Source organism: Stenotrophomonas sp. 1278 (genome assembly GCF_029892765.1).
GTDB classification, from domain to species: Bacteria; Pseudomonadota; Gammaproteobacteria; order Xanthomonadales; family Xanthomonadaceae; genus Stenotrophomonas; species Stenotrophomonas indicatrix.
On sequence record NZ_JARXWD010000006.1, the window covers coordinates 56,389 to 111,275 of the forward strand.

Consider the following 54,887-nt stretch of genomic DNA (forward strand, 5'->3'; position numbering starts at 1 on the left):
TGCCGAAGTTGATGTCGTGGCTGACGATCTGGTGCAGGTAGCGGCTCTGGTTGGAACCCCGGCCGCGCACGGTTCCGCGCTTGACCTTGATCGCCACGTCCTGCGCTTCGTAGGAGCGGTCGGCGATCTGTTCGATGTTGGCCGCGTTCAGCCGCAGGTGAATGGCGTGGTTGTCGAAGGTGGTCTCTGCGGCTTCTTCGTACAGCGCCTCGATCAGTTTCTGCGCCTCGGCGCTGGCCTCGGCCGGGCCGCTGATGCGGAACACGAAGCCGCGGTTGGCGATTTCCACGCCAAGCTTCAGTTCGATCTGGCGAAGGTGGCCGTCGAACGGGCCGCACAGGTTGGCCAGCTGCGCGTTGTCTTCCGGCGACAGGGTGAAGTCTCGATGCTCGATGCTTTTCATTGCTTGGGGTGGGGCGGGGTCGCCGTCCACCGCGATGGAGTCAGGGACGACAAGGGTAACGCGCAAGCCGGCATGACGACAGTTCTCCACACCGGGTGTGGACCGGCGCCGAAGAAACCTGTGGATAGACCTTCGCAGGGCTTGTGCCACAAGGAAGATGATGCCGTGGTGAAAATTGTGCCAGTGCCTGCAGGGTTTTCCACATGCGGTGTGGACGGTGTTGCCACGAACCTGTGGATAGGTGGCAGCGAGCCTTGCGGCAGTGGCGTTGGCAGCGGCTGATCAATTATTGGCCAGCGCTGATCTGGATCATTGCGGGTGCACAGGGAGCATGGCACCGTGGCGCCATCGCAGGAGGTGGCGCATGGCCGTGGGCACGTGGGTGCGCAGGATGGGGTTGCTGGGCAGCAGCCTGCTGGCGGGGTGCGGCGAAGCACCACCAGCAGCACTGGGTACGCTTGAATGGGACCGGATCAGCGTGCCCGCACCGGCGGCTGAAGTGATCAGTACCGTTGACGTGCGCGAGGGGCAGGCGGTCAAGGCGGGCGCGCTGCTGATGCGCCTGGACCCTGTCCGTGGCGCAGCCCAGCTCGACGCCGCACAGGCCGAAACGGCCCGCGCGCAGGCACAGCTCGAGGAACTGCAGGTTGGCCCGCGTCCGGAGCAGATCGCCCAGGCGCAGGCACAGCTCACCGCGCTGCGCGCGCAGGCGGCGGAAGCCACCGCTTACTATCGCCGGGTGCAACCGCTGGCCCGTCAGCGGTTGGTGGCTGCCGCTGATCTGGACCGGGCCCGCGCGGCCGCCGACAACGCCGTGGCCAGCGTGCGTGCTGCCGAACAGGCGTGGCTGCAGCTGCAGCGCGGCAACCGTCGTGAGGACATCGCCCAGGGCCAGGCCGCCTCCAGGGCGACACAGGCACAGGAGGTCGTGCAGGCCGTCAACCTGCAGAAGCTGCAGCTGCGCGCGCCGCGCGATGGCGTGGTCGATGCGTTGCCCTACAGGCAAGGCGACCAGGCACCGATCGGTGCACCGTTGGTGGTGATGCTGGTGGGCGAACGGCCGTATGCGCGCGTATACCTGCCGCAGCCGTTGCGCCTGCAGGTGAAGGTCGGGCAGGCCGCGCTGGTGCAGCTGGACGGCGCCAACACCGTACTGAAAGCGCATGTGCGGTCGATCCGCAGCGAACCTTCCTTTACCCCCTATTACGCGTTGACTGGTGATGACGTCTCGCGGTTGAGCTACCTGGCCGAGATCGAGATCGACGACAGTGCCGACATGCAGGCGCTGCCCGCCGGGTTGCCGGTGCAGGTGCGCTTCTGAACCCGGTCGATGACATCGCCGTGCGTGCGCGGGGCCTGAGCCGCCGTTTCGGCGACCTGCTGGCGGTGGACAACGTCGATCTGCAGGTGCCGCGTGGGCAGGTATACGGCTTCCTCGGCCCGAACGGCTCGGGCAAATCGACCACCATCCGCATGCTGTGCGGGCTGCTTGAGCCGAGCTCGGGCGAGATCGACGTGCTGGGCCTGGCGATCCCGGCGCAGGCCGAGGCGTTGCGCCGCCGCATCGGCTACATGACCCAGCGTTTTTCGTTGTACGAAGACCTGTCGGTGCGGGAGAACCTGGAATTTCTTGCCGCCATCCAGGATCTGCCACGCGCGCAGGCGCGGCAACGGGTCGATGCGCTGCTGCTGCAGTATCGCCTGCAGGACCGCCAGGTGCAGTTGGCCGGCACCCTCAGTGGTGGGCAGAAGCAGCGGCTGGCGCTGGCCGGTGCGGTGATCCATGCGCCGGAACTGCTGTTCCTGGATGAGCCGACCAGTGCGGTCGATCCCGAGTCGCGTCGCGATTTCTGGGAGGCGCTGTTCGAACTCGCCGATGCCGGCACCACGGTGCTGGTGTCCACCCATTACATGGACGAGGCCGAACGCTGCCACCGGCTGGCGATCCTTGATCGCGGTGCCCTGGTAGCCGATGGCACGCCGGCCGAACTGTGCGCGCAGCTGCAGGGTCGCACCCTGGCCGTCACCACCGCGCAACCCCGGCAGGCCAGCCGCGCGCTGGCGGCGCTGCCGGGCGTGCTCAGCGTGGCGCAGATCGGCACCGAACTGCGCGTGCTGTGCAGCGAGGGCGCGGCCGATACCCGCATGTTGGCGCAGGCCCTTGCCGACGCCGATCCGCAGGCCAGCATCGAACCGGTGGCGCCCAACCTGGAAGACGTCTTCGTTGCCGCCACCCGTGGCCGTGGTCGGGAGCCGGCGGCATGAGCCTGCGACGGCTGTGGGCGATCATGCTCAAGGAGCTGCGCCAGCTGCGCCGCGACCGGATCACCCTGGCGATGATCATCGGCATCCCGGTGATGCAGTTGCTGCTGTTCGGCTATGCGATCAACCTCAACCTGCGGCACCTGGATGCCGGCATCGCCGACCAGGCCAACAGTGCGGCTTCTCGCGCCCTGGTGCAGGACATGGTTGCCACCGGTGTGATCGCCCCGCGCGCACAGGCCTATACGCCCGACGAGCTGATGGAGGCGTTGCGACGGGGCCGGATCAGCGTGGGCATCGTGATTCCCGCCGATTTCGAACGACGCCGCTACGAAGGCCGCGAAGCGGTGCAGGTACTGGTCGATGGCAGCGACACGGTGGTGCAGAGTGCGGCGATCCAGTTGGCGCAGGTACCGCTGGACACGCGGCCGACCAGCAACACACGGCCGCTGCGCGAGGGCAATATTGCCAGCGGGCCGGTAAGCGTCATCAGCTTCTACAATCCGCAACGACGGTCCGCGGTGAACATCGTGCCCGGCCTGATCGGAGTGATCCTGACCATGACCCTGGTGATGTTCACTGCAGTGGCGGTGGTACGCGAGCGCGAACGCGGCAACATGGAGCTGCTGATCGCCACGCCGGTATCGCGCGGCGAACTGATGGTCGGCAAGGTATTGCCCTACGCGGCGATCGGTCTGCTGCAGACCACCCTGGTGCTGCTGCTGGGCACGTGGTTGTTCGAGGTCCCGATCCGCGGCAGCCTGCTGGATGTCTATCTTGCCGCCGTGCTGCTGGTGCTGGCCAACCTGGCGCTGGGCCTGTTGATTTCAACCCGGGCGCGTTCGCAGTTCCAGGCCATGCAGATGACCCTGTTCCTGTTTCTGCCCTCCATCCTGCTGTCGGGCTTCATGTTCCCGTTCGCCGGCATGCCCCGGCCGGTGCAGTGGCTGGCTGAAGTATTGCCGCTGACCCATTTCCTGCGCCTGGTACGCGGCATCATGCTGCGCGGTGCTTCGCTGTGGGAGCTGTGGCCGGACGCGCTGGCACTGCTGGTGTTCATCGTCGCGATGATGACCCTGGCCATCCTGCGCTTCCGCAAACGCCTGGATTGAAGCACGCCGACCAACGGTCGGCATCCACCCCGGTAGGTGCCGACCGCTGGCCGGCATCAATTGCGGTGGGTGCCGACCGTTGGCCGGCATCAATTGCGGTGGGTGCCGACCGTTGGCCGGCACACCTTATTCCGTCACGACGCGCCCGCGCAGCGAGTTGGTCATCGCTTCCGTGATCACCACGTCCACGAACTGGCCGATCAGGCGCGGGTGCGCCGGGAAGTTCACCGAACGCATGTTCTCGGTCTTGCCGGTCAGTTCGTTCGGGTTCTTGCGCGAGGGGCCTTCCACCAGCACGGTCTGTACGCTGCCGACCATCTTTTCGGAGATCTGCGCGGCATGCGCGTTGATCCGTTCCTGCAGCCGCGACAGGCGCGCATGCTTTTCCGCGTCGCTGATCGTGTCTTCCAGGTCTGCAGCCGGCGTGCCCGGGCGACGCGAATAGATGAAGGAGAAGCTGTGGTCGAAGCCGATATCCTCGATCAGCTTCATGGTCTTCTCGAAATCAGCATCGGTCTCGCCGGGAAAACCGACGATGAAGTCCGAACTGATCGAGATATCGGGGCGCACCGCACGCAGCTTGCGGATCTTCGACTTGAATTCCAGTGCGGTATAACCGCGCTTCATCGCTGACAGCACGCGGTCGCTGCCTGCCTGCACCGGCAGGTGCAGGAAGTTGGCCAGCTGCGGCACGTCGCGGAACGCGTCGATCAACGAATCGCTGAACTCCAGCGGATGCGAGGTGGTGAAGCGGATGCGACCGATGCCGTCAATCTCGGCGATGGTGCGGATCAGCAGGCCGAGGTCGGCGAGCTCGCCGTCACCATAGGGGCCACGGTAGGCGTTGACGTTCTGGCCGAGCAGGTTGATCTCGCGCACGCCCTGTGCCGCAAGCTGTGCCACTTCCACCACCACGTCTTCGAACGGGCGGCTGACTTCGGTACCACGCGTGTAGGGCACCACGCAGAACGAACAGTACTTGGAGCAGCCTTCCATGATCGACACGAACGCCGACGCGCCATCGGCACGCGGTTCGGGCATGCGATCGAACTTCTCGATTTCCGGGAAGCTGATGTCCACCTGCGGGCGCTGCTGCTCGCGACGGGCGCGGATCAGTTCCGGCAGGCGGTGCAGCGTCTGCGGGCCGAACACCAGGTCGACGAACGGCGCACGCTTGATGATCGCCTCGCCTTCCTGCGACGCCACGCAACCGCCTACGCCGATGATGACCTCGCGGCCCTGGTTCTTCAGGCTCTTCCAGATGCCCAGCTGGCTGAACACCTTCTCCTGCGCCTTTTCGCGGATCGAGCAGGTATTGACCAGAATGACGTCGGCGTCTTCCGGGCGATCGGTCAGTTCCAGGCCATCGCTGGCGGCGAGCACGTCGGCCATCTTGGCCGAGTCGTACTCGTTCATCTGGCAACCGTGGGTCTTGATGTACAGCTTGCCCTTCACCTGGTCGGGCTTGCGCGGACCAGAGGGCAGGGCAACGAGCGGAGTGCCGCCCTGGGCGGCGGGCGGAAAGACGTCTGGCGTCCCGGTCATGGCGCTTAATCCATTCGGGTGGCGGGAAAGGGGCGATTCTACCCGCATCCCAGGGCGTGCGCCCGGCGCAACGCCGGCGGCGCCGCGCTGGGCGCTCGCGGGGCATGGCCCCGCGCTACCTGCATCCCGTCCCGTTCTGTAGCGCCGGGCCCGTGCCCGGCGAGTGCTCTTACGCCGCGATCAGCTCCGCATCGATCTGCCGCGAACGATCAAACGCGGTCATCGCGCTCATCCGATCGATATAGGCGGCCGTCGCCGGTGCTGGCTGCACCAGGCCGAACGCACTGGTCCATGCCAGCGCATTGCCCCACAGCACGTCGGCCGCACTCATCACCTCGCCCAGCAGGTACGGTCCCTGCGCCAGCTGCGCTTCGATCACCTGCAGCACCGTATCGGCATCGTTGTAGGGCGACATCAGGCGCGGCGGCGGCTCGCGATGCATGGCCTTGTCGATCATCGCCGGCTCGAAACAGGCGCCATAGAAGGCCATCCAGCGCAGGTAAGGGCCGCGCAGGGCGTCGCCGATCGGCGGTGCCAGCCCGGCTTCCGGGTACAGGTCGGCCAGGTACAGATAGATCGCCACCTGCTCGGTCACCAGGGCGCCGTTGTGGACGATGGCCGGCACCTTGCCCATCGGGTTGATCGCCAGATAGGCCGGGGCCAGGTTGGCACCGGCCTTCAGGTCCAGCACCTGCATGCGGTAGTCGGCACCCAGCGCTTCGAGCAGGGCGACAGCGCCGCTCGAGCGTGAACGGGCGGCGTGGTAGAGGGTGATCTGGCGTGACGTCATGGCATTGCTCCCTGCAGGTGGTGGTGAAGTGGGGCCCATGCTGGGGCACAATTGCGGACGACTTCTGTCCGCGATCCGTCATGCGCCATACCGCCCATCGCCTGCTTCGCCTGATTTCCCTGCTGCAGGCCCGCCGTCACTGGTCCGGCGCCGAGCTGGCCGAGCGCATGGGCGTGGACCGGCGCAGCATCCGTCGCGATGTCGAGCGCCTGCGTGAGCTGGGGTATCCGGTACAGGCCTCGGCCGGTGTAGGTGGCGGCTACCGGCTGGGCGCCGGTGCGCCGGTGCTGCCGATGCTGCTGGATGAGGAGGAGGCCACCACACTGGCGATTGCCCTGCGCGCGGCGTCGGCCACGGTGTCCGGCATCGACGACACCGCACGCGGCCTGCTGTCCAAGCTCGACCCGCTGGTGCCGGCGCGTCGCCGCCAGCAGGCCGGCGAAGTACATGCCGCCACCGCAACCCTCTCCGACCTGCCATCCACCGACGCGCGCCTGCTCGGGCGGCTGGCCCAGCATTGCCGGCAGGCCGCGCGGCTGGCCTTCGAATACCGCAGCGCGCAGGACGCGGTGACGCAACGCGAAGTCGAGGCCCAGCACTTGGTCAACTACGGACGGCGCTGGTATCTGCTGGCCTGGGACCTGGGGCGGCAGGACTGGCGCACGCTGCGCGTGGACCGGATGGGCGCAGTGCGTTCGCTGCCAGAGCCTGGCCTGCATCGGCGCACTCCGGCGCCACCGGATGTGATGGTGCGGCAGGCGGTCAGCCAGGCGCCGTTCGCGCTGCAGGCCGTCCTGCGCCTGGCTGGCAGCGAGGCGGAGCTGACCGGGCGCATTCCGCCCTGGTGCGGTGTGCTGGAGGCCGACGGGCCAGAACATTGCCTGTTGCGGATGGGCGCGGAGAGCCGCGGCATGATGCTGGCGCAGATCCTCAGCCTGGATCGCCTGCCGGTGGCGGTGTGGACCACGCCGGACGAGCTGCGCGAGGAGCTGGCCCAGCGCCTGGCCGGGCTTGGCCAGGTCCTGGCCGTGCCCGCCGTCACGGTCTGAGCCGGCGCCCTTGGCAAGCCGCAGCGAAGCTGGGACACTCGCGGCCATGAAGGGGAGACTGGGGATAACGGCGATCATCATCGCTGCGCTGACCGCTGCGCCGGCCAGCGCCGGTACCCTGTACAAGTGCCTCGGCGCCGACGGTGTCACCAGCTATGTCAGCAAGCGGGTGGCCGGTGCCCAATGCAGCACCATCAGCTACACCCGCAGCGCGGGCAGGGCAGCGCGCGCTCCCGTTGCCACGCCGGCGCCGGCGCCGCTACCAGCACCTGCGGCACCTGCTGCAGTGGTGGCCAGCGCCGAGCGTAATCCGGTCGCGGTTGCCGCCGCTGCGGCCAGTCCTGCTGTCGCAGCGACCCCGGCACCCGCAACGACCTCTACGCCGGCCAGTCCACGCGGCGGCAGGATGGTCAGCGGACAGGTCTATTCGTACATGCAGGACGGGGTGCGCCACTACACCAGCGCACGCCCGACCCAGGTCGCCAACCTCGGCCCGGTGCGGACCATCCGCTACAGTTTCATGGAGCGCTGTTACGCCTGCGGGGTCAATCCGCGCGTCGATTTCGGCAGCGTGCGCCTGAACACCACGGCCTTCCAGAGCGAGATCACCGCGGCCGCACGCGAATTCGGGGTGGAAGAGGCCGTGGTACGCGCGATCATCCATGCCGAGTCGGCCTACAACCCGACCGCACTCAGCCGTGCCGGCGCCCAGGGCCTGATGCAGCTGATGCCGCCCACCGCCGCGCGCTTCGGCGTCAGCGATTCCTACGACGCGGGGCAGAACATCCGTGGCGGTGTGCAGTATCTGGCGTGGCTGTTGAAGCGTTTCAATGGAGACCTGACCCTGGCCGCTGCCGGCTACAACGCAGGCGAGGGCGCCGTTGATCGTCATCGCGGCGTGCCGCCCTACAGCGAGACCCAGTATTACGTGCGCCGGGTCGGCCAGCTGGCCGAGCGCTATCGCACGGTGCTGAGCAAGCAGTAGGTGCCGACCGTTGGTCGGCACACCTTTGAACAGGTAGTGCCGGCCGCTGGCCGGCAACCCCGCAAACTATGTTGTTGCAATGCGTTGTGTGGCGCGCAACGGTTCCGCTACACTCGACCGAGATTCAATGCGGCTCTGGCCCCCACCGGAACCGCTGGCAGCCTTAAAGCTACCTAATCAATATCGGAGTGCCGGATGGCCAACGATGGGGTACACGATCCAGTCAACACCGGACGTCGGCGTTTTCTTACTGCCACCACAGCCGTGGTGGGCGCCGTCGGCGTCGGATTCACCGCAGTTCCTTTCATCAAATCCTGGAACCCCAGTGCCCGCGCCAAGCTTGCCGGCGCACCGGTGGTGGCCGACATCAGCGCCCTGCAGGAAGGCCAACGCCTGATCGTGGAATGGCGTGGCCAGCCGATCTGGATCGTCAAACGGTCCAGGGCGATCCTTGACGCGCTGCATGGGCTGGATGGCCGCTTGAAGGACCCCGAGTCCGGCGAGAAGGACCAGCAGCCCGAGTACGTGCTCAAGCAGAACCCGGAGCTGCGCTCGATCAAGCCCGAGATCTCGGTGCTGGTCGGTCTCTGCACGCACCTGGGCTGTTCGCCGGAAATGGTGGGTGAAATCCGCCCCGAGCCCTACGATCCGCAATGGAAGGGTGGCTATTTCTGCCCCTGCCACAAGTCGCGCTTCGACATGTCCGGCCGCGTCTTCAAGGACGTGCCCGCACCCATCAACCTGAAGGTGCCCGCGCACCACTACCAGGACGACAACACCATCATCATCGGTGTCGATCCGCAGGGGGCTGCCTGATGTCCAACATCCTCAGCCGTACCGCCACCGGCGTGGCCGACTGGGTCAATGCCCGCGCGCCGGGGTTGATGCCGATCTATCGCAAGCACGTCAGCGAGTACTACGCGCCGAAGAACTTCAACATCTGGTACTACTTCGGCTCGCTGGCGCTGCTGGTGCTGGTCAACCAGATCGTCACCGGCATCTTCCTGACCATGCACTACAAGACGAATGCCGCCGAAGCATTCGCCTCCATCGAATACATCATGCGTGACGTGGAGTGGGGCTGGCTGATCCGCTACATGCACTCCACCGGTGCCTCGCTGTTCTTCATCGTGGTCTACCTGCACATGTTCCGCGGGCTGCTGTACGGCAGCTACCAGAAGCCACGCGAACTGGTGTGGATCCTGGGCATGCTGATCTACCTCGTGTTGATGGCCGAAGCCTTCATGGGCTACGTGCTGCCGTGGGGCCAGATGTCGTTCTGGGGCGCCAAGGTGATCATCTCGCTGTTCGGCGCCATTCCGGTGATCGGCAACGGCCTGACCGAATGGATCATGGGCGATTACCTGCCCAGCGACGCCACGCTCAACCGGTTCTTCGCACTGCACGTGATCGCGCTGCCGCTGGTCCTGCTGCTGCTGGTGGTGCTGCACCTGGGCGCGCTGCATGAAGTGGGATCGAACAATCCCGATGGCGTGGAGATCAAGAAGGGCCCGAAGGGCAACCGCTGGTCGCCGAACGCGCCGACCGACGGCATCCCGTTCCATCCCTACTACACACTCAAGGACGGCGTCGGTGCGGGCTTCCTGCTGATCATCGCGGCCTTCATCATCTTCTTCGCACCAGCCTTCGGTGGCCTGTTCCTGGAACACGACAACTTCACCGAAGCCAATCGCCTGGTCACCCCCGAGCACATCAAGCCGGTCTGGTACTACACGCCGTACTACGCGATGTTGCGGGTGGTGCCCAACAAGCTGGGTGGCGTGATCGTGATGTTCTCGGCCATCGCCATCCTGTTCCTGGTGCCCTGGCTGGACCGGGCCAAGGTCAAGTCCTACCGCTACCGCGGCTGGCTGTCGCGCGGCCTGCTGGGCATGTTCGTGGTGTGCTTTGCGTGGCTGATGGTGATCGGTTCCGGTCCTGGTACCGATGCACACGAGACCTATGTCGGGCGGGTGCTGACCTTCCTGTACTTCGCCTTCTTCATCACCATGCCGATATGGACAAGGCTGGACAAGACCAAGCCGGTACCGGAAAGGGTGACCACGCATGACTGAGCGCTGGATGGTCCGGCTGGCCCTGGCGGCCGCCCTGATGCTGGGCAGTACCCTGGCCATGGCCGCCGAGGGCGGCACCAAGCTCCTGCAGGCCGGTAACGACCTGGGTGACCGGGCGTCGCTGCAGCGCGGCGCCCAGTTGTACATGAACTACTGCAGTGGCTGTCATGCACTGAAGTACCTGCGCTATTCGCGGATGGGCGAGGACCTGGGGCTGAGCGAGGAAGAGGTGATGAACAACCTCAACTTCACCGGCTCGGCGATCGGCGATCCGGTGCCGGTGGCGATGCCCAAGGAGCAGGCCGAAAAGTGGTTCGGCAAGATGCCGCCGGACCTGAGCCTGATTTCCCGGGTGCGCGGCAGCGACTGGATCTACACCTACCTGAAGTCGTTCTACCTGGACAGCAGCCGCCCGCTGGGCTGGAACAATGCGCTGTTTGCCAACGCATCCATGCCCAATCCGTTGTGGGAGATGCAGGGCCTGCAGCATGCGGTACATGGCAAGGCCGAAGCAGCGGGCATGGACCCGCCGGTGACGGGCCTGCGCATTGAAAGCCCGGGTTCGGTCGATGCGGCGCAGTACGACCAGGCCGTGCGCGACATCACCAACTTCCTTGAATACGCCGGCGAGCCGGCTGCGCTGAAGCGGCAGCAGCTCGGTGTCTGGGTGATCCTGTTCCTGGCCCTGCTGACCTTCCTGGTGTACCTGTTGAAGAAGGAATACTGGAAGGACGTGCACTGATCCAGGGCCGGCCATCGCAACGGGCCTATTGGCTTTTGTGATGGTCGGTTGCACACTCGGGGAGGAGTCGACCGTCAGCACGGTGCTGGCGGCGCCGATACGGCAGGCGGTCTCCTGTCGTAGGAGAGCCTTTGATGGCGGCGAGCGTACGCATGCGCAATACACTGACGCTGTTTTCCTCGAACGACGATGTACTGTGCCACCGTGTGCGCCTGGTGCTGGCGGCCAAGGGCGTGAGTTTCGACTTCGTACCGGTGGATCCACAGAACCCGCCGGAAGATCTGATCGATCTCAATCCGTACCACTCGGTGCCGACCCTGGTCGAGCGCGAGCTGGTGCTGTATGCCGCGTCGGTGGTCAGCGAGTATCTGGACGAGCGCTATCCGCATCCGCCGCTGATGCCGGTCGACCCGCTGTCGCGCGCGCGCATCCGCCTGGCCATGCTGCGTATCGAACACGACTGGGTGCCGCAGGTGCAGGCGATCCAGCTGGGCAACAAGACCCAGGCCGAGGCAGGGCGCAAGCGGCTGAAGGAACTGTTGACGGCCTCGCTGCCGTTGTTCAAGGCCAGCAAGTTCTTCCTCAACCCGGAAATGAGCCTGGCCGACTGCGCGATGGCCCCGATCATCTGGCGCCTGCAGTCGCTGGATGTGCCGTTGCCGAAGGACGGCAAGGCGATCGAGGACTATGGCAACCGGATCTTCCGCCACCCCGGTTTCGTCCGCAGCCTGACCGATCAGGAAAAGAAACTGCGCGATCTGCCGGGCTGATCCGCCATCCGCTTTCCCGTCTGCACGCCGACCGGCGTGCAGGCGATCCGCCCCGGCCGGGGCGTCGGGCGCTACACTTCACGCATGACCGAAGACTTCTTCCACATGACCAGCCACCGACCGTACCTGTTGCGGGCCCTGGTGGAATGGATCAATGACAACCAGCTGACGCCGCACATCCTGGTCGACGCCGGCGTTCCCGGCGTGCAGGTTCCGCCTTCAGCCATCAAGGATGGCCGGGTGGTGCTCAACATCGCCGAACGCGCGGTGGTACGGCTGGTGATCGACAACGAGTCGGTGAGCTTCTCGGCGCGCTTCTCCGGCACCAGCTATCCGGTGCAGGTGCCGATCAGCGCCGTACTGGCGGTATATGCCCGCGAAACCGGGCAGGGCATGGCCCTGCCGGATGACATTCCCGGTGGCGAGCCGGCGCCGGCCAGTGATGAGCTGCACGACGATGAGCAGGCGCCGCCGGACGACACGCCGCCCGCTGGTCCGCCGCCGAAAGGCCGTCCGACCCTGCGCGTGGTCAAGTAATGGTGGGGCCGACCGTTGGTCGGCACACCTTCAGCCCCTACACATCCTCGGCCTCTTCGTTGTCCGCACGGATCTGGCTGATCCGCGCCGCGCCCGGGCCGGTGAAGGAAACCAGCTGGTCGCCGCGCAGCACCATGCGGCCGACATGGCGATCGATGCCGTCGTAGGAATACTCGAACTTGAAGGTGCGTTCGAAGCCGAGGCGTCCGTCTTCCCCGCGCGACAGGCGCAGGCCCGTGGCGTGCACCGCCTGGTCCAGCCACTGCACATCGGCGGCGCGGCAGGCGTTGCGGCCCAGCTCGATCGCACGTTCGGCGGCCGAACGCGCTGCGTTCCAGAAGAAGTAGACGATACCGCCGGCAATCAGCAGGAACAGCAGGGTGGGCATGGCATCAGCCGTCAGGTGTCGATCCGCCAAAGATGGCGACGAATGGCGACCGGATCAAGCGGCATCTGCTCAGCGATTGCTGCCAGGCTCCGTTGCCGGCTGCAGCGGCACCGGTGCCGGCGCAGCGGGTATCGCCGGCGGAAGCGGTGCGACCCGCGGCGCAGTGGCATTCAACTGCAGCAGCGCGGCCCAATCCTGCCGGTTGAAGCTGCATTCGTCCTCACGGCCCGGTGTGCAGGTCGGGTCGATGCCGGTGGTGTCGCGCTCGCGCGGCGGCGGCAGCTTGATCGTGCCGGTGCGATCCAGTTGCAGCAGGCGCATCGCCACGGTGTTCATGACATTGCCGCCCACCAGGTAAAGCGTCTGGTCGCCACCGAGGTTGGCCGCCACCACCACTTCGCAATGCGATTTCCAATGGCCGACCGAGCCGTTGCCCAGGGCCTGCACCAATCCGCTGTAACTGAGCGTGCTGCTGCGGTCGCGCAGGAAGCACAGCAGATCGCCCGGCGCAGGCTTGGCGGTGGCCGGGTCCACCAGGCGGTAGGGCACGCCGGAAGGGCCTGCCTGGTAGGCGTCGCGGATGTAGTCGATATGGCGTGGGGAAGCATTGAAGCCGGGTACGCCGGCACGCACCATCACCCAGGAAATGAAGGCCGCCGACCACGGATTGTCGATCAGGAAGGCGCGGCAATCGCTGTCGGTGTAACGCGTGCCCAGCGGCGCCAGGCAGCTGCTGGCGCCGGGCTGGCTGCCCAGTGCGTTGAGCGTGCCGCTTTCGCGCCAGTAGCTGGTGACCCGTTGCCAGGCGATCAGGCCGTTGTCGGCCAGATGATCGCCTTCGGCCTCGGTGACACTGAGGCTGGCGGCGCGGCCGTCACGGTCGATGAAGGGGCGATACCAGAGCCTATGCTCGTTGCAGGCGGTGTTGCGGATGGCGACCGCCAATGGGCTCAGGCCGAAACGCGGTGGGACATCGCAGGCTTCGACAGCGGCGGCCGAGAAAGGCGTCGCGGCCAGCAGCAGGCAGGCAGGCAAGAGCATCCGGCGCATGCGCGGTTCCTGTGGGGGATGGCCGCAGCGTCGCAGCGCCGTTGTGAACGCCGGGTGTGAGAACGGTGGTGCCGGCCGCTGGCCGGCAACATCACGATCCGCGAATCCACCCTCAACCCGGTGGCGGACCCAGTTTCAACGACAGGTCGATTGCCTGCACGTGCTTGGTCAGGCCGCCGATGGAAATGCAGTCCACCCCATCTTCGGCGATCGAGCGCAGGCCACCGAGGCCGACGCTGCCGGACACCTCCAGTGGAATGCGGCCTTCGGTGATGCGCACCGCTTCGCGCCGCAGTTCCGGGCTGAAGTCGTCCAGGAGGATGCGTTCACAGCCGGCTTCCAGCGCCTGCCGCAGCTGTTCCAGGTCCTCGACCTCGACCACCAGCGGCAGCTGTGGCCATTGCTGGCGGGCGGCCGACACAGCGGCAGCCAGTGAACCGGCCGCGCGGATGTGGTTCTCCTTCAGCATCACCGTGTCGTACAGGCCGAAGCGATGGTTGTCGCCACCCCCGCACCGCACCGCGTATTTCTGGGCCAAGCGCATGCCGGGCAGGGTCTTGCGGGTATCAAGGATGCGCGTGCCTGTACCTTCCACCGCAGCCACGTAGCGGGCCGTGGTGGTGGCAGTGCCGGACAGGGTCTGCAGGAAATTCAGCGAGGTGCGTTCGGCGCTGACCAGGCTGCGGCTGCGCCCATGCAGCAGGGCCAGCACGGTGCCGGCCCTGACGCTGTCGCCTTCGGCCACCCGCCACTCGATCTGCACGTCCGCATCGAGTGCGCGATGGGTGGCATCGAACCACGCACGGCCCGCGATCACCGCATCCTGCTTGCACAGCAGGTAGGCGCTGTCGGGCTGGTCGGGCAGCAGGGCGGCGGTGACGTCACCGCTGCCCAGGTCCTCGGCCAACGCGCGGGCGACATCGGCCGCGACGACGGCTGGATCCGGCGTCGGCAGCGCGCTCATGCGGCCGGGAAGTCGGCGATCTGTGCGGTCGGGATGGCTTCTTCGGCCAGCAGCACCGGGATGCCGTCGTCGACGCGGAACACCTGCTTGCGGTCGCGGGTGACCAGGGCTTCGCGCAGCGGCTGCGCCAGCGGGTTGCCATCGGCGCGGTTGACGGAACCGGCGGCGATCGCCCGGTTGAGGGCTTCCAGGCCCTTGCCATCCAGCAGGGACAGGGGCTGGCGGGTGTCGGGCGATACCAGCAGGTCGAGCAGCTTGCGATCCATGGTTCTTCGTCTTGCGTGGAAGATGGCTAGAATACGTCTTTAAGGCAGGTGACGGCCAATGACCCCCAACCCGATCGCGCCGCTTGTCGGCATCGTCATGGGTTCCCGCTCCGACTGGGAAACCATGCAGCACGCCGCCCAGAAGCTTGAAGCTCTGGGTGTTCCGTTCGAAGTGAAGGTGGTGTCCGCGCATCGGACGCCGGATGTGTTGTTCAGTTATGCCGAGCAGGCCGGTTCGCGCGGGCTGCGCGCGATCATCGCCGGCGCCGGCGGTGCCGCGCATCTGCCGGGCATGATCGCGGCCAAGACCGCGGTGCCGGTGCTGGGCGTGCCGGTGCAGTCCAAGGCCCTCAACGGCATGGATTCGCTGCTGTCGATCGTGCAGATGCCGGCCGGCATCCCGGTCGCCACCTTCGCCATCGGCAATGCCGGTGCGTCCAATGCCGCACTGTTCGCCGCCGCGATGCTGGCCAGCGACCAGCCGGCCATCGGCCAGGCGCTGGACAGCTTCCGGGCGCGCCAGACCGAAGACGTGATGGCCCACGACGATCCGCGCCAATGAGCCTGACCGTCGGCATCCTCGGCGGCGGCCAGCTCGCCCGCATGATGGTCCTGGCCGGTGCGCCGCTGGGACTGCGCTTCGAACTGTATGATCCGGCGGCCGACGCCTGCAGTGGCCCGCTGGCACCGCTCACCGTGGGTGCCTTCGATGATCGCCAGGCACTGGCGGACTTCGCCGCCAAAGTCGATGTGATCACCTTCGATTTCGAGAACGTGCCGGCGGACAGCGCGCAATGGCTGGCCGACCGAGTGCCGGTCTACCCGCCGCCGTCGGCGCTGGCGGTGGCCCAGGACCGGTTGAGCGAGAAGACCCTGTTCCAGCAGCTGGGCATTCCGCTGCCGGCCTTCGCCGATATCCGCAGCCGCGACGAGCTGGCTGCCAGGGCCGCCGAATTCGGCCTGCCGTGCATCCTCAAGACCCGCCGCCTGGGCTACGACGGCAAGGGCCAGTTCCGCCTGCGCAGCGAAGCGGACATCGATGCGGCATGGCAGGCCCTGGGGGCGCAGGTCGAGCGCACCGGGCTGATCCTCGAGGGCTTTGTCGCCTTCCAGCGCGAAGTCAGCGTGGTTGCCGTGCGTGGCCGCGATGGCGGCTTCCAGGCCTGGCCGGTCACCGGCAACTGGCATGTCGACGGCGTGCTGTCGGCCAGCGTCGCACCGGCGGTGTTGTCCGCTGCCGAGCACGAAGCAGCGATCGGCTATGCCCGTCGTGTTGCCGAACACCTGCAGTACGTGGGTGTGTTCGCTCTGGAACTGTTCTGCCGCGACGGTGAACTGCTGGCCAACGAGATGGCGCCGCGCGTGCACAACTCCGGTCACTGGACCATCGAAGGCAGCGAAACCTCCCAGTTCGAGAACCACCTGCGTGCGGTGCTCGGCCTGCCGCTGGGCAGTACCCGCATGCTCGGCCATGCCTGCATGCTGAACTGGCTGGGGGCAATGCCCGACCCGACGCCGGTGCTGCAGCAGGCCAGTGGCCATTGGCACGATTACGGCAAGGAATCGCGTGACGGCCGCAAGGTGGGTCACGCCACCCTGCGTGATGATGATGCCGATGCACTGGCTGACGCGCTGGAGCAGGTAGGCCTGGAGCTCGACCGCCAGGCCCAGGTGGCTCCCGCGGTACACGCGCTGCGTAACGGCTGACCGAGGTGATGCCGGCCGTCGGCCGGCAGGCGCCGCTGAACCCGGTAGTGCCGGTCGCTGGCCGGCAACGCCCACCAAGGTGGGCATCTACCAGAGCAACGCCCACCAAGGTGGGCATCTACCAGAGCGGGGCCGACCAGGATGGGCATCCACCACGGCCAGGCGTGATGCCGGTAGCGCCGGGCCATGCCCGGCGGATGCGGATGCCCGTCGGTCTCAGCGCAGCTGGCTCTCGGCGAATTCCCAGTTCACCAGTTGCCAGAATGCTTCCAGATAGCGTGCACGATCATTCTGGTAGTCGGTGTAGTACGCGTGCTCCCAGACATCGCAGCAGAGCAGCGGCGTGCTGTCGCCGGTCAGCGGCGTACCCGCATTGCGGGTGGCCTGCAGGCCGAGCTGCCCGCCGGGGTGCTGCACCAGCCACACCCAGCCGGAGCCGAACAGGCCAAGCGCGGTTCGATTGAACTCTTCGCGCAGACGCTGGCCGTCGCCGAACTGGCGCTTGACCAGTTCGCCCAGGCGGCCCTGCGGCTCGCCACCGCCGCGCGGGCGCAGGCATTGCCAGTAGAAGCCGTGGTTCCACGCCTGGGCGGCGGCATCGAACAGCGCGCCCTGGGCGTGGCGGACAATGTCCTCCAGTGTGGATTCTTCCCATTCGGTGCCGACAATGGCGGCATTGACCGCGTCGACGTAGGTGCGATGGTGGCGGCCGTGATGCAGTTCCACGGTCTGTGCCGACAGGTGCGGCTGCAGGGACGAGGGCAGGTAGGGCAGGGCGGGCAGTTCGACGGGCATGGACAGGTTCGTGGCCAGGGGGCGGCGGCAGCCGGTACCATCGGCTTACAATGGCAGCTACCGTGGGCAGTCTAGCCGACCATCACGGTTGGTTTGTCCGGCGAAGCAAGGAGTGAGGTGTGGCGGTAATGCAGCAAATCCAGGCCGAGGTGGATCGTTACCCGCTCGTGCTGTTCATGAAGGGCACCCCGCAATACCCCATGTGCGGCTACTCCAGTCGCGCCGTGCAGGCCTTGATGGCCGCAGGCGCCGTTGCGCTGCGCACGGTCAACGTGCTGGAAGAGCCCGAGATCCGCGCCAACCTGCCGCGCTTCTCCAATCTGCCTACTTTCCCGCAGCTGTTCATCAACGGCGAGTTGATCGGCGGCTGCGACATCGTCATGGAACTGTTCGAAGCCGGCGAGCTCAAGCGCATCGTCGAAGAGGCTGCGCAGGGATGAGCGCCTGGCCATCGACGTCACCGGCAGACGGGGCGCTCGATGGCCGCCCGTTGCAGGACCGTGTGGTGCTCATTGCCGGTGCGGGCGGCGGGCTCGGCAGCGCTGCCGCTGTTGCAGCCGCCGAGGCGGGGGCGACCGTGGTCCTGCTGGGGCGCAAGCCACGAAGGCTGGACCGGGTCTACGCCCAGGTGCAGGCGGTTGGGCCGGAGCCCCTGTTGTACCCGTTGGACCTGGAAGGTGCCGGTCCCGATGACTATGCCGAACTGGCCCAGGCGGTGGCGCAGGAGCTGGGGCGCCTTGATGGCCTGCTGGTCTGCGCGGCCCACTTTCCCGGCCTGACCCCGTTCGAGCTGGCCGACCCGGCCAGCTTTGCCCGCGCCGTTCACGTCACCCTGACCGCCCCGGCCTGGCTGGCCCAGGCCTGCCTGCCGTTGCTGCGCCAGCGTGAAGACGCGGCGCTGGTGTTCACCGTGGATGCCCCTGAGCGGGTGGGGCAGGCGTACTGGGGCGGCTACGGTGCCGCCCAGCACGGCCTGCGCGGGCTGATCGGCAGCCTGCATGACGAGCTGGCCCGCAGCCCGGTGCGGGTGAGTGGCCTGTATCCCGGGCCCTTGCGTACCGCCCTGCGAGCGCGGGCCTATTCGATCGACCAGGACCCGGCCGCATGCGGCCCCGAGGCCGCCGCTGCAGCGGCCGTGACCCTGTTGTCCGCTGCTGGACTGGCGTGGCGCGGGCAGGTGCTCGATGCGGGCAATCCGCCATCGACGAGTGAAGGCGTTCGTAAAGCGGAATGAAGATTCCGTCACGATAGCGTTGCGATCCGGTGCCGTTTGTCGCACAACCGTCACATTGAAAGCGTAGCGTGTTAATCTAGTGTTAACCGTTGCGGCAGCTGCCGTTCACGGTAGGGAACCCCAGATAAATGTCCGAACAGCCGCCCGCAAGGCTGCTTGGATGCGCTTTTTTTCCGCCATCGCCAACTCGCATCGAGGCTACCGAACAATGACTCACCCATTCCGGATGTCCAAGCTCACCCTTGGTCTCGTGGCTGCGCTCGCCGCCGCTCCCGCCTTCGCCCAGAGCACCTCTGCCGGTGTCGGCGGCCAGGTCGTGTCCAATGCGGGCGCGCCTGTTGCTGGTGCTGAAGTCACCATCACCCACACCGAATCGGGCACCGTTTCGCGTGCGACCACCGATGCGTCGGGTCGTTACAACGCGCGCGGCCTGCGCGTGGGTGGTCCGTACACCATCACCATCACCAAGCCGGGTGAGGGCACCAAGACCGAAGAGGGCGTGTACCTCAACCTGAACCAGGTCAACACGGTCAACGCCAACCTGGCCGGCGATGTTGCCGCCACCAATCTGGATGCCGTCCAGGTCGTGGCTGCCGCAGTGGGCAGCGACCTGTTCAGCGCCTACAAGATGGGCACCGGCACCAACGTCAACCGCGAAACGCTGGAGTCGCTGCCGTCGGTGAACCGCAACATCCAGGATTACATCCGCCTCGATCCGCGCATCTCGCAGGTCAGCAAGGCCGACGGTGCGATCTCGGTCGGTGGCCAGAACACCCGTTACAACGCGATCCGCATCGATGGCATCGGTGCCGGCGATCCGTTCGGCCTGGAATCCAACAACCTGCCGACCGAGCGTCAGCCGGTGTCGATGGATGCGATCCAGGAAATCAACATCGACATCGCCAACTACGACACCACCATTGCCGGCGGTACGGGCGCGGTGATCAATGCGGTGACCAAATCGGGTACCAACAACTTCGGCGGCACCGTGTATTACGCGTACCGCGACAAGGACATGGTCCGCAAGAACCTGGACGATGTCCGCTTCAACGGTTTTGATGACGAAAAGACCTACGGCATGACCTTCGGCGGCCCGATCGTCAAGGACAAGCTGTTCTTCTTCGCCAACTACGAAAAGATGGAGCGTTCGGCCCCGGGCGTCAGCCTGACCGATTCGCCGTACGGCAAGGGCACCATCACCGATGCCGACATTACCCGCGCGCAGCAGATCGCGACCGGTTACGGCTTCGACGCAGGTTCGCTCAACGCCCCGGCCAACAAGACCGAGGTCGAAGAGTACGCGCTGAAGATCGACTGGAACATCAACGAGAACCACCGTGCCGCGGTGCGTTACAACAAGCTCGAGCAGAATGTTGTCCGCTTCCCGCAGATCAGCAACAGCGCGGTTTCGCTGAGCAGCTTCTGGTACCAGCAGCCGAAGACCTATGAATCCTGGATGGGCGAGCTGTTCAGCGACTGGTCCGAGAATTTCTCGACCGAGTTCAAGATCTCGCACAAGGAATACACCTCGGTCCGTACCACGCCGTCGAGCCTGCCGCAGATCCAGATCCGTGGTTTTGGCGCCAGCGGCAATGACTCGCTGTACTTCGGTACCGAGCAGAACTCGCACGTCAACGCGGTCGAGAGCAAGGAGCTGAGCGCCTTCGGTGCCGCCACCTGGTACGTCGGCGACCACACCGTCAAGTTCGGCTTCGACTACTCCGACAACGACCTGCTGAACTACTACGGTCGTAACGTCAACGGCGCGTATGTGTTCAACAACCTCAGCGACTTCGCTGCAGGTCGCGTCAACCAGTACGTTGTGCGTGCGCCGCGCGCCGGCGGCAGCTACGACGACATCCCGGCCAAGTACACGCTGAAGAACACCGGTCTGTTCATCCAGGACAGCTGGGCCATCAACAGCAACCTGACCGTGCAGGCCGGCGTCCGCGTCGACATGCCGGACTTCGGCACGCAGAAGCTGTACAACCCGCGCATCATGGAACTGTACGGCTACGACAACACCCAGCTGCCCGACAGCAAGCTGGTGCAGCCGCGCTTCGGCTTCAACTACACCTTCGACAGCGATCGTCCGACCCAGCTGCGCGGCGGCGTGGGCCTGTTCGGTGGCGCGGCCCCGAACGTGTGGCTGGCAGGTGCCTACCAGAACACCGGCCTGAACTACACCGAGTACACCGTTCGTAACCAGACCGGCATTTTCACCCCGAACACCAATCCGCCGTACATCCCGGCTGCGGGTGCCGGTGCTCGTCAGAACGTGGACATCGCTGCGCCTGACCTGAAGCTGCCGTCGGTGTGGAAGTCCAACATCGCCTTCGATCATGAGCTGCCGTGGTATGGCATCGTTGCGTCGGCTGAGTTCCTGTACACCAAGGTCAAGAGCGCGATCTACTTCGAGCGCCTGGACCTGTACAAGAGCGCCGGTGGCCCGTCGTACACCCGCATCGGCCAGGACGGTCGTGAGCTGTACTGGAATGACGCAGGCTACGTGCCGTGCGCCGGCGCCAACTGCTCCATCCGTGAAGGCGCGACGGCTGTGGGCGGTGGCACCGTGGGTGGCAAGAAGAACCGCCCGAGCGACATGGGCGACGTGCTGCTGATGCGCAACACCGACAAGGGCAGCAGCCGTCAGTTCACCGTCGGCCTGAACAAGCCGCTGACCGAGAACTGGGGCTGGTCGCTGGCCTACACCTACACCGCCGCGAAGGAAGTCAGTCCGCTGACCAGCTCGCAGAACACCTCCAACTGGGGCAGCACCCTGATCGGTACCGCCAACGAGAACGTGGCCTATGATTCGCGCTACGCGATCAAGGATCGCGTGACCGGTTCGATCAACTGGAAGAAGGCGTTCTTCGGCAACTACAACACCACCGTGGGTCTGTTCTACGAAGGTCGTTCGGGTCGTCCGTTCAGCTACATCTACTACAACGACATGAACGGCGATGCCGCCGCCACCACTGGTGCCGGTTACTTCAACGACCTGTTCTACGTGCCGAACGGCCCGGGCGACGTCAAGTTCACCGGTGGTGCGGCGATGGAGAAGGCCTTCTTCGACTGGCTTGCCGCCAACCCGCAGCTGGAGAAGTACCGCGGCGAGATTGCTCCGGCAAACGCCTTCCGTACCAAGTGGGTGAACAGCTTCGATCTGCACATCGCCCAGGAATTCCCGGGCTTCGTGAAGGAGCACAAGGGTGAGCTGGCGCTGGACATCATGAATGTCGGCAACCTGCTCAATAAGAAGTGGGGCCGTATTGAAGATTACGGTTTCAACTCCACCTCCCGCGTGGCCAGCTACGCAGGCATCGATCCGGCAACCGGAAAGTACATCTACAACTTCACCGGCGCCACCGATACCCCGACCATCCAGGAAAACAACAACGACAAGGGCAACACCGGTGTGTCGCGCTGGTCGATGCAGCTGACCCTGAAGTACAAGTTCTGATCCGTCAGAGCCTGATGCAGTAAAGGGAGACGGCCGGGGAAACCCGGCCGTTTTCTTTTGCCGTGCTGCTCTGTGAGTGTTGTCATGGAAATTGGCGGAGCTGGCTGCTATAAAAGGGAAAGGATGCTGAGTGGAGCGGCCAATGAAGGCTATGTACGGATTGCCGTCGGAATCGCTTGCGTTGCTTTCCCGCGCGAGTTTTTCAATCGATGTTCCGGATGCTGGTGATCATGTTTCATTCAATCAGTTGTGCTCCCGAGTGGCGAATTGCAGATTTCGTTATTGTCCGGAATGTCGCTCTGATCCTGTCGGCTTCCTGAAGTGCAGGCGAGGGTCCACATTTGCAAAGGCGTGCCAGAAATCGGCGATCAGAGGGTTTGGCGCACCACAGCTGAGAGTCATGCATTCTGCGGCTGCACCGGAGGCCATCAGGTCTGGCAACTTTCGAATCGACCGAGTTTGGGTGGGAAGGCCTGGGGATGCGCACGCCATCATTGCCTCGCGAATTGACGTCGAAGCCCACGTCAAAGAACTCAAGAAGCTGCATGATCGCCTTCATTTGCAGGGGAGGGTCATACTTCTTGTTTTCATGATGACAATGCTCCATCCGTTCGAGGATGGAAATGGAAGGACGATGCGAGCATTGATGCTCGCTATGGCCGCAGGTGCCGGAAGCCCCTTCCTGTCCTTCCTTGCGCTCTATCTTAAGGCTGCGCAGCAAGACATGGTTGTGGCAGTAAATCTTCTGGCTGATACTCAGCTGAGCCCAATGCTTGAATTCCTGGAAAAATCGCGCGAGTTCTATTTGAACTTGATATGCAATGGAAGCGGTGCCGTGCGCGAGTGGGTGACAGCCCTTCAGGATGAGAAGCTTGTTGAGCGGCATATGGATTTTGATTGACCCGCGGTACTCACTGGAGGAGGTTGAAGGTGAAGTTAGGAGTAATCATCAGTACCATCGTTTTCGGAATGTCACTCGGTGTGCAGGCAGCTTCGGCATCCGATGATGTGACCCAAATCGATACGGACCCTTGGTGTAATCCGTCATATTGCCCGGGGCACGGGGGCGGCAGCGGTTCCACGACCGGATCAAATCCGGAGCAGGATAAGTTCGCATTTGTTCTTGTGGATTGCAGGCTGCCGGTTCAGGAGCGCTACGGAAAGGTGCTTGAGTGGTTTACCTCGCTTTCGATTGGCGAGCGACTGTGGTGGTACCAGATCGGGACGGAAGATATGCCCGTTGGTTCACCTTCTCGGTTGTCGGTTACGTATCACTATCCCTATGGCTACAATCAGGGGTACGAGCTCTGGGAGATTGTCGATCCCTATGCTGCGGTTCCCATCGCGCCAACACCGACGCTCACGGGAGATCAGTGCTGGCTGCTGGACAACCGCCCGTAAGGCTTTGCGTACCAAGAGAAGAAAGACAAGGGCAACACCGGTGTGTCGCGCTGGTCGATGCAGCTGACCCTGAAGTACAAGTTCTGATCCGTCAGAGCCTGATGCAGTAAAGGGAGACGGCCGGGGAAACCCGGCCGTTTTCCGTTCAGGCGAAAGTCCTTGCGGGAGGTTGTGCATCGGCGTAGCATCCAGACACGTGCGCGGCGCAGATGCCGCCGAAGCGGTCCCGGAGCGGCGAACGCGGGACGCACCTATCCAACGGTCGGGCTTCCCGGCCGTTTTGCTTTTTAAGGGGGCGGCAGTACAGTCGGACACCTTAAAGGAAGCAGAAAAGTGGATATGACAACGAATGAAAAGGCAGCGCGGACGCTGCCGGTGCAGGACGCGCGGATCTACCCGCGTGGTGGCCTGGATGTGCTGTCGCGGGCCGAGGTTGCGCGCCTGCGCGACGCCTCCAGTGGTGGCATGCACGAGCTGCTGCGCCGCTGCGCGCTGGCCGTGCTGACCAGTGGCAGTGCCTCCGATGATCCGCGCGCCGCGCGCGATCTTTACCCCGATTTTGACATCCAGGTCGCACAGCAGGATCGCGGCGTGCGCATCGACCTGGCCAACGCGCCGGCGATGGCGTTCGTCGATGGCGAGATCATCCGCGGCGTGGCCGAGCTGCTGTTCGCGGTGGTCCGCGACCTGGCCTACATGGCCATCGAGATGGGCCCGGCCTACGCGGCCGAGCTGGAGTCGTCCGAGGGCATCACCAATGCGGTGTTCGGGCTGCTGCGCAATGCGCGCATCCTCAATCCGGGTGATCCGAACCTGGTGGTCTGCTGGGGCGGCCACTCGATCTCGCGCGATGAATACCTGTATACCAAGCAGGTCGGCTACGAGCTGGGCCTGCGCGGCCTGGACATCTGCACCGGCTGCGGCCCGGGCGCGATGAAGGGCCCGATGAAGGGCGCCACCATCGCCCACGCCAAGCAGCGCCGGACCGTGACGCGCTACATCGGCCTGACCGAGCCGGGCATCATCGCCGCCGAGTCGCCGAACCCGATCGTCAACCACCTGGTGATCATGCCGGACATCGAGAAGCGCCTTGAGGCCTTCGTCCGCATCGGCCACGGCATCATCGTGTTCGCCGGTGGCGTGGGTACCGCCGAAGAGATCCTGTACCTGCTCGGCATCCTGCTGCGCGAGGAGAACAAGGACCTGCCGTTCCCGCTGATCCTGACCGGCCCGACCGTCGCTGCGCCGTACTTCGAGCAGATCGACCGTTTCATCCGCCTGACCCTGGGCGACGCCGCGGCCGAGCGCTACGAAATCGTCATCGGCGACCCGGTGGCGGTGGCCAAGAAGATGTCGGCCGGCATCAAGCGCGTGCGTGAGCATCGCCTGGCGCAGAAGGATTCGTTCTTCTTCAACTGGTCCATCGAGATTCCGTGGGAATACCAGCAGCCGTTCGTGCCGACCCACGAGGCGATGGCGGCGCTGGACCTGCACCACGGGCGTGCGCCGCACGCGCTGGCAGCCGACCTGCGCCGGGCCTTCTCGGGCATCGTCGCCGGCAACGTGAAGGAAGACGGCATGCGCCGCATCGAGGAGTTCGGGCCGTTCCAGATCCATGGCGACCCCGACATGATGCAGGCCCTGGACGCGCTGCTGCGTGCCTTCGTCGAGCAGCGCCGGATGAAGATCTCCGGCGAATACCAGCCCTGCTACCAGGTGCTGGCGTAAGCGAGGCGAGGGTGGCTGGACGGCGCGGCGGGGACCGCGCCGGACCGGTGGGGGAAGGCGGGATGTCAAGGGTTTGACGCCCGTCGCCCGGATCTGACCGTTCATCCTGCCGCCGCTTGCCGGCGGCAGGCCGGTGCGCCATCGTGGCCACCAACACGCTGGGGAGCGTCCAATGTCTTTGCGCCGGTCCAATGGCTTCACGCTGGTCGAGTTGGTAGTCACCATTGCCGTGCTGGCAATTCTGGTGACCACGGCATTTCCTGCCTTCCAGAGCCTGATCCGTTCCAACCGGGTCTCCGCTGGTCACAACGAACTGATCGGACTGGTCAACCTGGCGCGAAGCGACGCGGTGCGCAACAACCAGGGCGGTGGTGTCTGTGGCAGCAGCAACGGAACCAGCTGCGATGGCAACTGGTCGGCTGGCATGCTGGCTTTCAGTGACGCTTCCAGCAACAGTGCGACCTCGGGTAACGGCCAGTTCGACACGGGTGAGACCGTCCTGCGCTTCACCCAGGTCAGCCCCGGCATGGTCGCGACCGGCCCACAGGCATTGATCGCCTTCGACGCCCGTGGCCGCCGCCGCGCCGCCGGAGACCAGGCCATCACCCTGCGGCCGGAGAAATGCGGCAAGGACCCATTGATGAGCACGGTCACCATCAACGCCTCCGGCCAGGCCAGCAGCAGCAAGGGACCCTGCCCATGAAGAACCGCTCCCCGTTCAATGCCCGGCGCCACCAAGGTGGCTTCAGCCTGCTGGAAGTGCTGATCGCGATGGTCGTGCTGGCCTTCGGTCTGTTGGGCTTCGCCCTGCTGCAGACCATGAACGTGCGCTACGTGCAGAGCTCCAACTACCGCACCCAAGCGACCAACCTGGCGTACGACCTGACCGAGCAGATGCGCAGCAACCGCTACCAGGCCGCGTGGTACTCCACCGCAACCTTCTCCGCGGGCAGCAGGAGTGCCACCGGCGTCTGCGCCCGGCCGGTCGCTGCGGTGACCATCGCGCAGAACGTGGCCGCCTGGCAGTGCAAGGTGGTCAAGGCGCTGGGCGACAACGCCGCCGCTACGGTCACCGTCAACAACGGTGTGGCCACCGTGGCGATCACCTGGGCCGATGAGCGCTGGAACGCCAAGAGCCCGGATACGCCGACCACCTTCGCCCTGCAGACACAGCTATGACCCTTCCGCAGTCCCCACGGTTCCGGCAGGCCGGCCTGTCGCTGATCGAGTTGATGGTGTCCATGGTCATCGGCCTGTTGCTGATGCTGGGCGTCATCCAGATCTTCATTGCCTCGCAGGCCGCGTCGCGGCTGTCCGAAGGCGTGGCGCGCGCGCAGGAGAATGGTCGCTTCGCACTCGACTTCCTCGAGCGGGACATCCGCATGGCGGGCCACACCGGCTGCGTCAACGACCAGGCGCACATGACGCTGGGGCTGGGGGAGCCGCACTACAACCTCGGCGCCGCCACCGGCAGCGGCAGTCCGTTGGACTTCAGTGTGTCGGTGCAGGGGTACGAAGCACCCAATACCGGGCCGACGGCGACGCTGGCGGTGGGCAAGGGCAGCGTGCCCACTGGGCTGCCAGGGGCGATCGCCAGCCTCAATCCGGCACCGATGCCAGGCAGCGACATCCTGGTGCTGCGTTTTCTCGCCCCGGAAGGCGTGCCGGTACTCGGCGTGGCCGGCTCGAAACTGACTGTGGACGCGACCCGTTGGCAGCGCCTTACCGGCGGCGGCGTGGCGTCACCGACGCTGTTCGGCGTGGCCAACTGCGAGTCGGTTGACTTCTTCGGCGGCACCACCAGCGCCGGCACCATCACCGCGTCCGGCGTGGATCTGTCGCGCTATGCGCCGCAGCCGGAGCCTACGGTGGTCTATCGCGCTGAATCGTTGGTCTACTACATCGGCAATGGCGCCAGCGGTCCCGGTCTGCGCCGTGCACGGGCCAATTCGGCCGGCGCCTACGCCATCAACGAAGAGCTGGTGGAAGGCATCGAGAACATGCAGGTACTGTTCGGCCTGGATACCACCACCAACATCTCCACCTCGACGCCGCCGGTGGGCAACATCACCACCCTCAATACGGCCTCGGCAGTTACCACTCAGGCCAACGCGACCGGTGCCAATCAATGGCGACGGGTTGGCCAGGTGCAGGTAGGGCTGATCGCCCGAAGCCCGTCTTCGGCATCGGCGTCCAAGCCGAAGGACGCCGCCGCCAAGCTGGGTGTGCTGGGGATGACCTACGACCAGGACGGTGTCACCGATGGGCGCTACCGCACTTCCTATGAAGTGAGCATCGCCTTGCGCAATCGACTGTTCGGAAACTGACCATGCGCCCTATCCCGACCGTGCGTCGCCCAGGCCGCCGCCCGCCACAGTTGCCGCAGCAGCAGCGTGGCGTGGTGCTGTACGTGGCACTGATCATGCTCCTGCTGCTTGCTCTGATCGGCATCGCCGGCATGCAGGTGGCGGGCATGCAGGAAAAGATGGCCTCCAACTATCGCGCCGCCAACCGATCCTTCCAGAACTCCGAGGCGGTGGTCCGCAACGCCGAGCGCGCAGCCGAAGCGATCCTCGACCGCAAGGACCTGCCGTCGGGCAGCCTCATCAGCTCGAGCTCGATCAGCTACGACTGTGAAGATCAGTTCGACGCGATCGCTTGGGCGCAGAAGCAGACGGTTGCCTCGGTGCCCAGCGTCAACGTGCGTCGCATCGACAAGTGTGGTGGCCCCGGTGGAAATGCCATCGACGAAGGACTACCGGACGATCAGGCGACCGGCACCTACCAGATCACGGCCTTCGCCGCCGACGATCCGGCCAACCCGACCTCGTCGTCGGTGGTCGATACCATTTTCAAGCTCTGAGGACGCGGCGATGGCTACGCGTAGAACCCAATGGATGGCTGCCGGATCGGCGGTCGTGGTCGCCGGTCTGGCGGTGGTCGCCTACAACCTGACTGCCGCGCAGGCACAGGGCGTGCTGGCCCAGGCGCCGCTCAACAACCAGGTGCAGACGCCACCGGCTTTCATCATGGCGGTGGACGATTCCGGCTCGATGACCTTCCAGACCCAGTTCCCGGGCCAGGACGGCGAAGGTTGCTGGGACAGCAACCGGCAGAGCTTCTTCGACCGCAACGGCAACATCAACACCTCTGGCAGCTGCGATTATTTCTATGTCCTGCCGGGCGCCAGGATCAACAACTACTACGGTATCCCGCCGCTTGATTCGCTGGGTTTTGCGCGCTCTTCTTCGTACAACCCGACCTATTTCAATCCCGCGGTGAACTACGGGCCATGGGTTGATGGTACCGGCGCACCGTACCCGAACGCAGCATTGGATGCGACGAAAATCGATCCCCGCAATACCGACACCGTGGCACTGGCGGGTAACTACTACACTACGGCCGCCAGTAACAGTTTCCGAATGCAGAACGGCATGGTGATTCCCGCCAATACGCCGTTCCGCTATGGCAACAGCAACTACAACCTCAACTACGATTACACCTGGAACAATGGTGCGGCAACGGTCTACATGCAGTATTGGCCTGCTACGTTCTTCACCCCCTGGACTTCCGACAGCGATCCCTATCCGCAGCTGGACGGCGCGGCCAATGCGTACTCCGGGGTTGATCGCACAAAGGTGAACAACGCTTGCGGCAGCGGCTGCGCGCTGTGGAAATACACGATCAAGCCGGGCAACACCGCAGCACTGCAGAATTTTGCGAACTGGTACTCGTACTATGGAAACCGCAACCGCGCGATGATCGCTGGCATGACGCGCTCCTTGGCCGACGTCAATAATCTCCGCGTGGGTTACTTCCGTATCAATCAGTACAGCAGTTACAACAGTGGCACCGACAACAACAAGCGCCTAGCCATGCGTGACATGGCGGTGCCCAACGACAAAGCGGCGCTGTACACGGATATGATCGCGCTTACCGCCAGTGGTGGTACGCCCAACCGTTTCGCCGTCGATGCGGCGGCCCTGCAGTTCACCCGCATCGATTCGGCTGCGCCGGTTCAGCTGGCCTGCCAGAAGAACGCTGTGATGCTGTTCACCGACGGCTTCAGCAACCAGGGCGGACCCAGCACCGCCGGCAACGCCGATGGCGCCATGGGCACTCCGTTCAGTGATGGCAACTTCAACACCATGGCCGACATTGTCAGCCAGTATTACAACGACCGATCTGGTCAACCGCCGTTGCGCGCGGACCTGCTGGCGGGCCAGGTGCCGGTGGTAAATGCGTGCAAGGCCGGCAACCCGGACAAGCGACTGGACTGCCAGACCAATCTGCACCTGAATTTCTACGGGGTTACCCTCGGCGCGCGTGGCAACCTGTTCAATCCCGATCTGAAACAGGACGCCTACACCGACGCCTCCGTGTACAACAACTGGCCGGCCCGTCAGGACGATGACCGCAGCACCGTCGATGATATCTGGCACGCCGCGGTCAATACCCGTGGCGAGTACATCAATGCGCGGACGCCGGAGGAAATCACCACCGCGATGCGTCGTGTCCTGTCAGCGGTGACCAGCGGTGCCTCGCCGTCCGGCGGCGTGGGCTCCAGTGGTGCGCGCATCGGTGCCGGCTCGATCTCGGTGGCTCCCAGCTATGAGATCGCCAATGAAGGTACCGACTGGTTCAGCCGCCTGACGGCCAGCACGCTGTCGGTCGACCAGAAGACGCGCGCCGTGATCTCCACGCCGATATGGGAGGCCAGCGCACAGCTGCCGGCGCCCACGTCGCGCTCTGTGTATTTCACCAAGAACGGCGCTACGAGCAAGTTCAGCGGTGCGAACGTCACTCTGGACGACCTGTGCACCAAGCCCGCCACGCTGTATCCGGGTATGTCCCGTTGCAACAAGGCCGAGCTGGAGAAGCTGGGTGCCAACGCCGCTTCGGCGGTGAACTATCTGCTGGGCGATACCAGCGGCGAAAAGCGCAGCGGTGGCGCACTGCGCGATCGCACCACGCGGCTGGGTGACATCGTGACCTCCAGCCCGGTGGTCAGCGCGCCGATCGACGACTACGGCTACCGGCGCTTCAGCGGCGACCTGGGTAGCAGCTACGGCCTGTATCTGGATGGCAAGGCCAAGTCGGCCAAGTACATGGTCTACGTGGGTGCCAACGATGGCATGCTGCATGCTTTCAATGGTGGCATCAACGCCAAAGGCGAGGTGCTAGGCGGTGGTGGTAGTGAGGACTTCGCTTATATCCCGGCCACCGCGTTGGGGCACATGGGCAACCTGCTGTTCCCCTACAACTCGACCGATCTGAACGATCAGAAATTCGACCATCGCTACTACGTCGATGGCCAGATCGCGGTGGGCGACAGCTACTACGGCCGCAACTGGCATACCACCCTGGTCGGCGCAGCCGGCGCAGGTGGACGCAGCGTTTTCGCGCTCGACGTGACGGCGGGAACCACTTTTGGTGCCGGCAGCAAGTTGTGGGAAATCAGTGATCTGGACAACAGCCTGCCGGAAGCTGTGCGCAAGAACATCGGTCACGTGCTGGGCAAGCCGGTCATCGTGCCGGTGCTGGAGAACGGCGCGCCGGTGTGGAAGGCGATCTTCGGCAATGGCTTCAACAGTGCCAACCAGAAGGCGGTGCTGTTCATGGTCGACATCGGCACCGGTACGCCGCGGGTGACCATGATCGAAGCGGTGGAAGCGGCGGCCCCGGCGGGCAACAATGGGCTGGGCAGTATCGTGGTGGTTGACCGCTGGGGCGGCAGCAAGCAGAACGAACGTCGTCGTGATGGTTATTCCGATACCGTCTACGGCACCGACCAGAAGGGCGCAGTCTGGAAGTTCGATCTGCGCGATACCTCCAGCAGCCTGACCACGCCGCTGTTCACTACGCGCTCCTACACCGAAGGTGGTCGCACCCTGCGCCAGCCGATCACCGGTGGCATCACCGCAGGCAATGGTGCCACCGGCGGCGTGATGCTGTACTTCGGCAGTGGCAGCTTCTCCTTCGTCGGTGATCCGACCGATACTTCCTTGCAGAGCCTGTATGCAGTCAATGACACGGTGAACGGTCCGGTCACCGGTACGCTGACCCGCGCCAGCCTGACATCAGGTGCGGTCAGTACCACCGGTGATCAGCGCATGCTGTCGCAGGGGGCTCCACCCAGCAATGCGCGCGGCTGGTACATCGACCTGCCGGCCGGCGAACGCTTCGTCGGCAACCCGACCCTCTCCAATGGCATCGTCTACATGCCGACCTATGTGCCGATGGTGGGAAGCACAGGCTGCGCTTCATCGGGCAACAACTGGTTGTTCGGCCTGCAGGCATTGACCGGCAGCGGTGCGCTGGGCCGTGCGACGATCAATTCACCCGATGGTGTGCAGGTGGCATCCGGTACGGCGGCGCTGAAAATCAATTCGACCGGCGCCAGCGGCGGTGTGGTGCGTGACATCAAGGCCGGTGCGTTGTCGCGTGACACGCCACCGAACATGGTGCCGGGCACGCCGGGGGGAGAAAATCCACCCGCGCCGCCAACCCCGGCCTGCGTGCAGCCAATCAACAAGGGCGATGAAACGCTCTACGTTCCCTATCCGTGCGGCCGCCAATCGTGGAGACAGATCCAGTGAGCAAGCCCTCTTTTTCCCCTCGCTCGCTGCGCTCGGCTGCCCAAGGCTTCACGCTGATCGAACTGATGATCGTGGTCATCGTCGTCGGTATCCTGGCCGCTGTGGCCTATCCCAACTACTCCGAGCACGTGCGCAAGTCGCGCCGTGCAGCAGCAAAGGCGGAAATGGTGGAGTATGCGCAGCGCGCCGAGCGTCACCACACGCTGAACAACAGCTACGCCTCGTTCACCTTCAGTGAAACCAACAGCACCAAGATAAATTCGCCCCGTGAGGGTGGGGCCACGATGTATGCGGTAACCATCGTGCCGACCGCCACGGCCTACACCATTACGGCAGTGCCGCAGGGCAACCAGGCCAAGGACAAGTGCGGCACGCTGACCCTCAACCAGGCGGGCGTGAAGACCCCGGCCAACTCCGGTAGCCTGACCTGCTGGTGAGTGGTTTCAACGGAAGCTTGCATCGTCGCGGATGAGCATCTAGAATGCGCCTCCCCGCCCGAATAGCTCAGCCGGTTAGAGCACTTGACTGTTAATCAGGGGGTCGTTGGTTCGAGTCCAACTTCGGGCGCCAGATCCTGCAGAAGCCGCGAGAAATCGCGGTTTCTGCTTTTCTGCGTCAGCGCCGCCTCAGCTCAGAATGGGCAAGGGGCCCGGCTTCGTTGGCGGGCCGAGCGGGTACGGCCGACGTTGTTGACGATCACCGCGCTGTGCAGCTCCGCTCCCACGCAGATGCTTACCGTCAGTGTGTTGCCGCCACTACGCCCGTCGCCTTGGAATCGCAGGTACTTGCGGCCTTCAGTGCTGTCGACGCGTATCCGCGGAGATCTCGTTCCGCCCATGAACTGACGCGGGCTTGCCTCTTCGGCCGCGTTGGGTGATCGGTCCGCCTGGATCAACCAGCCGCGGGCCCAGTCGGCATCACAGCCGGTTCCATCGATGCTTGGACATACGGTGACCGCGCGGCGATGGGTGATGGCCATGGCGCGGGCGGTGTTGAACACCGATACCAGCCGCATGCGGGTGGTGTCCGCTCGGCTGCGTTCCAAAGGCTGTACCAGCGCAGGCAATGCCACGGCGACGAGTATTGCCAGCAACGCCACGGCGGCGGCGAGCTCGACAAGGGTGAGGCCCGGAAGATGCCTGTGGCAGGGGGGCGGGAAAGGCATGGGATGCGCTCCAGTGGGGGAGGTTCCAACCTGCGCCTTGATACCCAGTTGCAACCATCAGCCTGACCCCCACCTTTGAGGGGGGCTTCCCCTCAGCCGACCGTCACCGGACGCCCCCTATACTTACCTTCCCCGAGACCTGGCAACACCATGAGCGACAGTTTTCAACTTGTCTCGCCGTATTCGCCGGCGGGAGACCAGCCCGATGCCATCGCCAAGCTGACCAGCAATTTCGAGGCCGGCGTCGCCAAGCAGACCCTGCTGGGCGTCACCGGCTCGGGCAAGACCTACACCATCGCCAACGTCATCCAGCAGGTGCAGAAGCCGACGCTGATCATGGCGCCGAACAAGACCCTGGCAGCGCAGCTGTACGGTGAGTTCAAGGCGTTCTTCCCGCACAACGCGGTGGAGTACTTCGTCAGCTATTACGACTACTACCAGCCGGAAGCCTACGTGCCGTCGTCGGACACCTTCATCGAGAAGGACAGTTCGATCAACGAACACATCGAACAGATGCGGCTGGCGGCGACCAAGACCCTGCTGTCGCGACCGGATGCGATCGTGGTGGCGACCGTGTCGGCCATCTACGGCCTGGGTGCGCCGGAAGACTACCTGTCGCTGCGGCTGATCCTGTCCAAGGGCGAGCGCATCGACCAGCGCGACCTGATCAATCACCTGACCCAGCTGCAGTACACGCGCAACGAATACGAGCTGCAGCGCGGTACCTTCCGCGTGCGCGGTGAAGTGATCGACGTGTTCCCGGCGGAATCGGACAGTGAGGCCCTGCGCATCGAACTGTTCGATGGCGAGGTGGAAAAGATCACGATGTTCGATCCGCTCACCGGCGAGACCATGCGCAACCTCATGCGCTTCACCGTGTACCCGAAGACCCACTACGCGACTACGCGTGAACGGGTGCTGGCGGCGGTGGAGACCATCAAGGTCGAGCTGAAGGAGCGGTTGGAGCAGCTGTACGCGCAGAACAAGCTGGTCGAGGCGCAGCGCCTGGCCCAGCGCACCCAGTTCGACCTGGAAATGATGGCCGAAGTCGGTTTCTGCAACGGCATCGAGAACTACTCGCGGCATTTGACCGGCAAGAACGCGGGCGAGCCGCCGCCGACCCTGTTCGATTACCTACCGGCTGATGCGCTGCTGGTGATCGACGAATCGCACGTGACCATTCCGCAGATCGGTGCCATGTTCAAGGGTGACCGGTCGCGCAAGGAAACTCTGGTCGAGTTCGGCTTCCGCCTGCCGTCGGCGCTGGACAACCGTCCGCTGCGCTTCGAGGAGTGGGAGGCGCGCTGCCCGCGCAGCATCTATGTGTCGGCGACACCGGGTCCGTATGAATTCCGCGAGGCCGGAGAGGACATGGCCGAGCTGGTCGTGCGCCCGACCGGCCTGATCGACCCCGTGGTGGAGATCCGCCCGGTCGGCACCCAGGTCGATGACCTGATGAGCGAGGCCAACGAGCGGATCAAGGCCGGTGACCGCGTGCTGGTCACCACCCTGACCAAGCGCATGGCCGAAAACCTCACCGAGTACCTGACCGAGCACGGCATCCGCGTGCGCTACCTGCACTCGGACATCGATACCGTCGAACGTGTGGAGATCATCCGTGACCTGCGACTGGGCAAGTTCGATGTGCTGGTCGGCATCAACCTGCTGCGCGAGGGGCTGGACATGCCCGAGGTCTCGCTGGTGGCGATCCTGGATGCGGACAAGGAGGGCTTCCTGCGCTCGACCGGCTCGTTGATCCAGACCATCGGCCGTGCGGCCCGCAACGTGCGCGGCAAGGCGATCCTGTATGCGGACAAGATCACCCGTTCGATGCAGGCAGCGATCGATGAGACCGACCGCCGCCGCACCAAGCAGGTCGAGTACAACCTGGAGCACGGCATCACTCCGCGCTCCGTGGCGCGGCCGATCGTCGACGTGCTGGAGGGCGCACGCTCGGACGCCGCCGAGAAGGAGTCCCGCAAGGGCAAGGGCAAAGGCCGTTCCGGGGTGGCAGAGGACACGATCGACTACCGTTCGCTCAGTCCGGCGCAGCTGGCCGCTCGCCTCAAGGCCCTGGAGCAGCGGATGTACCAGCATGCCAAGGACCTGGAATTCGAGGATGCCGCCCGGGTGCGCGACCAGATCAGGCAGCTGAAGGAAGCCAGCCTGGGCTGAACGCGGTAAAGCGGCTTTTCTTCACAAAAGTATTGCGCTTGCCGGTCGTCGTCCGTAATATACGCGGCCTGCACCGACGCAATCGCGGCGCTGCAGAAGCAACAAACGGGCGGTTAGCTCAGCGGTAGAGCACTACCTTGACATGGTAGGGGTCACAGGTTCGAACCCTGTACCGCCCACCACGAAGCCCCCAGGGGGCTGTCGTGAGCATGAAAAGCCCGGCCCTGGCGCCGGGTTTTTACGTAGAAGCACCAGCCTGCGGGCTGCACGGAATATTTGGGCGGTTAGCTCAGCGGTAGAGCACTACCTTGACATGGTAGGGGTCACAGGTTCGAACCCTGTACCGCCCACCACCGGTTCCCGGCATGGCCGGAGCAGCGGTGGAAACGATGAAAGCCGGCCCTGGGCCGGTTTTTTTGTGCCTGCGATCCGCGCTCGTTCCAGCCTGGCCGGCTTGCTGCCAGCGTCAACCGCGTTGCTCGACACTGGCGCTGCGCTGCAGCTGCCAATGACCATCCACGCGCTGCCACAGTTGCAGCATCCCCCGGCTGTGCGATCGGGCGCGCTGTATACCGTCGGCATCACCGTGCACGCGAGCGTGGGCCACCTGCAGTACGCGATCCGCACTCAGGCGCAGGATCTGCACGCTCTGGCTGTCCGTCTGGCCGTACGTGGCAGGCGCGCGGACGGCACGTTGGGCATCGGCCTGCAGGATCTGCATCCGCAGCGAATCGCTTCCGGTACCGCCGTCGCGGTTGCACAGACCGGCCATCAACAGCAGCAGGGCAAGCATCGGCATGGCACGGTGCTCCGGAGAAGGGAGCCCAGCGTTGCACTGCGGCCTGCGCTGTGAAACCGGTATCCGACGAAGACCGGAAAAGTGCGCGCCAACCAGAGCCAGCAAGGATGAATCCGTGCCAGGCCGGGGCGGCGGCAGAACACGATAATGAAAAAGGGCCGGGCCACCCGTGAAGGCAGTCCGGCCCGTTTGCCCGGAAGTGACCCCGTTGGCCGGGAAGCCTGGGCTCAGGTCACGACGTGGCTGGAACCATCAGGCGGGCTCAGAGCGGATCGCAGCACAGGCGAGGGCCGGACCAATGCCCTGAGCCGCCATACGGACAGCCCGGGGTGAATTCACAGCCCGGTGCGAACCCGGCCTTGGCCGGAGTGGCGAAGGCCTGCGCGGCACCGAATGACATGGCGGCCACGACGACGATGCCGGCAATGGACGAGAACAGCTTCTTCTTTCCGATCATCTGTATCTCCTTTGCAGAGCTTCGAGGCGGGTTACATGGGATCGCAGCAGGCCAGCAGGCCGTGGGAGCCTGCGTTGCCATAGGGGCAGCTCGGGTGTTCCTTGCAGCCCGGCGCGAAGCCGGTCTTCACCGGAGTGGCGAAGGCCTGCGCGGCACCGAATGACATGGCGGCCACCACGACGAGGCCGGCAATGGACGAGAACAGCTTCTTCTTTCCGATCATGTGTATCTCCTTGGAATGGCGATGGAACATGAAGTCACCGCGTGCGGGGCGGTGTCGAAGCGGGATCAGTTGGCGACGCAGCAGATGCGCGTGCCGCCGGCGCGGCCATTGCCGCCGAACATGCATCCGGGGGTATCCACGCAACCCGGTGCAAAGCCGGTCTTCACCGGTGTGGCGAAGGCCTGTGCGGCCCCGAATGACATTGCAGCAACGATGACGATACCGGCGACGGACGAGAACAGCGTTTTCTTCCCGATCATGTGTATCTCCTTCAGTTGGTGTGGCTTCCCGGATTCATTGCGTTGGCGACGGCCTGCACCGTCCCGGTGTCGAGCTGGCCGACATGCTTGTAGGCGATGCTGCCATCTGCGGCCAGCACCATCAGCATCGGTGTCAGCGTGGCGCGGTAGCGCTTGGAGACTTCGCCCTGATCGTCGACGGCGATCGGAAACGCCAGCGCGTGCTTGCCTGCGTAGTCGGCAAGCTGGTCGTACGGTGGCAGGCCCACGCCCACCAGCTCGGCACTGCCTCGCGCAGCCGCGATCTGCTGCAGTTGTGGCACCGAGGCCAGGCAGTAACGGCAGGCGGTAGAGAAGAAGTAGAGGATCTGCGGCACGCCGCGCGCGCCACCGATATCGACATGGGTCTGCTGCGTCGTCCGCAGGGTCAGCAGTTCAGGCCGGGTGCCGGTGGCAAGACCATGCGCGTCCAGCTGCGTCTGCTGCAGCTGCGCCGCCATCTGTTCGTTGACCTGCCGCAACTGGCGGTTCTGCCAGGAGAGCATGATGACCAGTGCGGCCAGCAGCAGGGCGACTACGGGAAACAGTGCACGCTTGAGCATCGATCATCCTTGAACGCCGCGTTGCATCGACCATACCGGAAACAGCAACAGGAATGTCAAGCTTTTGTATCATCGGTGACGCAGTTCCCAAACCTCAGGACGCCACCATGAGTGACCATGCTCCCGTTTCCCGGCCTAACCCGATCATCGAACTGCTGTTCGGCGGCAACATGCTGGAAGGCACCTTCAAGGCCGTGATCTGGGTCGCACTGCTGTCTGCGGTGCTGGCCTGGACGACCTTCCGCTGACGGGACGCTCAGGCCGCAGTGAAGGCCTGGCGAAGGCTGCGCAGCGTCGCCTGGCGATGTTCGGCCGCACACGGCTCGCCCATTTCCAGCTCCTGCAGGCGCAGGCCGACCAGCGTCATCGACAGTGCGTATCCGCGCGCAGCATCGGCAGCGCGTGACAGGCCAAGTGCACGTCGGGTCAACGCGTCCACATGATCCATGTCCGGCAGCAGACCCAGGTAGGCGCGCTCGGCGCTGTCCAGATCCGGCGCGCGCAGGATCGCGTTGGCATCGGCGGTGGGGGTGACAGCGGCCATGCGGGATCCTTGTTGTCCGTGGGGCGGATGCAGGTTCGGTCAGAACGCGCGCATCAGCGAGATGAAAGCGGAGGTCTGGCTGCTGCGCCGTGCCATCGGGCTGTCTTCGACGGCATCACCGAACCACTGGTTGGCGACGACGCCGGTCGCGCGCCATTTCGTACCCAGGGGCGTGCTGACCGCGATCTGCAGGCTCGGCGAGGTGGCACTGCCGGGCTTGTAGGCCGCCAGCCCGGAGCGCAGTGCTTCCTCGTCGCTGATGCCGTAGTAGTAGTCGAGCAGGCGGGCGCTGGAATGCACTACGCCCACGCGCGGCACCCAGGTGAAGCGGCCGGCCTGGATCGGATAGCTGTAATGCAGGCTGGATTCAACGCCGCCGCCGTGTCCGCTCACCTCGCGCTTCACGCTGGCCGCCACCGCGCCCCAGTCGGCGCTGTAGTCGGCATTGATGCCGACCATCGCCGACATCTGCCGGCTGTGCAGGCGGCGCAGCTGCGGATCGTTCACGTCGTCGGTCTTGAAGCGCAACGTGTAGGGCGTCGCCACCGCCGACAGGCGCAGGCCGTCGGCCTTGTAGAGGTTCATGCCAAGCGAACCGGGGCTGGCAAAGAAGCGCTTGCCCTGCCAGGACAGCGCCGGCAGCACCAGCGGCTTGTCGTCATAGTGCGCGTAGGCGCCAGTGGTCGCGCCGAAGGTGATGCCGGCCTGTACCCCCGGAGCCTGTTCCTGCGCGGTGGCCAGCAGCGGCGTGGAGAGAGCGACGGTGCACAGCAGGGGGCGCAGCAGGGCGGGGGACAGTGAGGTCATCGAAGTAGTGCGTTGCAGGGATGGCGATGCATGCTGCGCGCGCAACATTGTCGGAACATTGCGCAGGCGCAATCTGCTGGCATCGCCGCCACCTGCACGCCGAAGGCACTATGATCGGCACCGTTTCCGGTTGCCGAGCCCCCGATGCGCATTCTCCTGGTCGAAGATGACCCCGATCTCTCGCGAGCCCTGCAGTCCGGGCTTGAGCGCCAGGGTGTGGTCGCCGACGTGGTCGGCAGCCTGGCCGAGGCTGCGCTCGCCCTGCGTGAGCCGGTGCATCAGCTGATGCTGCTCGATCGGCAGCTGCCCGATGGTGATGGCGTGGGCTTCGTGGCGACTGCCCGTGCGCTGCGGCCGAACCTGGCGGTGATCATGCTCACTGCCAAGGGTGGGCTGTCGGACAAGGTGGAGGGGCTGGATGTCGGTGCCGATGACTACCTGGTCAAGCCGGTGGCGATCGAAGAGCTGATGGCGCGCATCCGTGCCGTCTCGCGTCGACCGTCGGCGATGGTGACCCCCCGGTTGCGGCTGGGCCGGCTGGAGTTCGATTTCGAATCGCTGCAGGCGCAGGTGGACGGCCAACCGGTTGCACTGCCGCGGCGGCAGGTGCTGGTGCTGCAGGCGCTGGCGATGCGGCAGGGGCGCACGGTCACCCGCAGCGCGCTGGAATCGGCGGTGTACGGATTCGATGATGAGATCCAGTCCAATGCGCTCGATGCGCATATTTCAAAGCTGCGCAAGGCGTTGCAGCAGGCCGGGGCAGGCGTGGAGATCCACGTGATCCGCGGCGTCGGCTATCTGCTGGCGGAGGCCTGAGATGGCACGACCGATTCGTTCGATCACCCTTGGACTGGCGTGGCGGCTGTTCCTGGCGCAGGCCTTCACGGTGTTGTTCGCCGTCGTCGCGCTGATCCTGACCTGGGGCGACAAGGACACCTGGGGCATGGACATGTTCATGGCCGAGAGCGCAGCCAATGCGGTGCACAGCGAAGGCGGCCGGCTGGTGCTGGACGAAGCGCGCTGGCAGAAGCTCGATGCGCGTGCCGGTGGCAACCTGTGGTTCGCGGCGGTGGACGATCGCGGTGCATGGCTGCAGCGCGGCACGCTGCCTGCCATCCACGCGCCGCTGCTGGCCCGTCTGCCGACACTGGGTGCCACCGAGCTGGGTTCGCTGGTGCCGCCGTACCTGGATGTGGCGCGGGTGATGATCCGCAACGAAGACGGCCGCCGCATCACGGTGATGGTGGGCGGGGCGCCGAAGGGCGGCCTGCTGGATGGCGCATTGATGGTGCTGCGGCTGATCGGCCTGTGGTTCTTCCTGCCGTTGATCGTGGTCACGCTGCTGGTGATGCCGACGGTGATCCATCGCGCCATGCGTGGCGTGCGCCGGTCCGCGCAGCAGGCCAAGGAGTTGGATATCGGCCAGCCCGGTGCGCGCCTGGACGCGCAGCTGGTATCGACCGAGGTCGCGCCTCTGGTCGAAGCGTTCAACGATGCGATCGACAAGGTGCAGCAGGGCTACGCAGCACGCGATAAATTCCTGGCCGACGCCGCACATGAGCTGCGGGTACCGATTGCGGTGGTACAGGCGCGCTTGTCGCAGTTGCCGCAGGGGGAGCTCAAATCGCAGCTGCTGACCGATGTCGCCCGTCTCGGCAACGTCGCCGAGCACCTGCTCGACCTGCAGCGCCTGGACCGGAACGTCGCAGCGCTGCAACGCCTGGACCTTGCGCATGTCGTGCGCGAAGCGGCTGCCGACCTTGCGCCCCTGGTCGTTGGCGCCGGATACGGCTTTGAAGTGGATGCGCCGGAGACGCCAGTATGGATCCATGGCGATGGCCTCGCCCTGGGGCGGGTGATCGCCAACCTGGTGCACAACGCCATCGTCCATGGCGGCGGGCGCGGCACCATCTGCGTGCGTCTGGACCGGCAGGGCCTGCTGGAAGTCAGCGACCAGGGAGCCGGCGTGCCGGTCGGTGACCGCGAGGCGATCTTCGAGCCGTTCCACCGCCTGCGTGCTGCTGGCAGTGGCAGCGGCCTCGGCCTGCATCTGGTCAAGGAGATCGTGCAGCACCACGGCGGCACGGTGAGCGTGGGCGAGGCCGTTGGGGGCGGCGCGAGCTTCCGGGTCAACTTCCACCGCGGCAGCGTGCGTCGCTAGCCGGGCGCTGACAACGCCACACGGCGTTGCCTGATGGCTGGGTGAGGCCGCGCCTCGGCACGCTGTGTCGATGGCTGCCGATCGGACCTTGTCGCCCCTGTTTGGCCCCGCGTGTGCTGCCGCTCTGGTTGCCGGTGCGTTGGTCTGCGTGCTGCTGCCGGTGTTGCCACCGCTGTGGGCTTCTGTTGCGGCGACCGCCGTGGCCGCGTTGGGCTGGGTGGTGCGCTGGTGCGGACGCGTGGCGGCTGCGTTGCTGTTCGGCTTGGCCTGGACTTGCTGCCACGGGTATTGGGCAATGCAGGCGCAGCTGCCGGAAGGTTCTGCCGCGCAGGATGTGCTCGTCCGGGGGCAGGTCATCGAACTGCCGAAGGAAACGCCTGCACACACCCGCTTCGAGTTACGGGTGGATGCGTCCGATGCGATGCCGACGCTGCGTGGAAAGCAGCTGCAGGTGCTCTGGCACGCGCCACGGGGTGGGCCGACCGAGGCCGAGGTTGATCAGAGACATCACCTGCACGCCGGAGCTGACTGGCAGCTGTCGCTGCGCGTGCGACCGCCACGTTCACGCATCAACCCGGGGGGCTTCGATGGCGAGCGGCATGCGCTGCTGCGTGGGCTGGCAGGGAACGCCAGCGTGCGCGATTCGAATTCCACGCGACAGCTGCGCCCTGCGCATGGTCTACCTGCGTGGCGCGAGCGCACCAGTGCCGCCATTGCCAGGCAGATCGCACATCCGTCGGCGCGGTTCATCCAGGCCTTGGCACTGGGCGATACGCGTGGCCTGTCCGACGTCGATTGGGCGCAGCTGCGCGCGCTGGGCCTGACCCACCTGATCGCCATCTCCGGCTTCCATGTCGGCCTGGTCGCGGGCTTCGCCGCATTGCTGTGTTCTGCGCTCTGGCGATCCTGGCCGGGGCTTGCCCGGTTCTGGCCACGACCGCAGGCGGCGGCATGTGCGGCGGCGGTGGCAGCAGCCGGCTATGCCGTTGTTGCAGGCAGCGAGCTGCCGACCGTGCGTACTGCGCTGATGATCGCGGTGCTGGCCCTGGCGCGCGTCGCCCGCCGTCCGGTGACGGTAGCGCAGGGGCTGGCGCTGGCCGCGCTGGCGATGCTGCTGCCGGCACCGCTGTCGGTGCTGTCTGCGGGCTTCTGGCTCAGTTTCGGTGGGGTGCTGTGGTTGCTGTGGTGCCTGCCGCACGGGCGGCCGAAGGGGTTCGCCGCGATGCTGCGTGGCGCTCTGGCAGGGCAGGGGGTGGCCAGCGTCGCTCTGCTGCCGCTGGCGGTGGCACTGTTCGGTGGCAGCGCACGGCTGGGGCCGCTGGTGAACCTGCCGATCATTCCGCTGTGGAGCCTGCTGGTGGTGCCTCTGGCTCTGCTGGGAACCGCTCTGGAGGCCCTGCGCACCGGGGCAGGGCAGTGGCCTTGGCGCACGGCTGCCTGGGTGTTCGAGGCCAGTTGGCAGCTGCTGCAACCCTTGGCCGAGCACCCGCAGGCGATGTGGTGGCTGGCGCAGGGGCCGGCCTGGGCGTTGCCGGCGGCCTTGCTGGGGGTGTTCTGGTGGCTGTTGCCACGCGGTGCCGGGGCCGGGCTTGCCGGTTCTCTGCTGTGCCTGCCGTTGCTGTGGCCGGCACGGTCGGGGCCGCAGCAGGGTGAGCTGGAACTGGTGGTGCACGATGTCGGCCAGGGTGCGGCGGTGCTGCTGCGGACCGCCCGGCACGCACTCTGGTATGACGTCGGCCCGCCAGCCGGCAGCGGGGGCGAGGAGCGGATGCTGCTGCCGACGTTGCGGGCGTTGGGACAGGAGCCGCCGGCACAGCTGATGATCAGTCACGACCACCTGGACCACAGCGGCAACCTCGTCGCGTTGCGCCAGCAACTGCCGGGACTGGCCGTCCTGGCTCCACCGGGCAGTGCGATTGCCACGGCCGGCAGCTGCCAACAGGGCCTGCGCTGGCAATGGGACGGGGTCGATTTCCAGGTGCTGCATCCGCCCGCCGCGTTCCTTGCCGTTGGCGGGAAGGGCGCCGACAACGAAGCCAGTTGCGTGCTGCGGGTTGCTGGCGCGCACGGGGTAGTGCTGCTGCCCGGTGACATCGGCCGGCAAGGCGAACAGGCGCTGCTGGCGGGCGCTGCCGATATGCTGCGTGCGGACGTGGTGCTGGTGCCCCATCACGGCAGCGGAGGCAGTTCCACGCCGGACTGGGTGAAGGCGGTGGCGCCGCGGCTGGCGCTGGTCTCGGCCGGGCACCGGAACCACTTTGGCCACCCGAAACGTGACGTGATGCGGCGCTGGCAGGCGGCGGGCGCCGAAGTGCTGTCCACCGCCGAGTCCGGCGCGATCCGCGTATGGCTTGGCGCACAAGGCCTGCAGCTGCGTGAACAGCGTATCCACGCCGCCCGGTGGTGGGATGCCGCTGGGCGAGCGCGGTCGGCTGCTATCCTATCGCCGATCGAACAAGCGGCCGCTGGGCCGGAGGGTTGAAACGTGTGGGAACTGGTCAAGGCCGGTGGCTGGCCGATGGTGCCGCTGCTGCTGTTGGGCGTACTGGCTTTGGCGATCGTCCTGGAGCGTTTCTGGTCCTTGCGGCGTAGCGAGGTGCTGCCGCCTGGCCTGGGCCAGGAGGTCCGCAACTGGGCCGCGCGCGGCAAGCTGGACCCGGCGCACCTGCAGACCCTGCGTGCCAATTCACCGTTGGGTGCCCTGCTGGCCGCCGCGCTGGAAGCGCGCAACCGCCCGCGCGACCAGATCCGTGAGCGCATCGAGGACACCGGTCGCCATCTGGTGCACCGCATGGAGCGTTTCCTCAACGCGCTGGGTACCATCGCCTCGGCTGGCCCATTGCTGGGCCTGCTGGGCACCGTCGTTGGCATGATCCAGATGTTCCTGGGCATCCTCGACCACGGCGTGGGTGATGTGAACCAGCTTGCCGGCGGTATCGGCAAGGCACTGGTGTGCACCGCCACCGGCATGATCGTGGCGATCCCGGCGCTGATGTTCCACCGCTTCTTCAAGGGCCGCATCCACGGCTACGTGGTGGAGATGGAGCAGGAAGCCAGCGCGCTGCTGGATACGCTGGACGGTCGCCCCGGGGTGATGACCCCGGCCCCTGCTGCGCGCGCGTCTTCCGCCGCTACGGCAAAGGCCTGATCGATGCGTATCGGCAACGACCGGTCCCAGGATGAGCCGCATATCGACCTGGTGCCGCTGATCGACGTCATCCTGGTGCTGATCATCTTCTTCGTGGTCACCACCACCTTCGATGCGCGATCGACGCTGCAGGTGCAGCTGCCGACCGCCAGCCCGCAGCAGACCAACGAGCCGCCGCGCTCGCTGAGCGTGCTGATCAACGCTGACGGCCGCTACTTCGTCAACGATCAGGAAGTGCTGCGCAGCGACGTCGAGTCGGTCAAGCAGACCATTGCGGCCGTCGCCGGCAGCGACCGCGAACAGACCGTGCTGCTGCGTGCCGACGCGCGCACTCCCTATCAGGCCGTGGTCACCGCGCAGGACGCGCTGGGCCAGCTCGGCTTCCGTCGTATCGCCATTGCAACAGCGCCAGAGGTGCGTCCATGAGTTCCCATCACGCGCCAGTGTGGCCGATCTACAAACGACTGCTGGGCTATACCCGCACCTACTGGGTGTTCATGATCGGCGCGGTCATCGCGATGGTGGTCGAAGCCCTGGCCGGCTATCACTTCACCAAGCTGATGGAGCCGCTGGTCAACCGTGGGTTCGTCAACCCCGAGCCGCGCATGGCGGTGATCCTGCCGCTGACCATTCTCGGCCTGTTCCTGATGCGCAGCGTGGCCACCTGGGTCAGCGACTACACGCTGGCCAAGACCGGCCGCAGCGTGGTCCGCGACCTGCGTGAACAGGTGCTGCAGAAGTACCTGCACCTGCCGTCCTCGCATTTCGATGCCGAGGCGACGCCGGTGATGGTCAGCCGCCTGAACTTCGACACCGAACAGGTCACCCAGGCCAGTGCCGACGCGCTGAAGACCGTGGTGGCCGATACCCTGACCATCATCGCCATGCTGGCGGTGATGCTGCAGATGAGCGTCAAGGTGACCCTGGCGATGCTGGTGGTGGTGCCGCTGATCGGCGTGATCGTGTCCTACGTGGGCAAGCGCTACCGGCGCATCAGCCGCGGCATCCAGGACGGCATGGGCACCATGGCGCAGACTGCCGAGCAGTCGCTGGCCGCGCAGCAGGAAGTGAAGGTACACGGCACCCAGCAGCACGAGATCTCGCGCTACTCGCGCCTGGCCAACCGCATGCTGGCGCTGAACATGAAGGTGGAAGTGACCCGCGCGGCGGCCTCCAGCGTGGTCCAGTTCCTGGCGGCGCTGGCGCTGGCAGTCATCGTCTGGGTATCCACCCGCGAGGCACTGGCCGGCAAGCTCAATGCGGGTCAGTTCATGGGCCTGATGACGTCGATGATGGCCATCATTCCGTCGCTGCGGCGACTGACCAGCGTGCAGACTTCGATCTCGCGCGGTGTGGCTGCGGCCGAGCGCCTGTTCGGCATCATCGACATGCCGGTCGAGCGCGACGAGGGCAAGCACGCGGTGCAGCGCGTACGCGGCGAACTGGCCTTCGAGCACGTCATGCTGCGTTACCGTGAAGACAGTGGCATCGCCCTGGACGACATCAGCTTCGTTGCCAGGCCGGGCACGGTCACCGCCATCGTCGGTCGTTCCGGCAGCGGCAAGACCAGCCTGATCCGGCTGGTGCCGCGCTTCTACGAACCCAACGGTGGCCGCATCCTGCTCGACGGCGTTGCCCTGGATGAGTATCCGTTGGCCGATCTGCGCCGGCAGGTGGCCATCGTCGGCCAGAAGGTCATGCTGTTCGACGACACCATCGCGGCCAACATCGCCTATGGCATGGATGCCACCGACGAGCAGATCCGTGCGGCTGCCGAGGCGGCCAATGCCTGGGAGTTCATCGCACGCATGCCGCAGCAGTTGCAGACGCCGGTAGGCGAGAATGGCGCGCTGCTGTCCGGCGGCCAGCGCCAGCGCCTGGCGATCGCCCGCGCGATCCTGCGCGACGCACCGATCCTGATCCTGGACGAGGCCACCGCGGCGCTGGACAACGAATCCGAGCGCCTGGTGCAGGATGCGCTGCAGCGCTTGATGCCCGAGCGCACCACGCTGGTGATCGCGCATCGCCTGTCGACCATCGAGCATGCCGACCAGGTGCTGGTGATGGACCATGGCCGCATCGTTGAACGCGGCACCCACCAGGAGCTGCTGTCGATGGGCGGCCTGTACCAGCACCTGCACAACATGCAGTTCCGCGAAAGGCAGGACTGATGGCGGGCAAAGGTACCCAGACCCCGCCGTACTGGTACGACGGCAGCCCGGCTCCGTGGCCGATGCGACTGCTGGCACCGCTGTATGCCGGTGTCACCGCGCTGCGCCGGCGCCTGTACCGGCGTGGCTGGCGCAAGCGCCATGCGCTGGCGGTGCCGGTCATCGTGGTTGGCAACATCACCGCCGGCGGCACCGGCAAGACGCCGCTGACCATCGCCCTGGTCGAGCGCCTGCGGGCCGCGGGCTGGAAGCCCGGTGTCGCCAGCCGCGGCTACGGCCGTGAGCAAGCGGACAAGGCACGTTGGGTGGAAGCCGATACGCCGACCGCCCTGGGGGGCGACGAGCCGGTGCTGATCGCCTGGAAAACCGGTGTGCCGGTACGCGTGGACAGTGACCGCGTGGCAGCAGGCAAGGCGTTGATCGCCGCCGGCTGCGACGTGATCGTCTGCGATGACGGCCTGCAGCACTACCGGCTGGCGCGCGACATCGAGATCGAGGTGGTTGATGCCCAGCGCCGCTATGGCAATGGCCGGATGATTCCCGCCGGCCCGCTGCGCGAGCCGGTCAGCCGCGCAGCGGAATGCGATTTCCGGGTGGTCAATCTGGGCCAGGCGGATGGAGCGGCGGCTGCCCAGGCCTGTGGCTTCGGCCAATGGCCGATGGCCCTGCACATCGACAGTGCACAGCCGCTGGCCGGCGGGCGCGCACGTCCCCTTTCGTACTTCGCGGGCCAGCGCGTGCATGCCGTGGCCGGCATCGCCCATCCGCAACGCTTCTTCGACATGCTGCGCGCGCGTGCGATCGGCGTGGTGCCGCACGCCTTCGCCGACCATCATGCCTACCAGCCGCAGGATCTGTCCTTTGGCAGCCAGTTGCCGGTGCTGATGACCGAAAAGGATGCCGTGAAGTGCCGCGCGTTCGCCAATGACTGGCAGTACGCGGTGCCGCTGCGCGCCGAGATGCCTGCTGCTTTCTGGATCGCGTTGACCGATCGCCTGGACAAGCTGCGACCGAACTGAGGGGCCGCGCGGCGCTTGCAAATGGACGCCGCCGGCCGCATTCCTGCTGTATCGCGCCTGCCGAGTACCGCCCGCATGACCGACTTCGTTGTTGCCATCCCGGCCCGCTATGCCGCTTCGCGGCTGCCGGGCAAGCCGCTGCGCCTGCTGGGCGGAGAACCCATGGTGCTGCATGTGGCCCGCCGCGCGCTGCAGGCCGGCGCCGGTGAGGTATGGGTCGCGACCGACGACCAGCGCATTGCCGACGCATTGTCCGGCCTGGCGGAAGTGAAAGTGGCGATGACCGCTGCCTCGCATGCCTCGGGTACCGATCGCCTGGCCGAGTGCGCGCGCATTGCGGGCTGGTCCGATGACACCGTGGTGGTCAACCTGCAGGGCGATGAACCGTTCGCGCCGGCTGCCGGCATCCGCGCCGTGGCCGAGGCACTGGTGGCGGGCAGCGCACCGATGTCGACCCTGGCCACGCCGGTCGAGGATGCCCACACGCTGTTCGACCCCAACGTGGTCAAGCTGGTGCGCAACGTGCGCAACGAGGCCATGTACTTCAGCCGTGCGCCGATTGCCTGGCATCGCGATGGCTTCGCCCGCAGCCGCGACACCCTGCCCGAAGGCCATCAGTGGCTGCGCCACATCGGCATCTATGGCTACCGTGCCGGTTTCCTGCAGCAGTTCGCCTCGATGCCGCCGGGCACGCTGGAACAGGTGGAATCGCTGGAGCAGTTGCGCGTGCTGGAAGCGGGCTATCCAATTGCCGTGGCGATCTCGCCCGAACCCTTCCCGCCGGGCATCGACACCCCTGAAGACCTGCAGCGCGCCGAAACGCTGCTGCAGGCGATGGCCGCGCGATGAGGCTGCTGGTCGTCTGCCTCGGCAACATCTGTCGCTCGCCGATGGCCGAAGGCGCGCTGCGTGCCCGCCTGGATGCCTCGGCGCTGGCTGGGCGGGTACAGGTCGATTCGGCCGGTACCGGCGACTGGCACGTGGGCCAGCCACCCGACCGGCGTGCCATTGCATGCGCGGCCGGACACGGGGTGGACCTTGGCAGCCTGCGCGCGCGGCAGTTGCAGCGGCAGGACTTCGACGCTTTCGACTGGATCCTGTGCGCCGACGAGGCCAACCTGCGTGATGCCGCACGCCTTGCCACTGCGACCCAGCGCGAGCGCCTGGCGCTGTACCTGCCGTGGTCGGGCGGGCAGGGCGAACGTGCGATTCCCGATCCCTATACCGGTGGCAGCGATCATTTCGAACAGGTCTGGTCGCTGGTCGACGCTGCTGCCGAACGCACCGTGGCACGCCTGTTGCATCACGCCGACTCCGGCATAATCGGGTCATGAACATCCAGCCCGTCCCGGACCTGCCCGAGTTCGCCGCCTGGCTCAATGCCGCGCCCTGCACCCTGACCGAACTGCGTGGCCGGCCGGTCGCGCTGTTGTTCGTCAACGCGGCTTCCGCATGGAGCGCGCAACGGCTGGCCGAGTTCAGCCAGTGGCTGTCACGCCACCCCGGCAAGCTGCAACCTCTGGTGCTGCAGGTGCCGCGCTTCGACTTCGAGCGTGATGCTACGGCTGCGCTGAAACTGCTGCGCCGCCAGGGCCTGACCATGCCGGTGCTGCTTGATGCCGACTGGGATGGCTGGCGCCGCTTCGGCGTCAGCGCCTGGCCGACCATGGTGCTGCTGGACGCGCAGGGTCGCGAACAGCAGCGCTTGATCGGCCAGGGCGTGCCCGGCGAGCTGGAGCGGGCCCTGAATGCCCTCTGCGAGGGTGCGCCGTCAGCCCCTTCGCGTGGCGGCAGCGAGCTGCACCCCGAACCCCGCCAGGCGCTGCGATTCCCGATGGGTCTGGCGGTGAACCAGGAACGGTTGTACATCGCCGACAGCGGCCACCACCGCATCCTGGAATGCAGTCATGGCGGCCGCGTGCTGCGTCAGTTCGGTCTGGGCACTGCCGACTTCATGGACGGCAACCTCGCCGAAGCCGCTTTCCACCGGCCGCAGGCGCTGGCGCTGGAGCGTGAGTCGCTGTACGTGGCCGACACCGGCAACCATGCCGTGCGCCGCATCAACCTGCTGACCGGTCTGGTCGACACCCTGTGCGGCAACGGCCGTCCGGGCGCCCCCGTGGAAGGGCCGGTGACGCAGCCACGGCAGGTGTCGCTGGATCATCCGGTGGGCCTGGCCATCGCCGAAAACCAGCTGCACGTTGCCATGGCCGGCGACAACCGCATCTGGAGCTACCACCTCGGCCAGCGCAGCCTGCAGTGGCGCGCCGGCAGCGGCGCCATCGACGAGCGCGACGGCAGTGGCCATCTGGCCGCGTTCGCCCAGCCCACCGCCGTGGCCGTGGTCCAGCAGGTGCTGTACGTGGCCGATGCGCTGGGCTCTTCGATCCGTTCATTGCAGCTGCGCGGTGACCTGGTGCAGACCCTGGTCGGGCAGGGCACCTGGCGTTTCGGCGAGGACGATGGCCCGCGTGCGCAGGCCAGCCTGCAGTTCCCGCAGGCGATCGCATTGAGCCCGGATGCCCCGTTGTTGTGGATCGCCGATACCGGCAATGGCCGCCTGCGCACGTTGCGCCTGGGCGGCGGCGAACTGACCACCCAGCCCTTGCCGCGGCGCCTGCATGGCCCGGCCGGCCTGGCCGTCGGTGCCGGCGCGGTGTGGATCGCCGAAACCGATTCCCACACCGTACTGCGCCTGGACCCTGACAGCGGCGTGCTCAGCGAAGTGCCGATCAGCGAATGACCGTTGTTCCTGTCCCGACCTTCGATGGCAAGGCATTCGCGGCCCAGCTGAGTACCGCCCCGGGCGTGTACCGCATGTACGCGGCCGACGACACGCTGTTGTACGTCGGCAAGGCCCGCGCGCTGCGCAACCGCGTGGGCAGCTATTTCAACGGCAGTCCGAAGAACGCGCGCATCATGTCGATGCTCTCGCAGATCGTGCGCATGGACGTGACCGTAACGCGCTCGGAAGCCGAGGCGCTGCTGCTGGAAAACCAGCTGATCAAGTCGCTGTCGCCGCGCTACAACGTGTCCCTGCGCGACGACAAGACCTATCCGCATGTGCTGCTGACCCGCGAAGACTGGCCGCGCATCGCCCTGCATCGTGGTCCACGTGCCATTCCCGGGCGCTATTTCGGGCCGTATCCCGGCGTCACCGCGGTGCGCGAGACGCTGAACCTGATGCACAAGCTGTTCAAGCTGCGCAGCTGCGAAGACAGCGTGTTCCGCAACCGCTCGCGGCCCTGTCTGCAGTATCAGATCGGACGCTGCAGCGCGCCGTGCGTGGAACTGGTGCCAGCAGCGGACTACGCCGAGTCGGTGCGCCGCGCGGCGATGTTCCTGGAAGGCAAGAGCGATGAGCTGACCCGGGAGCTCGGCGAGCAGATGCAGGTGGCCAGCGAAGCGCTGGAATTCGAGCAGGCCGCGCGACTGCGCGATCTGATTACTTCATTGCGCAGCATGCAGACCCGCCAGTACGTGGACGGCCGCGCGGCCGACCTCGACGTACTGGCGGTGGCCATGCAGGGCTCGCAGGCCTGCGTGATGCTGCTGGCCTTCCGTGATGGCCGCAACCTGGGCACCCGCCCGTTCTTTCCCCGCACCAATGGCGAGGAAAGCCCGGATGAAGTGCTGGCGGCCTTTGTCTCGCAGTACTACATCGAATTCGAGCCGCCGCGCGAGATCCTGCTTGACCGCGAAATTCCCGATGCCGATCTGATTGGTTCTGCACTGTCGGCCTCGGCCGAGCGCAAGGTGCAGTTGAAATGGAACGTCCGCGGCGAGCGCGCCGGCTACCTGGAACTGGCCAGCCGCAACGCGCAGTTGACCCTGGCCACCGAGATCAACAGCCGCACCGCGCAGCACGCGCGCAGCGAAGCGCTGCGGGTGATGCTGGGGCTGGCCGAACCGGTAAAGCGGGTGGAGTGCTTCGACATCAGCCACACCATGGGCGAAGCCACCGTGGCCTCCTGTGTGGTGTTCGATGCTGCCGGCCCGGTGCGTGCGCAGTACCGCCGCTTCAACATCAGTGGCATTGAACCGGGCGATGACTACGCCGCGATGCGCCAGGCGATCGATCGCCGCTTCCGCCGCGCGGTGGAGGAGCAGGGCGTGCTGCCGGATGTGCTGCTGATCGACGGTGGCGCCGGCCAGCTGGCACAGGCCCAGGCGGCGCTGGCCGATCTGGGCGTGGAAGACGTGCTGCTGGTGGGCGTGGCCAAAGGCGTGGAACGCCGTGCCGGCCACGAAGCGCTGGTGATGCCCGATGGCCGCGAACTGCGCCCGGGTGCGGCCGATCCCGCCCTGCAGTTCATCCAGCAGGTGCGCGATGAAGCGCACCGCTTCGCCATCACCGGCCATCGCGGGCGCCGGCAGAAGGCCCGGATGACCAGCAAACTGGAAGACATCCCCGGCATCGGGCCGCGACGGCGCGCCAGCCTGCTGAAGCATTTTGGCGGTCTGGTCGGCCTGAAAGCGGCCGGAGAAGCGGAAATTGCCAAGGTGGAAGGCATCAATGACGCCCTCGCAGCGCGCATCTACGCTAACCTGCACGGGTTGGCCGCGCCGGATCCGGCCGAGTAGAGAGAGAATAAAGCCGCATGACGTTGACCCTGCCCACCTGGCTGACCCTGTTGCGGATCGTGATGATCCCGGTGCTGGTGCTGGTGTTCTACCTGCCCTACACCTGGACCAACTTCGCATCGGCGGCGATCTTCGGCCTGGCCGCGATCACCGACTGGCTCGATGGCTGGATCGCGCGCCGTTACGGCCTGGAGTCGGCGTTCGGCGCCTTCCTCGACCCGGTGGCGGACAAGCTGATGGTGGCGGTGGCCCTGTTCCTGATCGTGCAGGGGCATCCGACCCCGTGGATGGCGTTCTGGGCGGCGGTGATCGTCGGCCGCGAGATCGCGGTGTCGGCGCTGCGCGAGTGGATGGCCGAGCTGGGCCAGCGTGCCAAGGTGCGGGTGGCGATGATCGGCAAGGTCAAGACCACCGCGCAGATGGTCGCGCTGCTGTGCCTGCTGTATTCGGTGGCGCCGAACGTGCCGGTCGACGACATCTGGATGGGCCCGCCGGTATTCCATATCGGTGACTGGACCCTGGCCATTGCCGCGGTGCTGACCCTGTGGTCGGGCCTGCAGTACCTGCACGCCGCCTGGCCCAGCCTGCGTGACGACGAGCGCGCCGCGCGCGAGCGTTCGCGGCAGAAGAAGCTGGGCAACTGAGCACCGGGGTCGGATCCCTTTCCGAAGGAAAGGGCTCTGACACCGGGGACGTCTTCATCCACGCATGGCGTGGATCTACTGGGTATGCGTTCTACGCAGGATGCCTCATCCACGCATGGCGTGGATCGCCTGGAATGTGGCCTGCGGTAGATCCACGCCATGCGTGGATGACGCATTCCATGACCTCTCGATCTGCCTGAAAAAAAAGGCCTTGACGCGTTGCGCAGAACAGGTAGAATTTCGCCTCCCAAGCGGGAATAGCTCAGTTGGTAGAGCGCAACCTTGCCAAGGTTGAGGTCGCGAGTTCGAGTCTCGTTTCCCGCTCCAGATTCAAGAAACGCGCTCCCGAAAGGGGGCGTTTTTCGTTTGGCCGGAGCGGCTTCATCCCCACTTCACCGCCACTCCATCGCCTCACCATGCGCCGATCCCACGCTGTACTCCCGGATCCAGCAAGGTGATGCCGCGATGCCTCACACTCCCCCTGCCAACGACTACGACGTGGTCATCGTCGGCGCCAGCTTTGGTGGCGCCGCATGCGCACTTGCCGCCGCTCAGTACGGCCTGCGCGTCTGCGTGCTCGAGCGCAAGGCCGACCCTGGCGAACGCCTGCACACCACCGGTATCGTGGTGAAGGAGGCGATGGAACAGACCTGGCTGGGGCGCATGCCCGATCATCTCGTGCAACGCGTCGCACGCGTGCGCCTGTATGCGCCGAACCTGCACAACGTGCTGCTGACCGCACCGGGTTACTACTTCCTCACCACCGATACGCCGAACCTGATGCGCTGGCTGGCCAGCGAACTGCGTGCCAGTGGCGTGGACCTGCGGCTGCAGCAGTCGTTCACCGACGCCTGCCGCGACGGCGACGGCGACGCGTGGCAGGTTGAAGGGGTGGGGCGCACGGCCTGTCTGGTCGGCGCTGATGGCGCACGATCACGTGTTGCCCAGCGTACCGGCCTGGGCCAGGTGCGCGACAATCTGTATGGCGTCGAGCGCGAGTTTGCCGGCGTGCAGCTGCCGGAAGGCGATGCCTTGCACTGCTTTGTCAGCCGCCGGTTCGCACCCGGCTACATCGGCTGGGCCGCGCAGAACCCCACCGGCGTGCAGGTGGGATTGGCGCTGCGGCATGATCCCGCACATGCACGCGCGCCGGATATCGAGGGATTCCTTGAACACGTGCGCGACGTTGTGGGACTTCCGCACTCGGCCCAGGTTGCCGACACCCGCGCGGGGCTGGTGCCCTGCGGGTTGCCAGATGGCCCGATCACCGCGCCGGGCGTGATCCTGACCGGTGATGCGGCAGGTGTTGTTTCGCCGCTGTCGGCCGGCGGCATCCACTCGTCATGGCGGCATGGCTGGGCGGTCGGTGATGCGATCGGGTTGCACCGGCGCGGCAAGGGGCCGGCCGCAGAGCAGGTGGCGCGTCAGGCGGCCCCCACCTTTCACCGCAAGCGCATGCTGCGCTGGGCAATGGACCACCTGCAGCAGGACTGGCCGGTCAATGCGCTGCTGCGTACCGGCCCGATGCGCCGGCTGGCCGAGCAGATCTACTTCCATCGGCGGGGCGTGCGGATGTGATCCTGAAGCTGAACGCTGCTTCATGAGAGGGCAGCAGAATCCTGTTGACGCCGTGCAGCAATCCCGACACAATAGCGCTCCTTCGACGCAGGTCGAACGGAATCTGCGGGAATAGCTCAGTTGGTAGAGCGCAACCTTGCCAAGGTTGAGGTCGCGAGTTCGAGTCTCGTTTCCCGCTCCAGATTCAGAAAAACGCTCCCGCAAGGGGGCGTTTTTCGTTTGCGCACCGGAAAGGGATTGCGATCGCGCTAGCGCGGGCTGCCTCGGCCCGCACCGCACCAGGTTCGCACGTCCGCACGATCGAAGCCGGCGCAGGCGTTCTTCCGCGTGATGTACAGATACGGGGCGTCGGCCTGATAGGTGAAGTGGTAGTAGTAGTTCCGGTCCTGGCCGTACAACCAGTAGTTCGACGAGCCCTCGTTGATCACGTAGGGCTCGAAGGAAAAGATCGACGACTGCGCGGGAATGAAGTTGCTGCGGTCCATCAGCAGCATGGCCGCGTTCGACGCCAACGGAGTGGTCAGGCAGATCGCCGTCGTGCCCACGATGAGCACGGTCGCGAAGATGCCGAGCGTGCGGCGAAGGGCGGATTTCAAGCGTATTGCCTGCCAGTGGAAGCGTTCAGGACAATGTGCCGCAGCGCCCGCGGACAGTCCAGCGTTCAGCTTGGCGGCGCCGATGAAAGGCTGTGGAAAGGCCGAGGGTT

56 protein-coding genes and 5 tRNA genes (1 of these 61 running past the window's edge) are annotated in these 54,887 nt (G+C 65.8%); 44 read left to right on the top strand and 17 right to left on the bottom strand.

Annotation, left to right across the window (positions count from 1 at the left end; genetic code table 11):
• Positions 1-403, bottom strand: the beginning of a protein-coding gene (locus tag M2299_RS07960; RefSeq protein ID WP_025875300.1) for a PhoH family protein. Its footprint begins 584 nt before the window's first position; only the first 403 of its 987 coding nucleotides appear in the window; it begins with the start codon at positions 401-403; its stop codon lies off the left edge, out of view.
• Positions 404-767: 364 nt separating this feature from the next.
• Here M2299_RS07960 and M2299_RS07965 point away from each other — a divergent pair, with 364 nt between their 5' ends.
• From M2299_RS07965 to M2299_RS07975, 3 genes are read left to right on the top strand one after another with little or no spacing between them, the layout of a single operon-like run.
• A complete protein-coding gene (locus tag M2299_RS07965; protein WP_280884166.1) occupies positions 768-1,724 on the top strand; it encodes an HlyD family efflux transporter periplasmic adaptor subunit in 957 nt (318 codons plus the stop codon).
• 20 nt (positions 1,725-1,744) lie between these two features.
• Complete coding sequence (locus tag M2299_RS07970) at positions 1,745-2,668, top strand: ABC transporter ATP-binding protein (RefSeq protein ID WP_280884167.1); 924 nt, start codon at positions 1,745-1,747, stop codon at positions 2,666-2,668.
• Positions 2,665-3,777, top strand: a complete 1,113-nt coding sequence (locus M2299_RS07975) for an ABC transporter permease (protein WP_280884168.1) — start codon at positions 2,665-2,667, stop codon at positions 3,775-3,777. The genes M2299_RS07970 and M2299_RS07975 overlap by 4 nt, the downstream gene beginning before the upstream one ends.
• 126 nt (positions 3,778-3,903) lie before the next feature.
• Here the strand turns inward: M2299_RS07975 and miaB are convergent, their stop codons facing one another.
• Both miaB and M2299_RS07985 read right to left on the bottom strand, forming a co-directional pair.
• Positions 3,904-5,322 (bottom strand): tRNA (N6-isopentenyl adenosine(37)-C2)-methylthiotransferase MiaB, encoded by a 1,419-nt coding sequence (gene miaB, locus M2299_RS07980; protein WP_033830758.1) that lies wholly within the window; start codon positions 5,320-5,322, stop codon positions 3,904-3,906.
• Between the two features lie 169 nt (positions 5,323-5,491).
• Positions 5,492-6,112 (bottom strand): glutathione S-transferase, encoded by a 621-nt coding sequence (locus M2299_RS07985; RefSeq protein ID WP_099842221.1) that lies wholly within the window; start codon positions 6,110-6,112, stop codon positions 5,492-5,494.
• Positions 6,113-6,192: 80 nt separating this feature from the next.
• Between M2299_RS07985 and M2299_RS07990 the strand changes: the two genes are divergently transcribed.
• The 7 genes from M2299_RS07990 (at position 6,193) to M2299_RS08020 (ending at position 12,270) form a co-directional block, all read left to right on the top strand.
• Positions 6,193-7,161, top strand: a complete 969-nt coding sequence (locus M2299_RS07990) for a WYL domain-containing protein (RefSeq protein WP_032975695.1) — start codon at positions 6,193-6,195, stop codon at positions 7,159-7,161.
• A 46-nt stretch (positions 7,162-7,207) separates the two neighbouring features.
• Positions 7,208-8,146 carry a lytic transglycosylase domain-containing protein gene (locus M2299_RS07995; protein ID WP_049466964.1) on the top strand — a complete coding sequence of 313 codons (939 nt, stop codon included), beginning with the start codon at positions 7,208-7,210 and terminating at the stop codon, positions 8,144-8,146.
• A gap of 195 nt (positions 8,147-8,341) precedes the next feature.
• The gene (gene petA / locus M2299_RS08000; RefSeq protein WP_280884171.1) at positions 8,342-8,962 is read left to right on the top strand and encodes a ubiquinol-cytochrome c reductase iron-sulfur subunit; all 621 of its coding nucleotides are present in this window, start codon (positions 8,342-8,344) and stop codon (positions 8,960-8,962) included.
• Positions 8,962-10,221 (top strand): cytochrome bc complex cytochrome b subunit, encoded by a 1,260-nt coding sequence (locus tag M2299_RS08005; protein WP_025875284.1) that lies wholly within the window; start codon positions 8,962-8,964, stop codon positions 10,219-10,221. Before petA ends, M2299_RS08005 begins: the two co-directional genes overlap by 1 nt.
• Complete coding sequence (locus tag M2299_RS08010) at positions 10,214-10,963, top strand: cytochrome c1 (protein ID WP_025875282.1); 750 nt, start codon at positions 10,214-10,216, stop codon at positions 10,961-10,963. Before M2299_RS08005 ends, M2299_RS08010 begins: the two co-directional genes overlap by 8 nt.
• 134 nt (positions 10,964-11,097) lie before the next feature.
• Positions 11,098-11,733 carry a glutathione S-transferase N-terminal domain-containing protein gene (locus M2299_RS08015; protein WP_025875280.1) on the top strand — a complete coding sequence of 212 codons (636 nt, stop codon included), beginning with the start codon at positions 11,098-11,100 and terminating at the stop codon, positions 11,731-11,733.
• Between the two features lie 84 nt (positions 11,734-11,817).
• Positions 11,818-12,270, top strand: coding sequence for a ClpXP protease specificity-enhancing factor (locus tag M2299_RS08020; RefSeq protein WP_280884173.1), 453 nt, complete (start codon positions 11,818-11,820; stop codon positions 12,268-12,270).
• Positions 12,271-12,307: 37 nt separating this feature from the next.
• Here the strand turns inward: M2299_RS08020 and M2299_RS08025 are convergent, their stop codons facing one another.
• The 4 genes from M2299_RS08025 to M2299_RS08040 form a co-directional block, all read right to left on the bottom strand.
• Positions 12,308-12,658 carry a DUF3301 domain-containing protein gene (locus M2299_RS08025; RefSeq protein WP_025875275.1) on the bottom strand — a complete coding sequence of 117 codons (351 nt, stop codon included), beginning with the start codon at positions 12,656-12,658 and terminating at the stop codon, positions 12,308-12,310.
• A gap of 69 nt (positions 12,659-12,727) precedes the next feature.
• On the bottom strand, positions 12,728-13,708 hold the full coding sequence (locus M2299_RS08030; RefSeq protein ID WP_280884174.1) for a DUF2272 domain-containing protein: 981 nt from the start codon (positions 13,706-13,708) through the stop codon (positions 12,728-12,730).
• Between the two features lie 112 nt (positions 13,709-13,820).
• A complete protein-coding gene (nadC, locus tag M2299_RS08035; protein ID WP_280884175.1) occupies positions 13,821-14,672 on the bottom strand; it encodes a carboxylating nicotinate-nucleotide diphosphorylase in 852 nt (283 codons plus the stop codon).
• On the bottom strand, positions 14,669-14,938 hold the full coding sequence (locus M2299_RS08040; RefSeq protein WP_025875269.1) for a Trm112 family protein: 270 nt from the start codon (positions 14,936-14,938) through the stop codon (positions 14,669-14,671). The genes nadC and M2299_RS08040 overlap by 4 nt, the downstream gene beginning before the upstream one ends.
• A 58-nt stretch (positions 14,939-14,996) precedes the next feature.
• Here M2299_RS08040 and purE point away from each other — a divergent pair, with 58 nt between their 5' ends.
• Both purE and M2299_RS08050 read left to right on the top strand, forming a co-directional pair.
• Positions 14,997-15,500 (top strand): 5-(carboxyamino)imidazole ribonucleotide mutase, encoded by a 504-nt coding sequence (gene purE, locus M2299_RS08045; protein WP_025875268.1) that lies wholly within the window; start codon positions 14,997-14,999, stop codon positions 15,498-15,500.
• A complete protein-coding gene (locus M2299_RS08050; protein WP_223485029.1) occupies positions 15,497-16,645 on the top strand; it encodes a 5-(carboxyamino)imidazole ribonucleotide synthase in 1,149 nt (382 codons plus the stop codon). The genes purE and M2299_RS08050 overlap by 4 nt, the downstream gene beginning before the upstream one ends.
• Before the next feature lie 216 nt (positions 16,646-16,861).
• Here M2299_RS08050 and M2299_RS08055 read toward each other — a convergent pair whose 3' ends face one another.
• Positions 16,862-17,440, bottom strand: coding sequence for a superoxide dismutase (locus tag M2299_RS08055; RefSeq protein WP_025875266.1), 579 nt, complete (start codon positions 17,438-17,440; stop codon positions 16,862-16,864).
• Between the two features lie 119 nt (positions 17,441-17,559).
• Between M2299_RS08055 and grxD the strand changes: the two genes are divergently transcribed.
• From grxD to M2299_RS08120, 13 genes are all read left to right on the top strand, one after another.
• The gene (grxD, locus tag M2299_RS08060) at positions 17,560-17,880 is read left to right on the top strand and encodes a Grx4 family monothiol glutaredoxin (RefSeq protein ID WP_025875264.1); all 321 of its coding nucleotides are present in this window, start codon (positions 17,560-17,562) and stop codon (positions 17,878-17,880) included.
• The gene (locus M2299_RS08065; RefSeq protein WP_100436053.1) at positions 17,877-18,674 is read left to right on the top strand and encodes an SDR family NAD(P)-dependent oxidoreductase; all 798 of its coding nucleotides are present in this window, start codon (positions 17,877-17,879) and stop codon (positions 18,672-18,674) included. The genes grxD and M2299_RS08065 overlap by 4 nt, the downstream gene beginning before the upstream one ends.
• 208 nt (positions 18,675-18,882) lie before the next feature.
• Positions 18,883-22,137, top strand: coding sequence for a TonB-dependent receptor (locus tag M2299_RS08070; RefSeq protein WP_180831359.1), 3,255 nt, complete (start codon positions 18,883-18,885; stop codon positions 22,135-22,137).
• Between the two features lie 142 nt (positions 22,138-22,279).
• Entirely contained in the window at positions 22,280-23,038 is a 759-nt protein-coding gene (locus tag M2299_RS08075) for a Fic family protein (RefSeq protein WP_180831358.1), read from the top strand.
• Positions 23,039-23,061: 23 nt separating this feature from the next.
• Positions 23,062-23,538: a hypothetical protein gene (locus M2299_RS08080; RefSeq protein WP_180831357.1), complete on the top strand. Its 477-nt coding sequence runs from the start codon at positions 23,062-23,064 to the stop codon at positions 23,536-23,538.
• Between the two features lie 339 nt (positions 23,539-23,877).
• Positions 23,878-25,266 (top strand): nucleotide 5'-monophosphate nucleosidase PpnN, encoded by a 1,389-nt coding sequence (gene ppnN / locus M2299_RS08085; protein ID WP_025875258.1) that lies wholly within the window; start codon positions 23,878-23,880, stop codon positions 25,264-25,266.
• Between the two features lie 172 nt (positions 25,267-25,438).
• Positions 25,439-25,969 carry a GspH/FimT family pseudopilin gene (locus M2299_RS08090; RefSeq protein ID WP_280884176.1) on the top strand — a complete coding sequence of 177 codons (531 nt, stop codon included), beginning with the start codon at positions 25,439-25,441 and terminating at the stop codon, positions 25,967-25,969.
• Entirely contained in the window at positions 25,966-26,445 is a 480-nt protein-coding gene (gene pilV, locus M2299_RS08095) for a type IV pilus modification protein PilV (protein WP_222390035.1), read from the top strand. The genes M2299_RS08090 and pilV overlap by 4 nt, the downstream gene beginning before the upstream one ends.
• Complete coding sequence (locus M2299_RS08100) at positions 26,442-27,593, top strand: PilW family protein (RefSeq protein ID WP_280884177.1); 1,152 nt, start codon at positions 26,442-26,444, stop codon at positions 27,591-27,593. The genes pilV and M2299_RS08100 overlap by 4 nt, the downstream gene beginning before the upstream one ends.
• A 2-nt stretch (positions 27,594-27,595) precedes the next feature.
• Positions 27,596-28,129, top strand: a complete 534-nt coding sequence (locus tag M2299_RS08105; RefSeq protein ID WP_105163802.1) for a PilX N-terminal domain-containing pilus assembly protein — start codon at positions 27,596-27,598, stop codon at positions 28,127-28,129.
• Positions 28,130-28,139: 10 nt separating this feature from the next.
• Positions 28,140-31,865, top strand: a complete 3,726-nt coding sequence (locus M2299_RS08110) for a PilC/PilY family type IV pilus protein (RefSeq protein WP_105163803.1) — start codon at positions 28,140-28,142, stop codon at positions 31,863-31,865.
• Positions 31,862-32,302, top strand: coding sequence for a type IV pilin protein (locus M2299_RS08115; RefSeq protein WP_199776083.1), 441 nt, complete (start codon positions 31,862-31,864; stop codon positions 32,300-32,302). Before M2299_RS08110 ends, M2299_RS08115 begins: the two co-directional genes overlap by 4 nt.
• A gap of 56 nt (positions 32,303-32,358) precedes the next feature.
• Positions 32,359-32,435, top strand: a tRNA-Asn gene (locus M2299_RS08120).
• 61 nt (positions 32,436-32,496) lie between these two features.
• Here the strand turns inward: M2299_RS08120 and M2299_RS08125 are convergent.
• Positions 32,497-33,030 carry a GspH/FimT family protein gene (locus tag M2299_RS08125; protein ID WP_280884178.1) on the bottom strand — a complete coding sequence of 178 codons (534 nt, stop codon included), beginning with the start codon at positions 33,028-33,030 and terminating at the stop codon, positions 32,497-32,499.
• 150 nt (positions 33,031-33,180) lie between these two features.
• Here M2299_RS08125 and uvrB point away from each other — a divergent pair, with 150 nt between their 5' ends.
• The 3 genes from uvrB (at position 33,181) to M2299_RS08140 (ending at position 35,558) form a co-directional block, all read left to right on the top strand.
• A complete protein-coding gene (gene uvrB / locus M2299_RS08130) occupies positions 33,181-35,205 on the top strand; it encodes an excinuclease ABC subunit UvrB (RefSeq protein WP_025875241.1) in 2,025 nt (674 codons plus the stop codon).
• Positions 35,206-35,312: 107 nt separating this feature from the next.
• Positions 35,313-35,387: transfer RNA gene (locus tag M2299_RS08135), tRNA-Val, on the top strand.
• Positions 35,388-35,483: 96 nt separating this feature from the next.
• Positions 35,484-35,558: transfer RNA gene (locus M2299_RS08140), tRNA-Val, on the top strand.
• Between the two features lie 113 nt (positions 35,559-35,671).
• Here M2299_RS08140 and M2299_RS08145 read toward each other — a convergent pair.
• The 5 genes from M2299_RS08145 to M2299_RS08165 all read right to left on the bottom strand — a co-directional run bounded on the left by M2299_RS08145 (position 35,672) and on the right by M2299_RS08165 (position 37,525).
• Positions 35,672-36,004 carry a hypothetical protein gene (locus tag M2299_RS08145; RefSeq protein ID WP_100436057.1) on the bottom strand — a complete coding sequence of 111 codons (333 nt, stop codon included), beginning with the start codon at positions 36,002-36,004 and terminating at the stop codon, positions 35,672-35,674.
• A gap of 262 nt (positions 36,005-36,266) precedes the next feature.
• Complete coding sequence (locus M2299_RS08150) at positions 36,267-36,461, bottom strand: hypothetical protein (protein WP_099820043.1); 195 nt, start codon at positions 36,459-36,461, stop codon at positions 36,267-36,269.
• A gap of 31 nt (positions 36,462-36,492) precedes the next feature.
• On the bottom strand, positions 36,493-36,684 hold the full coding sequence (locus M2299_RS08155; protein ID WP_093817839.1) for a hypothetical protein: 192 nt from the start codon (positions 36,682-36,684) through the stop codon (positions 36,493-36,495).
• Between the two features lie 65 nt (positions 36,685-36,749).
• The gene (locus M2299_RS08160; RefSeq protein ID WP_025875233.1) at positions 36,750-36,944 is read right to left on the bottom strand and encodes a hypothetical protein; all 195 of its coding nucleotides are present in this window, start codon (positions 36,942-36,944) and stop codon (positions 36,750-36,752) included.
• Positions 36,945-36,955: 11 nt separating this feature from the next.
• Positions 36,956-37,525, bottom strand: coding sequence for a TlpA disulfide reductase family protein (locus M2299_RS08165; RefSeq protein WP_025875231.1), 570 nt, complete (start codon positions 37,523-37,525; stop codon positions 36,956-36,958).
• A gap of 107 nt (positions 37,526-37,632) precedes the next feature.
• Here M2299_RS08165 and M2299_RS08170 point away from each other — a divergent pair, with 107 nt between their 5' ends.
• Complete coding sequence (locus M2299_RS08170) at positions 37,633-37,773, top strand: hypothetical protein (protein ID WP_162887621.1); 141 nt, start codon at positions 37,633-37,635, stop codon at positions 37,771-37,773.
• A gap of 8 nt (positions 37,774-37,781) precedes the next feature.
• Here M2299_RS08170 and M2299_RS08175 read toward each other — a convergent pair whose 3' ends face one another.
• Positions 37,782-38,069, bottom strand: a complete 288-nt coding sequence (locus M2299_RS08175; protein WP_099783496.1) for a hypothetical protein — start codon at positions 38,067-38,069, stop codon at positions 37,782-37,784.
• A 39-nt stretch (positions 38,070-38,108) separates the two neighbouring features.
• The gene (locus M2299_RS08180; protein WP_025875227.1) at positions 38,109-38,876 is read right to left on the bottom strand and encodes a MipA/OmpV family protein; all 768 of its coding nucleotides are present in this window, start codon (positions 38,874-38,876) and stop codon (positions 38,109-38,111) included.
• A 144-nt stretch (positions 38,877-39,020) separates the two neighbouring features.
• Here M2299_RS08180 and M2299_RS08185 point away from each other — a divergent pair, with 144 nt between their 5' ends.
• The 15 genes from M2299_RS08185 to M2299_RS08255 all read left to right on the top strand — a co-directional run bounded on the left by M2299_RS08185 (position 39,021) and on the right by M2299_RS08255 (position 54,362).
• Positions 39,021-39,692 (top strand): response regulator transcription factor, encoded by a 672-nt coding sequence (locus tag M2299_RS08185; protein ID WP_032975718.1) that lies wholly within the window; start codon positions 39,021-39,023, stop codon positions 39,690-39,692.
• A 1-nt stretch (position 39,693) separates the two neighbouring features.
• Positions 39,694-41,037 (top strand): HAMP domain-containing sensor histidine kinase, encoded by a 1,344-nt coding sequence (locus M2299_RS08190; RefSeq protein ID WP_032975720.1) that lies wholly within the window; start codon positions 39,694-39,696, stop codon positions 41,035-41,037.
• Between the two features lie 70 nt (positions 41,038-41,107).
• Positions 41,108-43,519 (top strand): DNA internalization-related competence protein ComEC/Rec2, encoded by a 2,412-nt coding sequence (locus M2299_RS08195; RefSeq protein WP_280884179.1) that lies wholly within the window; start codon positions 41,108-41,110, stop codon positions 43,517-43,519.
• Between the two features lie 3 nt (positions 43,520-43,522).
• Entirely contained in the window at positions 43,523-44,185 is a 663-nt protein-coding gene (locus M2299_RS08200) for a MotA/TolQ/ExbB proton channel family protein (protein WP_280884180.1), read from the top strand.
• A gap of 3 nt (positions 44,186-44,188) precedes the next feature.
• Positions 44,189-44,611 carry a biopolymer transporter ExbD gene (locus M2299_RS08205; RefSeq protein ID WP_099783502.1) on the top strand — a complete coding sequence of 141 codons (423 nt, stop codon included), beginning with the start codon at positions 44,189-44,191 and terminating at the stop codon, positions 44,609-44,611.
• A complete protein-coding gene (gene msbA, locus M2299_RS08210) occupies positions 44,608-46,356 on the top strand; it encodes a lipid A export permease/ATP-binding protein MsbA (RefSeq protein ID WP_025875215.1) in 1,749 nt (582 codons plus the stop codon). Before M2299_RS08205 ends, msbA begins: the two co-directional genes overlap by 4 nt.
• Positions 46,356-47,375, top strand: coding sequence for a tetraacyldisaccharide 4'-kinase (gene lpxK, locus M2299_RS08215; protein ID WP_025875213.1), 1,020 nt, complete (start codon positions 46,356-46,358; stop codon positions 47,373-47,375). Before msbA ends, lpxK begins: the two co-directional genes overlap by 1 nt.
• A gap of 75 nt (positions 47,376-47,450) precedes the next feature.
• Positions 47,451-48,224 carry a 3-deoxy-manno-octulosonate cytidylyltransferase gene (kdsB, locus tag M2299_RS08220; RefSeq protein ID WP_280884181.1) on the top strand — a complete coding sequence of 258 codons (774 nt, stop codon included), beginning with the start codon at positions 47,451-47,453 and terminating at the stop codon, positions 48,222-48,224.
• On the top strand, positions 48,221-48,709 hold the full coding sequence (locus M2299_RS08225; RefSeq protein WP_080149290.1) for a low molecular weight protein-tyrosine-phosphatase: 489 nt from the start codon (positions 48,221-48,223) through the stop codon (positions 48,707-48,709). Before kdsB ends, M2299_RS08225 begins: the two co-directional genes overlap by 4 nt.
• Entirely contained in the window at positions 48,706-50,118 is a 1,413-nt protein-coding gene (locus tag M2299_RS08230) for a hypothetical protein (protein ID WP_099842232.1), read from the top strand. The genes M2299_RS08225 and M2299_RS08230 overlap by 4 nt, the downstream gene beginning before the upstream one ends.
• Positions 50,115-51,959, top strand: coding sequence for an excinuclease ABC subunit UvrC (uvrC, locus tag M2299_RS08235; RefSeq protein WP_099783504.1), 1,845 nt, complete (start codon positions 50,115-50,117; stop codon positions 51,957-51,959). The genes M2299_RS08230 and uvrC overlap by 4 nt, the downstream gene beginning before the upstream one ends.
• 17 nt (positions 51,960-51,976) lie before the next feature.
• Positions 51,977-52,603 (top strand): CDP-diacylglycerol--glycerol-3-phosphate 3-phosphatidyltransferase, encoded by a 627-nt coding sequence (gene pgsA / locus M2299_RS08240; protein WP_025875200.1) that lies wholly within the window; start codon positions 51,977-51,979, stop codon positions 52,601-52,603.
• 251 nt (positions 52,604-52,854) lie between these two features.
• Positions 52,855-52,930, top strand: a tRNA-Gly gene (locus M2299_RS08245).
• A gap of 138 nt (positions 52,931-53,068) precedes the next feature.
• Positions 53,069-54,181: an NAD(P)/FAD-dependent oxidoreductase gene (locus tag M2299_RS08250; RefSeq protein WP_280884182.1), complete on the top strand. Its 1,113-nt coding sequence runs from the start codon at positions 53,069-53,071 to the stop codon at positions 54,179-54,181.
• Between the two features lie 105 nt (positions 54,182-54,286).
• Positions 54,287-54,362, top strand: a tRNA-Gly gene (locus M2299_RS08255).
• Between the two features lie 67 nt (positions 54,363-54,429).
• Here M2299_RS08255 and M2299_RS08260 read toward each other — a convergent pair.
• A complete protein-coding gene (locus M2299_RS08260; RefSeq protein ID WP_080149286.1) occupies positions 54,430-54,777 on the bottom strand; it encodes a hypothetical protein in 348 nt (115 codons plus the stop codon).
• Between the last annotated feature and the right edge of the window lie 110 nt (positions 54,778-54,887).

What these genes read in the sequence shown, in the direction of transcription:
- M2299_RS07965 (WP_280884166.1), top strand. Translation starts at nt 768, where the DNA reads ATGGCCGTGGGCACGTGGGTGCGCAGGATGGGGTTGCTGGGCAGCAGC.
- M2299_RS07975 (WP_280884168.1), top strand. Translation starts at nt 2,665, where the DNA reads ATGAGCCTGCGACGGCTGTGGGCGATCATGCTCAAGGAGCTGCGCCAG.
- miaB (WP_033830758.1), bottom strand. Translation starts at nt 5,322, where the DNA reads ATGACCGGGACGCCAGACGTCTTTCCGCCCGCCGCCCAGGGCGGCACT.
- M2299_RS07985 (WP_099842221.1), bottom strand. Translation starts at nt 6,112, where the DNA reads ATGACGTCACGCCAGATCACCCTCTACCACGCCGCCCGTTCACGCTCG.
- M2299_RS07990 (WP_032975695.1), top strand. Translation starts at nt 6,193, where the DNA reads ATGCGCCATACCGCCCATCGCCTGCTTCGCCTGATTTCCCTGCTGCAG.
- M2299_RS07995 (WP_049466964.1), top strand. Translation starts at nt 7,208, where the DNA reads ATGAAGGGGAGACTGGGGATAACGGCGATCATCATCGCTGCGCTGACC.
- petA (WP_280884171.1), top strand. Translation starts at nt 8,342, where the DNA reads ATGGCCAACGATGGGGTACACGATCCAGTCAACACCGGACGTCGGCGT.
- M2299_RS08005 (WP_025875284.1), top strand. Translation starts at nt 8,962, where the DNA reads ATGTCCAACATCCTCAGCCGTACCGCCACCGGCGTGGCCGACTGGGTC.
- M2299_RS08010 (WP_025875282.1), top strand. Translation starts at nt 10,214, where the DNA reads ATGACTGAGCGCTGGATGGTCCGGCTGGCCCTGGCGGCCGCCCTGATG.
- M2299_RS08015 (WP_025875280.1), top strand. Translation starts at nt 11,098, where the DNA reads ATGGCGGCGAGCGTACGCATGCGCAATACACTGACGCTGTTTTCCTCG.
- M2299_RS08020 (WP_280884173.1), top strand. Translation starts at nt 11,818, where the DNA reads ATGACCGAAGACTTCTTCCACATGACCAGCCACCGACCGTACCTGTTG.
- M2299_RS08025 (WP_025875275.1), bottom strand. Translation starts at nt 12,658, where the DNA reads ATGCCCACCCTGCTGTTCCTGCTGATTGCCGGCGGTATCGTCTACTTC.
- M2299_RS08030 (WP_280884174.1), bottom strand. Translation starts at nt 13,708, where the DNA reads ATGCGCCGGATGCTCTTGCCTGCCTGCCTGCTGCTGGCCGCGACGCCT.
- nadC (WP_280884175.1), bottom strand. Translation starts at nt 14,672, where the DNA reads ATGAGCGCGCTGCCGACGCCGGATCCAGCCGTCGTCGCGGCCGATGTC.
- M2299_RS08040 (WP_025875269.1), bottom strand. Translation starts at nt 14,938, where the DNA reads ATGGATCGCAAGCTGCTCGACCTGCTGGTATCGCCCGACACCCGCCAG.
- purE (WP_025875268.1), top strand. Translation starts at nt 14,997, where the DNA reads ATGACCCCCAACCCGATCGCGCCGCTTGTCGGCATCGTCATGGGTTCC.
- M2299_RS08050 (WP_223485029.1), top strand. Translation starts at nt 15,497, where the DNA reads ATGAGCCTGACCGTCGGCATCCTCGGCGGCGGCCAGCTCGCCCGCATG.
- M2299_RS08055 (WP_025875266.1), bottom strand. Translation starts at nt 17,440, where the DNA reads ATGCCCGTCGAACTGCCCGCCCTGCCCTACCTGCCCTCGTCCCTGCAG.
- M2299_RS08065 (WP_100436053.1), top strand. Translation starts at nt 17,877, where the DNA reads ATGAGCGCCTGGCCATCGACGTCACCGGCAGACGGGGCGCTCGATGGC.
- M2299_RS08070 (WP_180831359.1), top strand. Translation starts at nt 18,883, where the DNA reads ATGACTCACCCATTCCGGATGTCCAAGCTCACCCTTGGTCTCGTGGCT.
- M2299_RS08075 (WP_180831358.1), top strand. Translation starts at nt 22,280, where the DNA reads ATGAAGGCTATGTACGGATTGCCGTCGGAATCGCTTGCGTTGCTTTCC.
- ppnN (WP_025875258.1), top strand. Translation starts at nt 23,878, where the DNA reads ATGACAACGAATGAAAAGGCAGCGCGGACGCTGCCGGTGCAGGACGCG.
- M2299_RS08090 (WP_280884176.1), top strand. Translation starts at nt 25,439, where the DNA reads ATGTCTTTGCGCCGGTCCAATGGCTTCACGCTGGTCGAGTTGGTAGTC.
- pilV (WP_222390035.1), top strand. Translation starts at nt 25,966, where the DNA reads ATGAAGAACCGCTCCCCGTTCAATGCCCGGCGCCACCAAGGTGGCTTC.
- M2299_RS08100 (WP_280884177.1), top strand. Translation starts at nt 26,442, where the DNA reads ATGACCCTTCCGCAGTCCCCACGGTTCCGGCAGGCCGGCCTGTCGCTG.
- M2299_RS08105 (WP_105163802.1), top strand. Translation starts at nt 27,596, where the DNA reads ATGCGCCCTATCCCGACCGTGCGTCGCCCAGGCCGCCGCCCGCCACAG.
- M2299_RS08110 (WP_105163803.1), top strand. Translation starts at nt 28,140, where the DNA reads ATGGCTACGCGTAGAACCCAATGGATGGCTGCCGGATCGGCGGTCGTG.
- M2299_RS08125 (WP_280884178.1), bottom strand. Translation starts at nt 33,030, where the DNA reads ATGCCTTTCCCGCCCCCCTGCCACAGGCATCTTCCGGGCCTCACCCTT.
- uvrB (WP_025875241.1), top strand. Translation starts at nt 33,181, where the DNA reads ATGAGCGACAGTTTTCAACTTGTCTCGCCGTATTCGCCGGCGGGAGAC.
- M2299_RS08145 (WP_100436057.1), bottom strand. Translation starts at nt 36,004, where the DNA reads ATGCCGATGCTTGCCCTGCTGCTGTTGATGGCCGGTCTGTGCAACCGC.
- M2299_RS08150 (WP_099820043.1), bottom strand. Translation starts at nt 36,461, where the DNA reads ATGATCGGAAAGAAGAAGCTGTTCTCGTCCATTGCCGGCATCGTCGTC.
- M2299_RS08155 (WP_093817839.1), bottom strand. Translation starts at nt 36,684, where the DNA reads ATGATCGGAAAGAAGAAGCTGTTCTCGTCCATTGCCGGCCTCGTCGTG.
- M2299_RS08160 (WP_025875233.1), bottom strand. Translation starts at nt 36,944, where the DNA reads ATGATCGGGAAGAAAACGCTGTTCTCGTCCGTCGCCGGTATCGTCATC.
- M2299_RS08165 (WP_025875231.1), bottom strand. Translation starts at nt 37,525, where the DNA reads ATGCTCAAGCGTGCACTGTTTCCCGTAGTCGCCCTGCTGCTGGCCGCA.
- M2299_RS08170 (WP_162887621.1), top strand. Translation starts at nt 37,633, where the DNA reads ATGAGTGACCATGCTCCCGTTTCCCGGCCTAACCCGATCATCGAACTG.
- M2299_RS08175 (WP_099783496.1), bottom strand. Translation starts at nt 38,069, where the DNA reads ATGGCCGCTGTCACCCCCACCGCCGATGCCAACGCGATCCTGCGCGCG.
- M2299_RS08180 (WP_025875227.1), bottom strand. Translation starts at nt 38,876, where the DNA reads ATGACCTCACTGTCCCCCGCCCTGCTGCGCCCCCTGCTGTGCACCGTC.
- M2299_RS08185 (WP_032975718.1), top strand. Translation starts at nt 39,021, where the DNA reads ATGCGCATTCTCCTGGTCGAAGATGACCCCGATCTCTCGCGAGCCCTG.
- M2299_RS08190 (WP_032975720.1), top strand. Translation starts at nt 39,694, where the DNA reads ATGGCACGACCGATTCGTTCGATCACCCTTGGACTGGCGTGGCGGCTG.
- M2299_RS08195 (WP_280884179.1), top strand. Translation starts at nt 41,108, where the DNA reads ATGGCTGCCGATCGGACCTTGTCGCCCCTGTTTGGCCCCGCGTGTGCT.
- M2299_RS08205 (WP_099783502.1), top strand. Translation starts at nt 44,189, where the DNA reads ATGCGTATCGGCAACGACCGGTCCCAGGATGAGCCGCATATCGACCTG.
- msbA (WP_025875215.1), top strand. Translation starts at nt 44,608, where the DNA reads ATGAGTTCCCATCACGCGCCAGTGTGGCCGATCTACAAACGACTGCTG.
- lpxK (WP_025875213.1), top strand. Translation starts at nt 46,356, where the DNA reads ATGGCGGGCAAAGGTACCCAGACCCCGCCGTACTGGTACGACGGCAGC.
- kdsB (WP_280884181.1), top strand. Translation starts at nt 47,451, where the DNA reads ATGACCGACTTCGTTGTTGCCATCCCGGCCCGCTATGCCGCTTCGCGG.
- M2299_RS08225 (WP_080149290.1), top strand. Translation starts at nt 48,221, where the DNA reads ATGAGGCTGCTGGTCGTCTGCCTCGGCAACATCTGTCGCTCGCCGATG.
- M2299_RS08230 (WP_099842232.1), top strand. Translation starts at nt 48,706, where the DNA reads ATGAACATCCAGCCCGTCCCGGACCTGCCCGAGTTCGCCGCCTGGCTC.
- uvrC (WP_099783504.1), top strand. Translation starts at nt 50,115, where the DNA reads ATGACCGTTGTTCCTGTCCCGACCTTCGATGGCAAGGCATTCGCGGCC.
- pgsA (WP_025875200.1), top strand. Translation starts at nt 51,977, where the DNA reads ATGACGTTGACCCTGCCCACCTGGCTGACCCTGTTGCGGATCGTGATG.
- M2299_RS08250 (WP_280884182.1), top strand. Translation starts at nt 53,069, where the DNA reads ATGCCTCACACTCCCCCTGCCAACGACTACGACGTGGTCATCGTCGGC.